Here is a 49,822-nt window from a genome sequence, read left to right as displayed (position 1 = left end):
GTTCACNNGNNNNAACCGGAGGCGATTTTTCTGCGCAACTCCCTACGGCTTTTTCCGGGCGACTCCCTCCTGCGGTTGCACTTTGCCGAAAAATATGTTCGACTAGCAACATATGGCCGATATCCGAATCTCCCTCGCGATTGCTTCCGGACGCTCCAGCGTACCGGGCGCCGGCCTGTGCGCTCGCACCTCTCTCCTCGCGCTATCGCTATACCTACCGATCGGTTGCCGGGCCTCGCGCCTGTGGTAGCTCGGCAGCCTCGTACGCCACACGTTTTCCCCCCTGTTCATCGCTTGATTCCAGTCGACCCATTCACGGTCAATTGACGGCCTCAGGATCAGACCCCTGATTAGCCTGCCGAACAGGGCATGCCGGAAAGACCAAGACCGGAATACTTCTCCCGCCACCATCGGGATCTTCGCTGAAGGTGTAATGATGCTTGCCAACCCCGCTACCAAATACGTACCGTTTGCCCCGTTCGCGCGTGATTTTTCTGAACGCACCTGGCCCAGCCGCCGCATTACGCAGCCACCCATCTGGATGAGCACCGATTTGCGAGACGGCAACCAATCCCTGATCGAACCCATGAGCATCGAACGCAAGCTGCGTTTCTTTGAGCAACTGGTCAAGATCGGCTTCAAGGAAATCGAAGTTGGCTTTCCCGCTGCCTCGCAGACGGATTTCGACTTTGTGCGCAAACTGGTCGACGAAAAGCGGATTCCGGACGATGTCACCATCATCGTCTTGACGCAATCACGCGAAGATCTGATCAGCCGGACCGTCGAGTCGGCTGCGGGCGCCAAACAGGCCATGGTGCACTTGTACAACGCCTGCGCGCCAGCCTTTCGCAAGATCGTCTTCAACATGAGCAAAGACGAGGTCAAGCAGATCGCCGTCACCGGCACGCAATGGATCATGCACTACATGGCCCAGCATCCGGAAACGCAATGGCGCTATGAATACTCGCCCGAGGTCTTCAGCACGACCGAGCCGGAATTCGCGCTGGACGTCTCCAACGCCGTGGCCGAAGTCTGGGACGCAACGCCAGATAACAAGATGGTGCTGAACCTGCCGGCCACCATCGAGGCGACGACGCCCAATCTGTACGCCGACCAGATCGAGTGGATGCACAAGAACCTGGCGCGCCGCGACAGTATCATCGTGAGCGTGCACCCGCATAATGATCGCGGCACTGCCGTCGCGGCGGCCGAATTCGCCGTCATGGCCGGCGCCGACCGTATCGAAGGCTGCCTGTTCGGTAGCGGCGAACGTACGGGTAACGTTGACTTGGTCACGCTTGCCCTGAACCTGTATACGCAGGGCGTGCACCCTGGTCTGAATTTTTCCGATATCGACGAAGTGCGCCGCTGCGCCGAGTACTGCAATCAATTGCCCGTGCATCCGCGCCATCCGTATGCGGGTGACTTGGTTTTCACGGCTTTTTCGGGCTCGCATCAAGACGCCATCAAAAAAGGCTTTGCACAACAAAAGGCCGACGCCGTCTGGGAAGTTCCTTATCTGCCGATCGACCCGGCCGACTTGGGCCGCAGCTACGACGCCGTCATCCGCGTCAACAGCCAGTCCGGCAAGGGCGGAGTGTCGTACTTGCTCGAACAAGAACACGGCCTGGTGTTGCCGCGCCGCCTGCAAATCGAATTCAGCCGCGCCATTCAGCGTGTCACGGATGAAACCGGCCGCGAGGTCACGGCCGACGACGTGCACACGATCTTCAATCGCGAGTATCTGGAACAACACACGCCCTGGACGCTGGTGCGCCACCGCATCGACGGCGATCCGAGTGCCGGCGAAGGCAAGCAATTCAACATCCAGGTCGAGCTCGACTACAACGGTGAGCGCCGCATTGTCACGGGCTCGGGCGACGGCGCCATCTCGGCCTTTGTCAATGCGCTGAATGTCCCCGTGCGCATCATGGACTATCACGAGCACGCTATCGGTACCGGCACCGATACCCGCGCGGCCAGCTATGTCGAGCTGCGCGTCGGGGAATCCGCAACGGGCTTTGGCGTGGGCATCGACCGCGATATCGTCACCGCGTCGTTCCGTGCCGTGCTTGGCGCCGTCAACCGGCACCTGGCCAGCAGTGCTGCCGAACAAACCGAAAACGAAACTGCCCAGGTTGCGTGATCCGCACCTCCGGTAAATCAAAAAGCTCGCCTTATCCGGCGAGCTTTTTTTTCGCACTCGGACGACGATAAATACGTCCGCAACATGTCGTCATGATGACCCGTATTGCGGCACCGCAACAGCGGTTTTCCTTGGCAGGGTGAAGGTCTCACGGTACCGTATCCCTGCAATGTGGCTGTCATGCATTACCCCTAGAATGAAATCGTTTTCATTGTTGAGCTTGCCGTGACTGCAAAAAACTCGCGCCGCCCGTCGATTCTGGAGATCGCCCGCCAAGCCAGCGTATCGCCCGCGACCGTCTCGCGCGCGTTCAATCAACCCGAGCTGCTGCGGCCTGAAACGCGCGCGCGTATTGACGCCGTCGCGCAACGCATCGGATTTCGCCCCAATCGTGTCGGTCGCAGCTTGCGTGCCGGGCGCACGCGAACGATCGGTCTCTTGTTACCCACGCTGGCCAATCCCGTTTTTGCGGATTGCTTCGAGGGGGCCGAACAATACGCGCGAACTGCGGGCTATAGCGTCATGATGGGCATCACAAGCTACGACCCCTCGGTCGAGTCGGAATGCGTACAGGCATTGATCGACCACCAGATTGATGGCTTGATCCTGACGGTCGGCAATCCCTCTCGCAACGCCACCCTCAAGGCTCTGGACGCGGCAAACATGCCCCATATCCTGGCCTACAACGAAACCACATCACACCCGTTTGTCTCCGTCGATAATAGGGCGGCCGCCCGCGATATGGTCACGCACCTGAACGGCTTGGGACACCGTCGTATCGCCTTTGTCAGCGGCCCGTTGACCGCGTCGGATCGCGCCCGGCGCCGACTCCAGGGTGCGCAAGCCTGTGCCAAATCATTGGGCCTGCCCGAGATCCCACACTGGGTCATGCCGGCCCATACCGAATCCAGTGCCTCGATGCTGCGTGCCATGCTGTCGGGACGCGATGCCCCGACCGCGCTGTTTTGCTCCAACGATCTGCTCGCCGCATCGGTGATCGCCCAACTGGCCGCCTTATCTATTCGCGTGCCCGATAACGTCACGGTATGTGGCTTCGACGGCGCCAGTATTGGCGCGCTCATGCTTCCACCGTTGACAACTGTGGCTCAGCCCAACCGCGAGATCGGCGCCACCGCCTGCGCGTTATTGCTGGCCAGCCTGGATGGCAACAAACCCTCGTCCGTGCGCTTGCCCCATCGTATCTCGGGTGGCGGTACCGCCACTGCTCTTTCCCTTCCCCCGACAAGGAAACGCCGCTCATGACATCGTTTATCCACCATGCGTTACGCGCTGCCGCGCTAACGCTCGCCCTGACCGGTGCTTCGGCACAAGCCCAAAACGCCATCTGCTACAACTGCCCGCCGGAATGGGCAGACTGGGGCACACAGCTGAAGGCCATCAAGAAAGCCACCGGCATTAACGTCCCCGCCGATAATAAAAACTCAGGCCAGTCGCTGGCCTCGATTGCCGCCGAGAAAGGCAATCCCGTGGCGGACGTCGTGTATTACGGCGTCACGTTCGGCATCCAGGCAGCGCAAGACGGTCTCGTACAAGACTACAAGCCGAAGCATTGGGACCAGATCCCCGATGGCATGAAAGATCCCAATGGCAAATGGTTTGCCATTCACTCTGGTGCGCTCGGCCTGATGGTCAACGTCGACGCCCTGGAAGGCAAACCCGTGCCACGCTCCTGGGCGGATCTGCTAAAGCCGGAATACAAGGGCATGGTGGGATATCTGGATCCGGCCTCGGCTTTTGTCGGCTATGTAGGCGCTGTCGCGATCAATCGCGCCATGGGTGGGTCGCTCACCGACTTTGGCCCGGCCCTCAAGTGGTTCAAGGACATGCAAAACAATCGCCCGATTGTGCCCAAGCAAACCGCTTATGCGCGCGTGCTCTCTGGCGAAATCCCGATCCTGATCGACTACGATTTCAATGCCTATCGCGCCAAATACAAGGACGGCAGCAACGTCGAGTTCGTTATCCCAGCGGAAGGCACCATTGCCGTGCCTTATGTCATGAGCCTGGTCGCTAAGGCGCCGCATGCGGAGAACGGTAAAAAAGTGCTGGATTTCACGTTGTCGGATGAAGGCCAGTCGATCTGGGCGAACGCTTTTCTGCGCCCGGTACGGCCTGAGGCCATGTCCGCCGAGGCACAAAAGAAGTTCCTGCCAGAATCGGAATATGCCCGCGTAGGCACCGTGGACTACGTCAAGATGTCGGCGGGCCAACGCGAATTCTCGCAACGGTATGCGAAAGAGGTGAACTGATGTTCCCCTTCGGGCATATGATCGCCGTCAAAAGGGTACGCTGAAATGCGGCACCGCGGATGGATGTGGTTCGCTGCGCCCGCTGCCACGCTGTTCCTGGCGTTTTGGCTACTGCCGATGGCAGGGCTGGCATTGATTGGCGGGGAAAGTCGTGACGGGCAATCCGCCTATCTGACCGTGCTGACGGGACCGCAGTATTGGATCAGTTTGTTCAATACGGTTGCCCTGGCGTTGGCCGCTACCCTGGTCACGCTGCTGGTATCACTGCCTGTGGGGCGTTTTCTAGCACGTCACAGGCACTTTACCGGGCGGCGCCTGCTGATCTCGATGCTGATGTTTCCGTTGGCGTTTCCGGGCGTCGTCGTCGGTTTTCTGATCATCTTGCTGGCGGGGCGCCAAGGCGTGATCGGTGCCCTGACCAAGTGGCTGACCGGTGACACGATGGTGTTTGCATACGGTATGGCCGGGCTGTTTCTGGGATATCTGTATTTTTCGCTGCCGCGTTGCGTGGGGGTGCTGACGGCCGCGGCAGAGCAGATCGACCAGAGCCTGCTCGAAGCCGCCTGCACCCTGGGCGCGAGCCCATGGCGGCGCTTTATGGATATCGAACTGCCTGCGTTGACGCCGGCCCTGATCGGCGCCGGCGCGATGAGTTTTGCCACGAGCATGGGCGCCTTTGGCACGGCATTCACGCTGGCCACACAAATCGATGTGTTGCCCATCACGATTTATAACGAGTTCACCAACTATGCCAACATCCCGGTCGCTGCGGCGCTGTCGATCGTGCTGGGGCTGGCGACCTGGGCGGTGCTGTATGTCGCGCATAGTCTGGCGGGCACACGTGCCGGCGCCGCGGCGTAGCGAGGCAAATGATGAATGCTTCCAAAACAGAGACCCGCCTGGGACTGACCGTGACGCTAGCCGTTGCCGCATTTTTGATCGGGCCGGTCGTACTATCGATCCTGGCCGGCCTGACCAAGAACTACTTTGTGGGCCTGTCCAGTGGGCTGACCCTGCGTTGGGTGGAGCAGGTCTGGTCGCTCTATTCCGATACCATCTGGCGTTCGTTCACGGTGGCCCTGCTGACACTGGTCATCTGCACGCTGACAGGTGTACCCGCCGCGTGGGTACTTACCCTGCATCAGGGTCGCCTCGCACGCGCGCTCGAAGAACTGTTGACCTTACCTGTAGCGGTCCCCGGCCTGGCCTCGGCACTGGCGCTGATTGTGTCGTGGGGCACCGTCGGGGGCATACGAAGCAGTATCTGGTTCATCGTTATCGGCCACGTGCTGTTCACCTTGCCCTTTATGGTGCGCGCGGCGCGCGCCAGTATGCAAGGCGCCAACCTGGCCACGCTAGATGAGGCCGCCGCCACGCTAGGCGCCACGCGCATGCAGCGCTTTATGCACATCGTCGTACCCAATGCGGCGCCAGGCATTGTCACCGGCGCCCTGACTGTCCTGACGCTTTCCATTGGCGAGTTCAATTTGACCTGGCTGCTGCACACCCCATTGACCAAGACGCTGCCCGTCGGCCTGGCCGATAGCTACGCCTCGATGCGCCTGGAAGTCGCGTCGGCCTACACCCTGGTCTTTCTGTTGATGCTGATCCCGCTATTGGTTGGCCTGCAATGGCTGGCCGTCCGGGGCGAGCGCTCAACGCAACCTCCGTCACTCGGGACCTCGTCATCATGACTGACCCTGTTGCCATTACCCTCAAGGACTGCGCCAAGACGTGGCCTAATGGAACACGTGCCCTGCACTCCATTGATCTACACGTACAAGGCGGTGAAACCGTGGCATTGCTAGGCCCGTCAGGCTGCGGCAAGACGACCCTGCTGCGCCTGATCTGTGGTCTCGAGGACGCCGACGCCGGTGCGTCGATTCGCTTTGGCAATGAGGAAGTCTCATCACTGTCGCCCGAGGCCCGCAAGGTCGGTGTCGTCTTCCAAAGCTATGCGCTGTTCCCCAATATGTCGGTCGCCGAAAATATCGCCTATGGCTTGCGCGTGCGCAATGTCAGTGCGAGCGAGCGTGCACGGCGTGCCCGCGAGTTGCTGGAACTGATGCGCCTGGAGGCTTATGCTGATAGGCGTATTGATCAATTATCCGGGGGCCAACGCCAACGCGTCGCGCTGGCCCGTGCACTGGCAATCAAGCCGCGTGTGCTGCTGCTTGACGAACCGCTGACCGCGCTGGACGCCAAATTGCGCGAACATCTGCGTGTCGAGCTGGCGCAGATGCTGCGCGAATTACACATCACCACCGTGATCGTCACCCACGATCAGGAGGAAGCCATGGTGCTGGGGGATCGCATTGCGATCATGTCGGCGGGAAAGCTGGAGCAAGTCGGGTCGGCCGAATCGTTGTATCGCGAGCCGGCCAGCGATTTTGTCGCGGAGTTTCTGGGTACGTTATGTCGCGTTCGCGCCAGATTGCATGACGGCGTCCTGGTGTCGGGAGATGAGGCGCTCGCGTTCCGTCCCCACGAGGCACGACTCGAAGCGCCGCGCGCAAACGCATTGCCCGCCCGTGTGTGCGCGCGCTTTTTTCTCGGAAGTTCGGTCCGTTATGAGATCGAACTGGATGATGGTCAGCGCTTTCCGGTAGTGGCGCCCTCGCACAGTATCCACGCGACGGGGGACACGGTCAGCGTGGCGCTGACACGACCCATCGCTGCACCTGCGTCGAACGCAGCCCCTCATTTGTGATCCTTATCTCAACGTCTCATCATGCTCATCGCACAAATCACAGACTTGCATATCCGCATGCCGGGCCAAAAGGCTTATCGCGTCGTCGAAACGGATCAGTATCTGCCCCCCGCCATCGAAACGTTGAATCGCCTGGATCCGGCCCCCGCCCTGGTTGTCATTAGCGGCGACTTGACGGATTTTGGTCGCCCCAAGGAGTATGCCCATCTGAAGCGCATGCTCGAGAGTCTGCGCATGCCGTACTTGCTCATGCCAGGCAATCACGACGCCCGCGACGCACTGGTGGCGACGTTTCCCGAACATTCGTATCTACAGGGTGCGGACGGCTTTGTTCAATACGCAATAGAAGAGCATCCTTTGCGCCTGTTGATGCTGGATACAGTTGTTCCGACGCAAAGCCACGGCGAATTATGCGAAAAGCGACTCGGCTGGCTGCGTCAACGGCTAGCGGAGCAACCCGGGCGTCCGACCGCAATCTTCATGCATCATCCGCCGTTTATCACGGGCATTGCCCACATGGACGACATCGGCTTGCTATCGGGCGCTCCCGAACTGGAGAAAATTGTCGCTGCGCATCCCAACGTGGAACGCATCTTGTGCGGTCACTTGCACCGCACCATTTTTCAACGCTTTGGCGGCGCTATCGCCTCGACATGCCCGAGTCCCGCGCATCAGGTAGCACTGGATTTACGGCCGGACGGACCCTCGGCATTTGTCATGGAACCCCCCGGTTTTCATCTGCATGAATGGCGTAATAACGTGCTTGTCACGCATCATGCGTATATCGGTGCCTATCCCGGCCCTTATCCATTTCACGAAGAAGGCGGCGTCTTGATCGACGAGTAGCGACAGGCCGAATTGACACTGCCATGTCATGTTTGCGCTGCAAAATGAAAAGGTTTTCATTGTGGTCCAGAATAAGACTCTCGCACTTCAGTTCGGTAGCGCTACGGCCATCTGACACACACGCTTGATTATGTCTACGCTCACCTTGAAAGACCTGACGAAACAGTACGGCGATGCAGCTGCCATTGAAGGGGTCAGCTTTACCGCGCCCACGGGCAGCTTCACGGTGTTGCTTGGCCCCTCGGGTTGCGGAAAATCAACGACCCTGCGCATGATCGCGGGGTTGGATACGCCAACATCGGGCCAGATTCATATCGGTGATCGCGATGTCACGCATCTGCCACCATCGCAACGCCGCATCTCGATGGTGTTTCAGTCGTATGCGTTGTTTCCGCATCTGTCGGTGCGAGAAAATATTCTATTCGGCCTGAAAGTTCGCAAAGAACCCGCAGCAGGCTATGCACGACGCCTCAAGCGCGTGTCGGACCTGCTGGGGCTATCCGCGCTGCTGGATCGCAAGCCATCACAACTCTCGGGTGGACAGCAACAACGCGTGGCCCTGGGCCGCGCGGTGATTTCGGATGCACCGGTGTGCCTGATGGATGAGCCGCTGTCGAATCTGGATGCGCAGTTGCGTCACGACATGCGGCGCGAGATTCGCGCCTTGCAACAATCGCTCGGCATCACCATGGTGTATGTCACACACGACCAGACCGAGGCTATGAGCATGGCGGATCAAGTCGTGCTGCTGCGCAACGGGCGAATCGAACAACGGGATACGCCAGATGGGCTTTATGCGCATCCCGCGACCGAATTCACGGCGCGCTTTATCGGTACGCCGCCCATGAATCTGATCGATTTGGCAGCGCCCGGCACCGACCGCGGCATTGCCGGTACGCAGGGATTGCCGGTGACAGGGACGCCAGCCGAGGCCAGGCGCCTAGGTATCCGTCCCGAACATATACACATCGACGACAACGGCCAGCCTGCCGTCGTCGAAAGCGTCGAATACTTTGGCGCGGATTCTATTGTGGTGTGCCGCATCGGCACCTGCAGTGGCGTCGCCGTGCGCGTGCCAGGACATTTGCGCGCCAACGCGGGCGACGCATTAAAGCTGGCGTGGCAACCCGAACATCAGCATTTTTTCGCCGCGGATGCGGCGGTGATTTCCCCCTCTGGGCGCTCAAGCGCCGATTCTCTGTCCATTTAGGAAAGCCATCATGCGACGCACCGCTCTCAAGGCCCTTGCAGCCAGCCTGGCTGGCGCCTTTTTTTCGTTGCCCGCCTTCGCGCAGGCCAAACCTGTCGAAGTCGAGTTCTATTACCCCGTCGCCGTGGGCGGTCCGATTACCAAGATCGTGGACGATATGGTCGCCGCGTTCGAAAAGGACAACCCCGACATCGACATCAAGCCCATCTACGCCGGGACTTATCAGGATTCGATCGCCAAGGCATTGACGGCGCTCAAGGGCGGCACGCCGCCCCAGTTGGCCGTGCTGCTGTCGACCGACATGTTCACGCTGATCGATGAAGACGCCATCACGCCAATCGATAGTCTGGCCAAATCCGACGCGGACAAAAAATGGCTGGGCGGTTTTTACGACGCGTTCATGCAAAACAGCCGCACGGGCGACCACGTGTGGGGCGTGCCGTTTCAGCGCTCGACCATTGTGATGTACTACAACAAAGATCTGTTCAAAGCTGCAGGCCTGGATCCGGAACGCGCACCCGCCACCTGGGACGAACTGGTCACATACGGCAAGAAGCTCACCAAGAAGGACGCCTCGGGCAATGTTTCTCAATGGGGCCTGGAGATTCCGTCGGGCGGCGCGTTTGCTTATTGGCTGTTCCAGGCGTTAACCACACCCAATGACGCAATCTTGATGAATGAAGCCGGCAACGAAGTCTATCTGGACAAACCCGGCGTCATCGAAGCCGCGCAGTTCTGGAATGATCTCTCGGCCAAACATGGCATCATGCCGCGCGGCACGATCGACTGGGGTACCACACCCAAAGATTTTCTCGAAAAGAAAGCGGCCATGGTCTGGACGACGACAGGCAACCTGACCAACATTCGCAAGAACGCCGATTTCCCGTTTGGCGTAGCCATGATGCCCAAGGCCAAGCGCGGTGGCAGCCCCACGGGCGGTGGCAATTTCTACATCTTCAAAAGCGGCACGCCTGAACAACAAGCCGCCGCACTGAAGTTCTCGCAATGGGCCACCTCGCCGGAACGCGCGGCGGACTGGAGCATTGCGACCGGTTACGTGGCAGTGACCCCCGCTGCCTGGGAAACCGACAAGATGAAGAAGTATGCCGAGGAAGTCCCCGCCGCCACGGTAGCGCGTGACCAATTGGAGGTCAGCGTGGCCGAGTTCTCGACGCACGAAAACCAGCGCGTGACGAAAACACTGAACGATGCGCTGCAGGCCATGCTGACGGGTTCGAAGACGCCGCAGCAAGCCTTGAGCGATGCACAGCGCGAGGCTGATCGCGTCCTGCGCGCGTATCGTTAATCAGGGCATCGTGCGATGACCAGATCCATGCAAGCCCTCTATGCCTGGCTACTGTTGTTGCCAGCAGTGGTGTTGCTGGCCGCGTTCACGCACTATCCCGCACTGGCCACACTGTGGCACAGCTTTTTCTCTACCCCGCGAGGCAGCCGGCCGGCACGCTTCGTGGGGCTCGAGAACTATGCCCTGATGATTGACGACCCCGTGTTCTGGCAAGCGCTGTGGAACAACCTGTGGTTTGCGTTGGGCACGATCCCGACCTCTATCGCGATTGCGCTCATCATGGCCCTGTGGGTCAACCGCAATCTGGCGGGCCGCGGCTTTCTGCGCATGGCGTACTTCACGCCCACCGTCTTGCCGATGGTCGCCGTCGCCAATATCTGGCTGTTTTTCTACACACCGCAGTACGGCCTGATTGCGCAAGTGCTGCAGATATTTGGTGTCTCCAGCCCCAACTGGCTGGGCTCTCGCGAGACTGCATTACCGGCCCTGATGCTGGTCACCATCTGGAAAGAGTCGGGCTTTTTCATGATTTTTTATCTGGCCGCGTTGCAAACGGTATCGCCGTCATTGCGCGAGGCCGCATTGCTTGAGGGCGCGTCACGCTGGCAGTACTTTCGCCGGATATTGTGGCCACTGTTGATGCCTACGACCTTGTTCGTCCTGGTCAACGCGTTGATCAATGCGTTCCGCCTGGTCGATCATGTGGTGGTCATGACGCGTGGCGGACCGGATAACGCCAGCACCTTATTGCTGTACTACATCTTTCAAGTGGGCTTTAGTTTCTGGGACACCTCGTATGCGGCTACGTTGACCGTCGTGCTGTTGGTGATCCTAGCCATCACCGCGCTAGTGAAGTTTCGCTGGCTTGATCGAAAGACACACTATCAATGACCCAAAAACTCGACACTCTGGGTGCCTGGCTGCTGGGCCTGTTGTGGATTCTGCCGCTGGCTTATGCCCTGTGGGCGGCATTCCATCCGCCAGCCTACGCCACCCGTTTCGAGCTGCTGGCGCCATTGACCCTGGAGAACTTCAGCCGGGCCTGGCATGCCGCGCCATTTCCGCGCTACTTCCTCAACACTTTTTTGCTGGTCACCATGGTGTTGGTCGCGCAATTAGTCCTGTCGACGCTGGCGGGCTATGCCTTTGCACGCTTTGAATTCCGCGGCCGCGACCTGCTGTTCATGTTGGTGCTATTGCAATTGATGATCATGCCCGACGTGCTGCTGGTCGAAAACTATCGCTCGATGAACCTGCTGGGTGTGCGCGACACCGTGTTCGCGATAGGCCTGCCATATTTTGCCTCGGCGTTCGGGATATTTTTGCTGCGGCAAACCTTCAAAACGGTCCCACGCGAACTAGAAGAGGCCGCCCGCGTCGAAGGCGCCGGCCCGCTGCAAATACTGATGAAGGTCTACGTGCCACTCGCCAAGCCGATCTACGTCGCCTATGGACTGGTTTCGGTCAGCCACCATTGGAATAACTTCTTGTGGCCCCTGATCATTACCAACTCAGTAGAGTCACGGCCGCTCACAGTAGGCTTGCAGGTGTTTTCGTCCACCGACCAGGGCATCGACTGGTCGGTGATCACAGCGGCCACGCTACTTTCCGCCGCACCGCTGCTGATTGGCTTCCTGCTCTTTCAACGCCAATTCGTGCAGTCATTCATGCGCGCGGGGATACGCTAGGGTCTGCACGGATCGATGCTACGTCGCATGGGCAGGTCGCCCGGGCGGGGTCGGTCGATATCAATACCCGACGGATAGCCCCGGCAGATCAACGATAATACGCGCCTTGTCCAGGGCCAGGGCGGCATGCTGGGCAAACTCCTGGCTTTCCTTGGCATCGGACGACAGGGTTTCATAGCCGAGTGCGTCCGCCACGCCCATGATTTTGTCCAGCAAGAGCACCTTGCCACTGGGCCGCAGGGGTTCACAGCCCAGAGTGTCCCAGGCCGCCTCGAACCAGTCGCGCGCATCGCTCGCCGCCTGAGGAGACGGCGCCACATCGACGGACAGGTCGACGCTGCGGCGGGCATCAAAAATGACAGTCACATCGCTGCGCATATCGAGTCTCCGGACATTACCAACCCTTGGTGGCTTCCCAAGTGACGTCGACGCCGTCCTCTAACGAGCGGCGCATCATGTCCACCAGCGGGTAAGCCCGCTGATGTAACTCAACCGTCTGGGCCATCGGTGCCACCGGCTTGTCGTCGTCTGATTTGTCGTCTTCTTCGGGGCGACCGTGATGGGCCTCGGTCTTGATCGCCGCCTCGATACCCGCAATGGCAGCAGGCAGTTGCTCGGGCGTGAATACGCCGCGCTCGGGAACGTCGTCGCTAAACGATTTACCCGCAGCGCGCAGCAACTGGGCGGCATGGACCGACAGCATCAACACTTCGGCGACAGTTTTGGAGTGAAATTTGATCAGCATATTGAGACTTTCCACAAAGGACGATTCTATACACTACCGCAATGTGCCTGACAGCGCCAATGGCAAGTTGCGAGACAAAAGCATGTCCCTCAGAACGCCGCGGCCGGCTAACCACCGTCACATTGCCGTTACACGGGGAAAACACATCAAATCACGCTATGATCTAGGGTATTCCTGTAACTGCCACAATAAAAGATGGGCGGGCGTGCATCAACCGGCACATCGCCTCCTGCAAGGCCTATTTGACCCTCCTGAAATGGGTATCCGGCATATGCAGACTGGCCTCTCGTCACTGGCACTTAACACTTTCTGCTGATTTCTCTCATGCTCCCAGAGCAACAACAACAACTCATCTCGCTGATTCACGCGGCTGTCGCGCGCTGCCTACCCGATGCTCAGGCCGAGGTACTACTGGAGCGCCCCAAGGTGGCCGCGCACGGTGATATCGCGACCAACGTGGCGATGCAACTGGCCAAACCGGCTCGCCGCAACCCACGCGAATTGGCCCAGGGCATCGTCGACGCCCTGATGGCCGAAACCTCCGCGCGAGCGCTGATCGAAAGCGCCGAGATCGCGGGCCCCGGGTTCATCAATTTCCGTATCACAGCCTCCGCTCGGCAAGCCGTTATCCAGGCCGTGGCCGATCAAGGCGAAGCCTATGGACGCACTCCCGGCCAGGGCGAGAAAGTGCTGGTCGAATTCGTTTCGGCCAACCCGACCGGTCCCCTGCATGTCGGCCATGCCCGCCAGGCCGCGCTGGGCGATGCAATCTGCCGCCTGTATGCGGCCACGGGTTGGGATGTCACCCGCGAGTTCTACTACAACGACGCTGGCAACCAGATCCGGAATCTGGCGATCAGCGTCCAAGCGCGTGCGCGCGGCATCGGCCCGGAGTCTGCGGACTATCCCGCCGACGGCTACAAAGGTGACTACATCGCCGATATCGCACAAGACTTCGTCGCCGGTAAAACGCTGCAGTCTGATGGCCAGACCATCACGGCGACGGGCGACATCGACAATCTGGACGACATTCGCATCTTTGCCGTCGCGTACTTGCGCCGAGAACAAGACCTGGATCTACAAGCGTTCGGCCTGGCTTTCGATAACTACTATCTCGAAAGCTCGCTGTACACGTCGGGTCGCGTGGAACAAACCGTGCAGGCCCTGATCGCGAAGGGCCACACCTACGAAGACGGCGGCGCGCTATGGTTGCGCACCACCGAGTTGGGTACGGGTGACGATAAGGACCGCGTCATGCGCAAAAGCGAGGGCGGCTATACGTATTTTGTGCCCGATGTGGCTTACCACAAGGCCAAGTGGGAACGCGGCTTTCATCGGGCCGTCAATATTCAAGGCAGCGATCACCACGGCACCGTGGCACGCGTGCGCGCCGGCCTGCAGGCCCTCGAAGAGGGCATCCCCAAAGACTATCCCTCGTATGTCCTGCACAAGATGGTCAAGGTCATGCGCGGCGGCGAAGAGGTCAAGATATCCAAGCGTGCCGGCAGCTACGTCACCCTGCGCGATCTGATCGACTGGGTGGGCCGCGATGCGGTGCGCTACTTCCTGATCCAGCGCCGCGCCGATACGGAATTCGTCTTCGATGTTGACCTGGCGTTGTCCAAGAGCGACGAAAACCCGGTGTATTACATCCAATATGCCCACGCCCGTATCTGCTCGATGATCGTCAACGCCGGGGCCGACGACGCCCGCATCGCACAGGCAGATACGGCTTTGTTGACCGCTCCCTCCGAGTTCGTGCTGATGCAACGCTTGGCCGGGTTCCCGCAAGTTGTGGCGCTGGCCGCTCAGGAATTATCACCGCACCATATCGCGTTCTGGCTACGCGATTGCGCCTCTGACTTCCACGCCTGGTATAACGCTGAACGTGTTCTGGTCGACGACGAACCCCTCAAATTGGCCCGCCTGCGCCTCGCCGCCACCACGCGGCAGGTGCTGGCCAACGGCCTCGCGCTGCTGGGCGTCTCGGCCCCGCAACGAATGTAAACAGCTTCATGGCAACTAAACGCAAATCAACCTCCCCCCAACAACGCGGCAGCACGATGTACGGCGCACTGACCGGACTGCTTATCGGCCTGGTCATCGCGGCAGTGGTGGCGTTCTACGTCACCAAGGCGCCTGTGCCCTTTGTCGATCGGACCGGCCGCGACCCCGCGCGCACAGCGGAACCGGATCCGCGCCAAGCGCCTGATCCTAATTTGGGTCTGTACGGGCGAGACGGCGCGGCAGGCACTCCTCCCACCGGCCCAACGGCAACCACTCCCGCGCCGCTGCCCAATTTGGCGCAAACTGCCCCGCCCCCCGTACCGGGCGCGCCGGCCGATAACAAGTCCCCTGACGAGCTCGGCGCCCTGATTGCCACGTTGCCACGCGTCAGCAGTGGCGAGCCAGCCACTGCACGTACACCCGCGCCCGCACCTGTCGCACCAAAGGCTGCGGCCTCAGCGAATGGCAAATACTTTTTGCAGGCCGGTGCTTATCGTAGTGTCGAGGACGCCGACGCCCTGAAAGCCCGCATCCTGCTGCTGGGTCTGCCCGCGGCGATACAGCGCGCCCAAGTCAATGGCATGCAAATCAACCGCGTGCGGGTCGGCCCGTTCGCGCGGCTGGACGACATGAACCGCGCTCGAACCCAGCTCGGCGAGAACAAAATCGAGTCGGCCGTGGTCCGACAACAATAACCCGGCGTTATCGCTATTGTTACCATGCATGCGATAGCCCACGGCTTGGCCCAGGAACTTATCTCCGGTACAACCTGTCTGTCACCGTAATCTTTTACTCAGGAATACGCCCAATGCAGTTCTCCATGCTTACCCGCCTCGTCGCCGCCGCCGCATTGGCCGCCTCCACCTTGTTCGCCCCTGTCAGCCACGCCCAGGGCAGCCAGCAATACATCGCGGTCAATCCGCCCTTGCCGTCGGACACCCCGGGCAAAATCGAGGTCCTGGAGTTCTTTGCCTATACCTGCCCGCACTGCGCCACCATCGAACCCATGGTGGAAAAATGGGCAAAAACGGCACCGGCCGACGTCGTGCTTAAACAGGTTCCGATTGCTTTTAACGCCAGCATGAAGCCGCTGCAGCAGTTGTACTACACACTACAGGCGCTGAACCGGCCCGATCTGCACGGCAAGGTGTTTACCGCCATGCACGTCGAGCGAAAACGCCTGTTTGACCAGAAAGCCATGAGCGACTGGGTCGCGGAACAAGGCGTCAAGCGCGAAGAGTTCGATGCGATGTTTGATTCGTTTACGGTGAAAACCCAGGTGCAGCGCGCCGATCAATTGGCCCAGGCCTACAACATCGACGGCACCCCGACTTTCAGCGTGGGAGGCAAGTTCATCACTTCGCCCAGTCTGGCCGGCAATAGCTACGAAGGCGCACTGAAAGAGGTCGATCGACTGATTCCGATGGCGCGCAATCAATAATCTTGCGCCGGGCCGCCGCGGGATTCTCGGGCGGCCCGGAATGTCTTAGCCTGCGTGATCTAGTGCTTGCGTCAGGTCCGCGATCAGATCCGCGGGATTTTCCAGGCCGATGTGCATCCGCACCAGGGCGTGCTCGCCACCGGCCCAGTATTTATGACGTGCGAGTTCGCCGCGCGTCACCCACTGCACCAGGCTCTCAAAGCCGCCCCACGAGAACCCGATCCCGAATAGCCGCAACGCGTCAACAAAGCGACGGGAGGCCTCGGGCGACAAGCGCAGCTCGACGGCCAGCATGCCATTAGAGCCAGTGCAATCCCGTTGCCACAGCGCATGGCCCGCATCGTCCCGCCAGGCGGGATGATAGATGCGCGCCACTTCGGGGCGCCCCGCCAGGAACTCGCATACCTGCAACGCATTGTGCGCGTGCTGCGTCATGCGGATGGGCAAAGTACGCACACCTCGCAGAGCCAGCCAGGCATCATCGGCACTGATCGAATATCCCATGGCGTACTGCGCACGATTGATACGCTGTGCCAGGTCTGCATCATTGGTCACGACGGCCCCCAACATCAGGTCGGAATGGCCGCCAACGTACTTAGTGCCGGCCACCACAGAGACCTGGGCGCCCAGGGCCAGGGGACGATAGATGTAGCCCGATCCCCAGGTATTGTCGCAAGCCAACACTAAATCATGACGCCGGGCAAAATGCGCCAGCGCCGGGAGATCCAGCATCTGAAATAGCAGCGACCCCGGAGACTCGACGTACAGCATCCGGGTGTTGGGTCGTACCAAAGATTCCAGATCATCATCGGCCGAGAAGTAGGTGATCTCGATGTTCAGCCGTTTGAGCACGGCAGCCTCTAGCTCATACACCGGGCCATACACACAATCGGCCACCAGCGCGTGATCGCCGGCAGACAGCAGCGACAACATCACCATGGTGATGCCTGCCATGCCCGAAGACGCCAGATAGGCATGCGTGCCACCTTCGAGCTCACAGAACACCTGCTCCAGCGCCGCGTGCGTGTCCAGGCCCATGCGTCCATAGGTCGCGGCACGCTGACCCGCTGCCTTGCGACGCTGCGTGGCTTCGAGCGCGTCCAGGCTCTCAAAACGTACCGTACTGGCTCGCATGGACGGCAAATTCACCGGGGCGGAGCCCGTCTGCGAGTTGAAGGGCGCCGTGGCAGTGTGCTGCAACAAGGTGTCGATATGCGGAACGGGATCTTTGGCCATAGGGGTACGATAAAATTTGGCAAAAAACAGTCGGAACCCCGATATTAGGAGATTCGCCTTATCTATGCCGACTTGTCGCGTGCTTCGCGGATGATATCCGACACGCAGATGGGCGACGTTGATGGCAAACCGCGTCGAACCGATTGCCCGGTTCGACAGGCCGCAGTACCCTTGAAACCCGCTCTGACCGGATGGCGCGCACCGCCCGCCCCTGCATCATGCTGCCCTTTGATACGCTGCTTGCTTTCTTCGGAATCGCGATTGTGCTGGCCCTGACACCCGGGCCCGACAATTTGTTCGTCTTGATGCAATCTGCCTTGTGGGGACGATCAGCCGGCATGTGCGTCGTCCTTGGACTGTGCACCGGTGTATTGGGGCATACCGCGGCCGTCGCGATTGGCCTGGCGGCAATTTTTGCGACATCTACGTACGCCTTTACCATCCTGAAACTGGCAGGCGCGGCCTACTTGGCCTATCTGGCCTGGCAAGCACTACGGGCACGCGGCAGCCCCGTCGGCGCTGAACGTCCCACCGCGATGGCGCCCGGCGCGCTCTACCGGCGCGGCGTCATCATGAGCCTGACCAATCCCAAGGTGCTGTTGTTTTTCTTTGCTTTTCTACCGCAATTCACGTCACCCAAGCCCGAATACGGGTCAGTGGGCCTGCAAACGGCCGTATTGGGCGTGATATTCATGGTCGCCGCACTATTGATTTTCAGTACGATCGCGTTCTTTTCCGGCGCCTTTGGGCAATTGCTGCAACGCTCGCCCACGGCAACCCGCTGGTTGAACCGCGTAACGGGAGTCGTGTTTCTGGGGCTGGCCATCCGCTTGGCGACAGCCAGCCGCTAAGCTCAACGCGCAGTGAATCTGATGATCCCGTCTTCGCCCGTCTGACGGATCAGCTTGCCCTCAAAGTACAGAGTATGCAAATGCGCCAATGCCTCGCCCATGGCGAAGGTCAGTTGGTGCAGATCGAGTTTGCGCTTGAACAGCACCGGCACGATGTCCGCCGTCGATTGGGGTTGCGCACAAGCCTCCAGCACCTCGGCCAGACGATCGGCATGGTGTTGATGCTGCTGGGCAATGCGCTCGTGCAACCCCTTGAACGGACGTCCGTGCGAGGGCAGCACCAACGTATCGGCTGGCAGGTCGGCGTAATCATCCAGCGAACGCAGATACAAGAACAAGGGGTCGGACTCCGGCTCGTAGGCGAAGACACTGACGTTGGTCGAAATACGCGGCAGCACCATATCGCCCGAGATTAAAACTGCCAGATCCGGGCTATAGAGCGAGACATGCTCGGGCGCATGCCCGTATCCCACAATGACACGCCAATCATGGCCGCCGATGGCGACTTGGTCCCCATGTAGCACACGGATGTATTCGCTGGGCATGGACGGCACCAGATTGGGGTAATAGCCTGCCCGAGCACGGATCTGCTCCAGCGCCTCGACGTCGGTCAACCCATGTCGCGAGAAATGATCGACGCCCGCTTGCCCGTTCGGCCCGCCCCCGGTTGCTTGCGATGACCACAACACGGCGGTCATGTAGTCGGTCATGCTCATCCACAGCGGCGCATTCCAGCGCTCGCAGAGCCAATGCGCCAGGCCAACATGATCGGGATGCATATGCGTCACGATCACCCTCAGCACCGGCAGCCCTTCCAGCTCATTGGTAAAAACCTGATCCCACAACGTGCGGACCTCGTCACGACTGATGCCACAGTCAACAATAGTCCAACCCTGGCGGCCGTCTATCTCATCGCGCAGCAGCCACAAATTGATGTGGTCCAACGCAAAGGGCAACGGCATGCGGATCCATTTCACGCCCGGGGCGACCTCTTGGGCAAAACCGGGTTCAGGTTGTCCATCCCCCCACGGATACTGCAATTGATGCTCGTTGGGATTCATAGGGAATATCTCGATTAGGCTGTTGAACAGGATGAATGATGAAGAGCACGCTTGACGATTGTTCCAGACCATCATAATTTACGTTTACGTAAACTGCCAAACCTCGCATGCCACCGACCTGGACCATTTCCGAGCTCTCCCGCGAGTTCGACATCACGCCACGCACGATCCGCTTCTATGAAGATCAGGGGATCGTCAGTCCAACGCGTGATGGCCGCAACCGTGTGTACAGCCCGCGGGACCGTACCCGCCTGAAACTGGCGCTAAGGGGCAAGCGGTTAGGGCTGCAACTCTCGGAAATTCGCGCGCTGATCGACATGTATGACAGCCCGAGCGACAACGCGATGCAATTGCGCCAGTACCTGGACGTGCTGACCAAACACCGTACCGCATTGGAACAACAGCGCCGCGACATCGAGGACACCCTGTCCGAAATCACAGAGCAGGAACGGCAGTGCCACTTGCTACTGAGACAGAAGCCGTGACCCTGCTGCATACGCTGGGGTTGTACGCCCTGACCGCATTGGCCGAGATCGTCGGGTGTTATCTGCCCTATCTGTGGCTCAAACAGGGCTATTCCGCATGGCTGCTGCTGCCGGCGGCGTTAAGCTTGGCGCTGTTTGTCTGGTTATTGACCTTGCACCCCACGGCGTCAGGCCGCGTCTACGCCGCCTATGGCGGCGTGTACGTCAGCGCGGCGCTACTGTGGCTATGGGCGGTGGATGGCGTACGTCCCGCCCTGACGGATTGGGCGGGTGTCGGCCTGTGCCTGGCCGGCATGGCCTTGATCATGACGGGACCGCGCACAGCGTAGTCTGAAGACACTACGCGCCTGCGGATTATCCACCACAGTCCCACCGTTTACGGATGTTTACGCGATCCGTCTGGGTAGTACTGAGCTTGCTCGGTCGTCGCCCCGCTAGCATCGAAGGTCTTGCTGGAAAGCTTCGCACCATTGGGCCCGTAGGTAGTCTCATGAGTCAGTTTGCCTGCCTCATCGTATTGGCGATGCACCCCTACAGGGCGAAACTGCCCCTGGAATACGCCTGAGGATTGCAATATCCCTTGATCAGAAAACCGTTCCACGTACGAACCTGGCACACCGTCGGGCTCATGGATGGACTGATCGATCCGCTTTTCCTTGATTTTGCCGTTCATGTACCAAAGCGTGGCGTTCATCTCCTGGCCTGCCAGAAATTCCTGCTCACGCACGGGCGTGCCATTGTCCAGCCACTCACGTTCAGTGGCCTGAATTGTCTTGGTACCGCCCCGCGAGACCTCGCGCTCAGTAACCTCATAAATCAGCGTGCCGTTGCGGGCATATTCCTTGGTCTGATGACCGCCGTCGATCTGCTTGGTCACGCTTTGGCCCGCTAGATCGGGATTGGACTCCGCATGGGATAACCCGGGCAGACAGGCAAGAACCCACACAAGCAGAAAACCCAACAGGCGTGTCATCAGATGCTCCAAAGTCAAAGCCCCCAACTTTCAACAGATTGTTTGACTACTGCACCGTAATCTTACTTTCACGGATGATGCGCTTATTGTTTTCGTAGTCTTTACGGACCTGTTGCGCAAACTCGTCACCAATACCCGTGCCCGGTTGCATGGTTTTTTGCTCCAGCATTTCCCGATACTGGGGGCTGGCCATTGCCTTGGCCAACACTTCCTGCATGGATTTCAGAATCTCCGGTGACACACCAGCCGGAGCAAACAGCGAGAAATTCGAGAAATATCGAATATCGGGCAGGTTCAACTCGGCCATGGTCGGGACATCGGGCCAGGCAGCCAGCCGTTTCGGCGCCATGACAGCCAGTGGCGTCAACGTGCCGGCGGTGACGTGAGGTAAAACGATATCCGTATTGACGACCAGCAGATCGACCTGACCGCCCAATCCGTCGGACACCGCCTGACTGCCCCCACGATACGGGACTTGCAGCATATCGATGCCGGCTTGCTTGTTTAATGCTGCCATCCCGATATGAGCGACCGATCCCAGGCCTGGAATGCCAAAAGTGATCTTGCCGGGCTGCTTCTTGGCCTGCTCCACCAACTCTGGAAAGGTGCGCACGGGCAGCGCCTTGGTCGCCAGGATACCGACCGGCCCGACCGCCACGCTGGCGACCGGGATGAAGTCCTTCATGGGGTCATACGCGGTTTTCACCAGATTCGGGAAAATCGTCAACGGACTGGTCGACGCCAGCAGCAGGGTGGCGCCATCGGGCTTGGCCCGCGCAACGGCATCCGCCCCGACGCTGCCACCCGCGCCCGGCTTGTTCTCGATGATCGTGGCAGTGCCGTATTCCTTGCGCAGGATATCGCCCAACGTACGGCCCAGTGTGTCATTCGTGCCGCCGGCGGTATAGGGCACCACCAGCGTCAACGTTTTGCCCGGCCAGGCTGGCTCGGCGTGAGCAATCGAGGCCATTGTGGCAACGGCGACGATCGCCGTGGCGCGGATCAATGTTGAACATACAGCTGCTTTGATCATCTTTTACTCCGTAAGACCCCGTTCATCGTGCCGGGGAACTGGTTATAGGTCACGCCAAATAACGCTGCGCCAAACGGATCCAATATGACGCGCCAACCGGAATCAAACGGTCATTGAAGTCATAACTGGTGTTATGCAGCATGCAAGGCCCTAAACCGTGGCCCGCCAACCGATGCGCGCCATCGCCATTGCCCAGAAAAACATAGCAACCCGGCTTGGCCTCCAGCATGAACGCAAAATCCTCGGACGCCATGACAGGTTCGATGACGGCCGTCTTGTCAGCGCCCACCACGTCCCGCATCACATCCAGACAAAAGGCTGTCTCATCCGCCGTATTCACCAGCGCGGGGTAGCGACGCTCAAAGTACACTTCTGCCCGGCACCCATGGGCCGCGGCAATGGGCCCGGCCAATTCGTTCATGCGACGTTCAATCAAGTCCACCACTGCGCGGCTGTAGGCACGTACGGAGCCACCCAGCCATGCACTGCCAGGGATAATGTTGGTCACGTCGCCACCGGCCTGCACCTGCGTGATGGACACCACGGCCGCATCCAGGGGACGCTTGCTGCGCGTCAAAATCGTTTGCAGGGCCTGGCCGATCGCCAGTAGCGCGGGCACCGGATCATCACAGTCGTGCGGTGCCGCGGCATGCCCCCCGCGACCAATCACCGTGATCTTGAATGCATTGGCTGCGGCCATCATCGGGCCACTGCATACCCCGAATCCCCCCTCGGGCATACCGGGCCAGTTATGCATACCGAATACGGCCTCGCAAGGAAAGCGGTCGAACAATCCGTCTTCGATCATGCTGCGGGCGCCGGCGCCGCCGTTTTCTTCGGCCGGTTGAAAAGCCACATACACCGTGCCGTCAAACCCACCGGCCTGCTTGAGATGGCGGGCGGCCGCCAGCAGCATGGTCGTATGGCCATCATGGCCACAGCCGTGCATTTTGCCGTCATGACGCGAGCGGTGCTCGAACGTGTTGGCCTCTTGAATGGGCAGCGCATCCATATCGGCCCGCAACAGAATGGCCCGCGACGAGGTCCCCTCCTTGAGCACGCCCACGACACCCGTGCGTCCGATGCCCGTGTGGGTTTCGATCCCCCAGCTCCTCAGGCGCTCAGCCACCAGGGCGGCCGTACGATGCTCGTCGTAAGCCAGTTCGGGGTGCGCATGAATATCCCGGCGCAACGTCACCATCTCGTCCAGATCGGCGAGTTCTATCACAGCAATTCCTCCCAATACCCATCCCGGCCATCAAATCAGCCCGTCAGACAAGTTGCAGTCAGATTCTTACATGGTCTAACAAGTAAGCGTCGAAATTGTTTTAGGGGAAAACCCGCGTTCGACTTTACGTTTACGTAAACGTAATATTTAGCCTCTACATTGCTTAGCGATCCTTGGTGGCGCATGATGGATCAGGCAAATGACTCGGCGCGTGCGACATCACGGAATGTAAGCACCCACTCTTATGGAGACTGCGATGAATCTTCCCGGTTTGAATTTCAATTTGGGTGAAGACCTGGAAATGCTGCGCGACGCGATACGTACCTTTGCGCAAGCCGAGATCGCGCCGCGCGCGGCTGAAGTCGATCGCAGCGACCTATTCCCGATGGACTTGTGGCGCAAGTTCGGCGAGCTGGGCGTGTTGGGTATGACTGCCAGCGAAGAATACGGCGGCGCCAACCTGGGCTATTTGGCGCATATGGTCGCCATGGAAGAAATCTCGCGCGCCAGCGCCTCGATCGGCCTGTCGTACGGCGCGCACTCCAATCTCTGCGTCAACCAGATCCACCGCAACGGCACTGCCGAACAAAAAGCCCGCTACCTGCCCAAACTGATCTCGGGCGAACACGTCGGCGCGCTGGCCATGAGCGAACCCGGTGCAGGCTCGGACGTCGTCAGCATGAAGCTGCGCGCGGACAAAAAGGGCGACCGTTATGTGCTGAACGGCACCAAGATGTGGATCACGAACGGCCCCGATGCCGACACTCTGGTGGTGTACGCCAAGACCGACCCCGAGGCCCACCAACGTGGCATCACGGCCTTTCTGGTGGAAAAGTCGTTCAAGGGTTTCTCAGTCGCACAAAAACTGGACAAGCTGGGCATGCGCGGTAGCCACACCGGCGAACTGGTGTTCCAGGATTGTGAAATTCCTGAGGAAAATGTGCTTGGCCAGGTCAATGGCGGCGTGCGGGTCCTGATGAGCGGCCTGGATTACGAACGCGCCGTACTCTCGGGCGGCCCGCTAGGGATTATGCAAGCGGTCATGGACGTGGTCGTGCCGTACATCCACGATCGCAAGCAATTCGGCCAGGCGATTGGCGAGTTTCAATTGATCCAGGGCAAAGTCGCCGACCTGTACACGACGCTGCAGGCCAGTCGTGCATTTGCCTATGCCGTCGGCAAAAACCTGGATCAACTCGGTGCGGAACATGTGCGGCAAGTCCGCAAAGACTGCGCGGCCCTCATTCTGTACACGGCCGAGAAAGCCACCTGGATGGCCGGAGAAGGGGTACAGATCCTGGGGGGAAATGGCTATATCAACGACTATCCCACCGGCCGTCTGTGGCGCGATGCCAAGCTTTACGAAATCGGTGCCGGCACCAGCGAAATCCGGCGCATGCTGATCGGTCGCGAACTGTTTGCGGAAACCGCCTGATCCGAATGACGAGACCGAGTGGTAACAACCGGCCGTCAAGACATTGTGTAGAGGCAAATGGAAGAGCTTTTCCCGTACGATAAGGACAGGAGGTTGCCCCCTGATGCGACCCCATTGATGTCCAATTCGTAACACCCTTTTTATCGCTAATTCCCAGGAGTACCCATCATGTCTGATCCTGTCGTTATCGTTTCTGTTGCCCGCACGCCCATGGGTGGGATGTTGGGTAGCTTGTCTGGTCTCGCCGCCCACGAACTGGGCTCTGTCGCCATCAAGGCGGCCGTCGAACGCGCCGGCATCAAACCCGAGCAGGTCGACGAAGTCATCATGGGTAACGTGCTGCAGGCCGGCCAAGGCCAGGCCCCCGCCCGCCAGGCCGCGCTAGGTGCGGATCTGCCGCTGGGCGTCTCTTGCACGACGATCCACAAGGTCTGCGGTTCGGGTCTGAAGGCTGCCATGTTCGGCCATGACTTGTTGATGGCCGGCTCGGCCCGCATCGTCGTCGCCGGCGGTCAGGAAAGCATGAGCAATGCCCCCTATCTGATGCTCAAGGGTCGACAGGGCTACCGCTTTGGCCACAGCACCATATATGACCACATGGCGATGGACGGTCTAGAAGACGCCTACGACCGCGGCAAAGCTATGGGGGTATTCGCCGAAGACTGCGCCGACAAGTACAGCTTCACGCGCGAACAACAAGACGAGTTTTCACTGGAGTCGCTGCGCCGCGCCCGCGCCGCCTCTGAAGACGGCACCTTCAAGTGGGAGATTGCTCCCGTGACGGTCGCGGGCCGCAAGGGTGACACCGTCATCGACACGGACGAAGCTCCCACCAAGGCCATGCCGGAAAAAATCCCGTCGCTCAAGCCCGCCTTCAAGAAAGATGGCACGGTAACGGCCGCTAACTCGTCATCGATTTCCGATGGCGCGGCGGCAATGGTGCTGATGCGTGCGTCCACCGCCGAAGAGCTGGGCCTCAAACCGCTGGCTCGCATTGTGGCCCACAGCCAGCACTCGCAAGAGCCCAACTGGTTCACCACGGCGCCCGTCGGTGCACTGAAGAACCTGTTCGCCAAAACCGGCTGGAAGGCCGAGGACGTGGATCTGTATGAAATCAACGAAGCCTTTGCAGTTGTCACCATGGCCGCCATGACTGACTTTAAATTGCCTCGTGACAAGGTCAACGTGCACGGCGGCGCGACCGCGCTGGGTCATCCCATCGGTGCCTCGGGGGCGCGCTTGATGGCCACCCTCGTGGGCGCGCTGCGCAAAACCGGCGGCAAACGCGGCGTTGCCACGCTGTGCATTGGCGGCGGTGAAGCCGTCGCCATGGCCATTGAAATGATCTAAAGGCAGTAAACGGGTGTGCCAACTTCCTCCCCAAGGCGGTTGGCACACCCGAGCAAGACCGCAGCCCCGCTATCAGATATCAGGTCTCTCAGCAGACCTGGTCCTTTGCAAGATCAACAGACAAGCCTGCTTGATGAGTGCCACAGCGTCCAGACCGGTGGCGTCTCGCAGAGCCTGTCGCTCACTTTGCACGACGACGGTCCGCCATGCCCACTATCGAATCCCGCATCAACCCGCGTTCGCAAGACTACGTCGACAACGCACGCGCCATGCAGGCGCAACTGGACGATCTGGCTCAACAGCTCGCGCAGACTGCGTTGGGCGGCAGCGAAGCTGCGCGAGCCAAACACGTCGCACGCGGCAAGCTTTTGCCGCGCGAACGCGTCGAGCGGCTGATTGATCCCGGGACCGCCTTTCTCGAGCTCTCGCCACTCGCCGCACATGGCATGTATAACGGTGAAGCGCCCGGGGCCGGCGTCATCACGGGCATAGGCCGTATTGGTGGTACAGAATGCATCATCGTATGCAACGATGCGACCGTCAAAGGCGGTACCTACTACCCCATGACCGTCAAAAAACATCTGCGCGCACAAGAGATTGCCGCGCAGAATCATCTGCCGTGTGTGTACCTGGTGGACTCGGGCGGCGCCAATCTGCCACAGCAAGACGAGGTCTTTCCTGACCGTGACCACTTCGGCCGCATTTTCTACAACCAGGCAGTGATGTCATCGCAAGGCATTGCACAGATCGCTGTCGTGATGGGTTCATGCACGGCGGGTGGGGCCTACGTACCGGCCATGAGCGATGAGTCCATCATCGTGCGCAATCAGGGCACGATTTTTCTCGGCGGCCCGCCACTGGTCAAGGCCGCGACCGGCGAGGAAGTCAGCGCCGAGGACCTGGGCGGCGGCGATGTGCATACGCGCTTGTCAGGTGTGGCTGATCATCTGGCAGCGAACGATATGCACGCCCTGCAACTGGCGCGCAATGCCGTCGCGCGACTCAATCGCCAAAAGCCCACACCGCTGGCGTTGGCGCCCGTGCGTGACCCGCGCTATGACCCGATCGAGCTCAACGGCATCATTCCCGCCGATACCCGCAAGCCTTACGATGTCCGTGAAATCATCGCCCGCATCGTTGACGGCTCCGATTTTGATGAGTTCAAAGCCCGCTTCGGCACCACGCTGGTAACCGGCTTTGCCCATATCCACGGCATGCCCGTCGGCATCGTGGCCAATAACGGCATCCTGTTCTCGGAGTCGGCGCAAAAGGGCGCGCACTTCATCGAGCTGTGTGCCCAGCGCAAGATCCCACTGGTGTTCTTACAGAACATCACCGGCTTCATGGTGGGCCGCAAATACGAAAACGAGGGAATCGCCCGCCATGGCGCCAAGATGGTGACGGCAGTCGCCACGGCCAATGTCCCAAAATTCACCGTCCTGATTGGCGGCTCGTTTGGCGCCGGCAATTACGGCATGTGCGGTCGCGCATATTCGCCACGCCTGTTGTTCATGTGGCCCAATGCCCGTATTTCCGTCATGGGCGGCGAACAGGCCGCCAGCGTGCTGGCCACGGTCCGTCGCGACGGGATTCAAGCCAAGGGCGGCCAATGGTCGCGCGAGGAAGAAGAGGCCTTCAAAGCGCCGATTCGCGATCAGTACGAACGTGAAGGGCATCCTTATTACGCCACGGCACGCTTGTGGGACGACGGCATCATCGCGCCCGCCGACACCCGTCGCGTACTGGGCCTGGCGCTATCAGCAGCACTGAATGCCCCGATCGAAGACACCCGCTTCGGTGTCTTCCGGATGTGAATGGAACCCACCCCCTACGCGCTTCGCGCGCCCCCTCAAGGGGCAGAACTGGAGGACCGGCGGAGCCGGATCCTCGGCTCCCCCGCTTTGGGCGAGTCTGGCCAGAACGGTGTGTTGTGCTTCTAGCGCGTAGTGGTGTTTCTTGTGTGTGTTGAGATTGTAGTTACGACAAATTTTGTTGGGATGACATCATGTTCGATACTCTGCTGATAGCTAACCGTGGCGAGATTGCTTGCCGTGTCGCGGCGACGGCGCGCCGTCTGGGCATACGTACGGTGGCGGTCTATTCCGACGCTGATGCTGGCGCGCGGCATGTGGCGGCCTGCGACATGGCGGTACACATTGGCGGGCCTGAGCCGCGTGCCAGTTATTTGCTGGGTGATGTCATTCTGCAAGCCGCGCGGGATACCGGCGCGCAGGCCATTCATCCGGGTTACGGGTTCTTGTCCGAAAACGAAGCCTTTGCACAAGCCGCGGCCAAGGCCGGCATCGCGTTCGTTGGCCCCCCGGCCTCGGCCATCGCCGCCATGGGTAGCAAATCGGCGGCCAAGGCGTTGATGGAAAAGGCGGGCGTGCCACTCGTACCCGGCTATCACGGCGACAACCAAGATCCCGAATTTCTAAAATCGCAAGCCGATGACATGGGCTATCCGGTACTGATCAAGGCCAGTGCAGGCGGCGGCGGCAAGGGGATGCGCGTTGTCGAAACGTCCGACGCTTTTCTGAATGCGCTGGCCTCATGTCAACGCGAGGCGGCCTCCAGCTTTGGCGATGATCGTGTTCTGATCGAACGCTATCTGCAAAAGCCGCGTCACATCGAAATCCAGGTTTTTGCCGACACGCATGGCAATTGCGTCTACCTGTTCGAACGTGATTGTTCGGTACAACGCCGTCACCAGAAAGTCATCGAAGAAGCCCCCGCCCCCGGCATGACCCCCGAGCGCCGCCAAGCCATGGGCGAGGCCGCCGTGGCCGCTGCGCGCGCGGTGGGCTATGTGGGTGCAGGCACGGTGGAGTTCATCGCCGAACCAGATGGGAAATTCTATTTCATGGAAATGAATACCCGTCTGCAAGTCGAGCACCCAGTCACGGAGATGATCACCGGCCACGACCTCGTGGAGTGGCAACTGCGCGTGGCCGCAGGTCAACCGCTGCCGGCCAGACAAGAAGACCTGCGCATCGAGGGCCACGCCATCGAAGCCCGCATCTATGCAGAGAATCCTGATAAAGGATTCCTCCCCTCCATTGGCACACTGGCCTACCTGGAATTACCGCCCCACACCGCCTTTACGAATGGCGACGTACGCGTAGATGGCGGGGTCCGTATGGGCGACACCATCACGCCCTATTACGACCCCATGATTGCCAAGCTCATCGTACGCGGAGCCGATCGCGACCAGGCCCGTGCACGCATGATCCAGGCACTGGCCCACACCCATGCGGTGGGCGTACAGACCAACGCGGCGTTCCTGACCCGACTGATGCAGGACGCGGCCTTTGCCCAAGGAGATCTGGACACGGGGCTGATCGAACGCCGGCGCGACACCTTGCTGCCGCCTGCGACCCCGGCAGACACCACCGATCTGGCACTGGCCACGGCTGCCGTGCTGGTACGACAAGGACAGGTCTCGTCATTCCGCTCGGCAGTGAAGCCCGCCACCGATCCTTGGGGCCTGCATGACGGGTGGCGTCTGAGCGGCCATTATCAGCAAACCGTGCAATGGCTCGATGGCGATGTGCTACGCGACTGGATCGTTGCGCGAAAGGGCCAGGCCTGGACGCTAGTCGGCGACGGGCCATCCCACGCGTTTTCCTGGCGCGCTCACGCGACCGCCAATCCCAACCTAGTGTATGGCCTGCGCATCGCGCTGGACGGCCACGAAAGCACGGGTACCGTGGTATTGCAGGGCGACAAAGCCTATGTGTTTCGCGAGGGGCGTACCCAACTCCTGGGCCTGCACGACCCGTTGGCTCATGCGCTGGATGGCCAATCCGACCACGCGGGCGGGCTGACGGCTCCCATGCCGGGCAAAATCATTTCGATTGCCGTGCAGGCGGGCAACAGCGTATCCAAGGGCCAGGCCCTCCTTGTCATGGAGGCAATGAAAATGGAGCACACCATTTCAGCCCCCACCGACGGCAAGGTTGAGGAAGTGTTCTATAACGTAGGCGACCAAGTCGTCGAAGGAGCCGAATTGGTTTCAATCGTCGCATAGCGCCCCTGTGGCATGACGGCATCCCACTATGAAGGGTGCCGAGCAGGGTGGACACACGAAAAACAAATTGTCGCTGGACGACCATTTGTTGCGGTGCAACTTTACCCCGCCCTCCAGCCTTTTTATCTTGTGGCCATGTTCCCCCAAACAGGCTCGGCCACTTTCATGCTTAAGCAAAACAGCACCGCCGTTTCTGCCACTCAAAAGACTTGCCGGGTACTGGCCAGCCTGTCAGACCAGCGCGTGCACCGGTTGACCGATATCGCGCAGAGCGCCTCGCTGGATATCTCCACAGCGCGGCGCATCCTGAAGGAACTGGAAGCGGAGGGCTTCGTCGAGCGCGACCCGGTCAACAAACATTACATGCTGGGCCCCCAGGTCTATGCCATGCATCACGCCATGGTCGACAGACTGGACTTGCGCGGACTGGCGCGGCCCGCCCTGATTCGTCTCGCGCGTCATTTTGGCGACACCGTCATTCTGTCGCTGCCAATGGGTTGGGAATCCGTCTGTCTCGACCTATGCTTTGGTGATTACCCCATCCGGGCGAACTACCTGCAGGTGGGCAGTCGCCGGCCGCTAGGTGTGGGCGCAGGCAGCCTCGCGCTGCTCTCGGCGCTGGACGAGATCGAAGTCCAGGCGGTGCTCCCCATGGTGCAACAACGCCTCGCCATCAAATATCCCCGCATCTCTCTACCCGCATTGAACGTCGCCCGACAGCGTGCGCACGACTTGGGTCATGCCATGCTGCTGGACGTGGTGGTGGAAAAAATGGGCGGTCTGGGCGTCGCGGTGCGAGGCCCCAGTGGGCGCCCGATCGCCGCGCTCAGCATCGCCGCTCTGAACGAACGCATCGAATCCCGAGAACAAGAACTCGCACAAGCGCTATCGCAAGAGGCCCGCGAGATTGAACGCTCATGGTGGCCACATGCTTGATCAGCGTTATCCCCGTGCCTATATCCAGGCCGCGGCAACGACCCGCTATGGCCGTCACGAAGGCCGCAGTGCCCTGGACCTGATGGCCGAGGCCGCCAATAGCGCCCTGGCGCAGTCCGGCCTGGCGCGCGACCAGATCGATGGCGTCCTGTGCGGCTATGCCACAACCTTTCCACACCTGATGCTGGCCGATCTGCTCAGCGAGAAATTGGGCCTCCAGCCCGACTATGCTCACGGAATGCAGATGGGCGGCGCGACCGGTGCGGCCATGGTCATGCTGGCGCGCGAACTGCTGCGCGCAGGATCCTGTCGGCGCATTTTGGTCGTCGCGGGCGAAAACCGCCTGACCGGGCAAGCGGTGGACACCTCTATCCAGACCCTCGCCCAAGTCGGCGAGGCCGACACCGAAGTGCCCAATGGCGCCTCTGTTCCGGCTTATTACGCCCTGATGGCATCGACCTATATGCATCGCACGGGCATTGATCGCGAATCGCTGGCCGAGTTCGCCGTGCTGATGCGCAATCACGCCAGCCAGCATCCTCACGCGCACCTGCGTGACCTGATTACCCTCGATCAGGTCCTGACGTCGCGACCTATCGCCACGCCGCTACATCTGCTGGACTGCTGCCCCATCTCCGACGGCGCGGCGGCGCTCGTACTCAGCGCGGACGAGGGGCCCGTACAAGTCACGGGCGGTGGCCAGGCGCACCGTCACCAACACCTGTCGGCCATGCGCGACGTGCTGGACACCGGCGCCGCACGGGCCTGCACTCGAGCCTTGGCTCAGGCGCAACTGGATGTGGAACAGATTGACTACCTGGCGATCTATGACTCGTTCACTATCACGCTGGTTATGTTGCTGGAAGAACTCGGCTTTGCCCCGCGAGGTGGCGCGGGCGCGCGTTTGCGGCAAGGAGACTTCGCGGCAACGGGCGCCTTGCCGTTGAATACGCACGGCGGGCTCCTGTCTTTCGGTCACTCTGGCGTGGCGGGCGGACTCGCCCACGTCGTTGAAGCCTGGACGCAGTTAGCCGGCCAGGCCGGGCCGCGCCAGATCGCGCCACGCCACCGGGCCCTGGTGCACGCCGACGGCGGCGTGCTGTCGGCACACGTCAGCCTGGTTTTGCAGGCAGAGGGGTCAGCATGAGTATCAGACATCCCCTGGACATACAGCGCTGCGACCACTGCGGCGCCTGGTGGGCTCTGCGCCCCTATGCCTGCGCCGCATGCGGCGGCACGACATTGACATGGCACCGGGCGGCAGGCGAGGGCGTCGTCATTGCCCGCAGTGAAGTCCATCGGGCGCCCGATGCGCAATGGCGTGCGCTGGCGCCCTATGTGCTGGTGTTGGTGCAACTGCGTGAGCATGTCGCGTTAATGGGACACGCGGATGCCGCCATCACCATTGGCCAACACGTCAACGGCCATGCCGTCGAGTTGAACGGGGGCGTACTGCTGAAGTTCGAAGCCTGCCACCCTCCCTGATATCCCTGTCGCAACCACCGCTTCACCCACATAACGATAAACCCGATGATGAAAACGTCCCGCGAGGACGGAGGAGACACGCATGCCTGCTATTTCCCTATGGCGCGCCACGTTGGCCGCGATTGCCCTGGCCACGGTCACTGCGGGGGCCGCTGTGGCCGCCACGGACTGGCCTTCCAAGTCCATTACCTTGGTGGTGCCGTATCCGCCTGGCGGACCGACCGATATTGTCGCCCGCTCGGTCGCACAAGGCCTCAGCGAGGAACTCGGACAAACGGTCATCGTCGACAATCGCTCTGGGGCGGGTGGCAATATCGGTGCCGAGTTGGTCGCCAACAGCGACCCCGATGGTTATACGCTGCTGCTGGGCACCACCGCCCATGCTATCAACATGTCGCTGTTCAAAAATCTGAACTACGACACGCAAAAAAGCTTCGCGCCGATCTCACTGCTGACGCAGGGTCCGTTAGTGATCGTGACACGGCCCGACTTGCCCGCCAAAAACGTCGGCGAGCTGATTGCACTGGCAAAAGCCTCGCCCGGCAAACTCACCTTTGCGTCATCGGGCAACGGGCAATCCACGCATCTGTCGGCGGAGTTGTTCAACGCCATGGCTGGTACCCGCATGGTGCACGTTCCCTACCGCGGCAGCGCGCCCGCCATGACGGACGTCATGGGCGGCCAGGCAGACCTGATGTTCAACACCATGCTGTCGTCCATGCCCTATGTGCGCGACGGCAAACTAAAAGCCCTGGCGGTGACCAGCGCCGCGCGTTCGGCAGCGGCGTCAGATATACCGACCATCGCGGAAGCTGGGTTGCCGGGCTATGAAGCCACCGCCTGGAACGGCTTGCTGGCTCCCGCTGGCACGCCAGACGCCGTCCTGCAAAAGCTGAGCGCCGCACTGAAAAAAGTGCTGGCCCGTCCCGCCTTGCAGAAACAGTTTGCGCAACAAGGGTTCGACGCCCAGTGGATGACGCCGGCCGATTTTCAGAAATTCATCGATAACGAAGTCAAGAAATGGGCGGAAGTCGTCAAAGTCTCTGGCGCGACCGTCAACTGAACGTCATCCCTATCACAGGAATTTTCATGGCCCCGGATTTCTCCCGCCAGCATGGTCTGGATAAATTGCTTGCCCCCGCCTCCATTGCCATCGTAGGTGCTTCGGACAACCCCGACAAAATCGGAGGACGGCCGATTCACTACATGCGGCGTCACGGCTATACGGGCACGCTGTATCCCATCAACCCGCAACGTACCCAGGTGCAGGGCGAACGCACCTGGCCTAACCTGGACGCGCTGCCTGCGGCACCCGATCTGGCCATCGTGGCAGTGGCTGGCGAACAAGCCGTTCAGGCCGTGAATCGCTGTGCCGAACTCGGTGTTGCCGCTGCGATCGTAATCTCGGCGGGGTTCTCCGAAACAGGCGCCGAGGGCAGGGCCCAGCAAGACGCCATGACGGCGCGCGCACGCGCAGCCGGCATGCGCATCGTCGGTCCGAATTCGCAGGGCTTGGCGAATTTCGGCAATGGCGCGATCGCCTGCTTTTCGACCATGTTCCTGGAAATCGAACCCGCTGACGGCCCCGTCGCCGTCATCAGTCAAAGCGGCGGCATGAGCGCGATGGTGTATGGCTTGTTGCGTCAACGCGGGCTGGGCGTGCGCCACGTCCATGCCACGGGTAACGAGGCAGATGTCACCGTCGCCGACCTGGCCTGCGCCGTCCTGCGTGATCCGGAAGTCCGTATCGTCTTGCTGTATCTGGAGTCCCTGCAAGATGTAGGCGCCCTGGCCCATGCCGCCGCGCTGGCTCGCGAGCGCGGCGTACCGTTGGTCGCCGTCAAATCAGGACGCTCAGAAGCCGGCGCCCGCGCCGCCGCATCGCACACAGGCGCCATGGCGAGCGAGGATCGGGTCGTGGATGCGTACTTTGAACACCACGGCATTCTGCGTGCGCGAGATCCGCACGAATTGGTGCGTATTGCAGAACTAGCGCTACGCAGCCCCTTGCCGCAAGGGCCGCGCGTCGTGGTCGTCAGCAACTCGGGGGCGAGTTGCGTCCTCGCGTCAGATGCCGCCATCGAACACGGCTTGCAGATTGCGCCACTGGCGGATCCCACACAGCGGGAGTTGGTAAACCGTCTGCCGGGCTATGCCACCACCACCAATCCGATCGACATCACGGCCGCACTGTTATCGAACAACGGGTTATTTGGTCAAGTCTTGCCGGTGATCGCCGATGATCCCGCCGCGGATATGTTCCTGATCGATATCCCGGTGGCCGGACGTGGCTATGACGTCGGCACGTTCGCCGCCGACACGGCGGCGTTTGCTCAGGCGTCAACCAAGCCCGTGGTCGTCGTAGCCTGGCAAGACAATGTCGCCGCGGCCTTTCGCGCGCAGGGTGTCGCCGTCTATGCCGACGAACAACAGGCAACGCGTGCGATGGCTGCCCTGCATCGCTTGCACCAATGGCAGGCGCGAAACGCCGGGCACCGTCATGCGCTGGCACACCGCGACTCATCGACCTCGACGCAAACGAACCCGGAATCCACCACAACCGATGCATTCGGGTCTTTGCATTCCCGGTCGTCCTTTCTCTCCGAATCTCAAAGCCTGGCGCTGCTGTCACGCTACGGACTGACTGTCGCGGATCATACCTGCTGCACCGATGCCGATGCCGCCGTCGCGGCCTGGCGCGCCATCGATGCGCCAGTCGCTCTCAAAGCCTGCTCGGCCCGGTTGCCTCATAAATCAGAACACGGCTTGGTCACGCTCGGTCTGAACGACGAATGCACGCTGCGCGATGCCTTCGACCGACAAGCGAAAACGCTGGCGGCGCTAGGAATCGACGACGCAACATGGATCGTCGCCCGCATGCAGGATGGCTTGCATGAATGTGCCCTGGGCATGCGCCACGACCCCGTCTTTGGCCCCGTGATCATGATCGGCAGCGGCGGCAAATATGTCGAAGCCATGCAAGACGTCGCGTTGTTGTTGCCTCCCTTCAGCGCCGAGGACGTCATCGAGAAACTGCAAGGCCTGCGTATCGGCACACTGCTCGCCGGTGTGCGCGGCGATCCGCCTGCCGACATTGCGGCATTCGCCAGACAAGCTGTGCAATTGGGCGATTGCGCGTTGGCCGCGAACGGCAAACTCGCCTCCATTGACATCAACCCGGTACTCGTTCGCGCACAGGGCCAAGGCGCTATCGCCCTGGATGCCCTGATCGAATTGACGACAACGCCTGATCCGGAAAACCCCTAGGTAAGATGCTGGCCAGCGCTGTGTTACGTTTCGAACTAGTGGTGCCACACGCACGGCCACCATTTTTACTTGGTCCCCACGTCCGTTGACAGGAAAGAACCTTGACCAGCGCCGAATCCAATGATGCCTTACCGCGCAACGCGGCCAACCATGTTGCGCTGACGCCCTTGGGTTTTCTGCAATGGGCCGCCGCGGTCTATCCGGAGCGGCCTGCCCTCGTGCACGGCAGCCATCGTCAAAGCTGGCAAACCACGCGGCAACGATGCCAGCAAATGGCGGCCGCGCTGCAAGCATGGGGGGTGCGTCGCGGCGATGTCGTTGCGGTGTTGGCGCCCAACACCCCTGCGCTGTACGAAGCACACTTCGGCGTACCCATGGCCGGTGCGGTACTCAATGCACTGAATACCCGACTGGACGCGGCGACCTTGGCTTTCATCCTGGCGCATGGCAGCGCCACGGTATTGTTGTACGACAGCGAATACGCCGGACTCGTTGGCGAGGTCTTGGATCAACTCGCGACACGCCCTCGCACGGTACGCATCGAAGACCGCGAGTACGACGGCATCCATGGCACGCTGGGTGATGCCGAATACGAGTCTTGGCTCGCCGCACAATCGGCCGACACGCCATGGGAATACCCAGACGACGAATGGCAAAACATCTGCTTGAACTATACGTCGGGCACCACGGGAAACCCCAAGGGCGTGGTCTATCACCATCGCGGCGCCTATCTCAATGCCACGGGCAATGTGCTGGCCTGCGGCATGCCGCCGCACGCAGTCTATCTGTGGACATTACCTATGTTCCACTGCAACGGTTGGTGCTTCCCCTGGACACTGGCCGCGCTGGCGGGCACCAGCGTTTGTCTGCGCCGCGTCGAGCCGGCGGCGATCTTCGAGGCGATCCGGCGCCATCGTGTCGGATTCTTCTGTGCGGCCCCTGTCGTATTGAACATGCTGATCAACGCCCCTGCCGAGCAACAGTACCGTGCCACCCATCGCGTGCAAGCCCTGACCGGGGGTGCGGCGCCTCCCGCTGCCGTCATCGAATCCATGGAACAACTGGGCATCGGCGTCACACACCTGTACGGACTGACCGAGACCTATGGGCCCTCCATCAGTTGCGCCTGGCACGACGAATGGGATGCACGCCCCCTGGCCGAGCGTGCCGCACTGAAAGCACGCATCGGCGTACGCAAACTCAACGTCGAGCACGTACAGGTCGTGGATGAACAACACCAGCCCGTCCCGGCCGACGGTACGACCATGGGAGAAATCGTGCTGCGCGGCAACACCCTCATGAAGGGCTATCTGCGTAATCCCGAGGCCACCGCGCAGGCCTTTGCGGGAGGCTGGTTTCACTCAGGCGATCTGGGCGTTGTCCACCCCGACGGCTATATCGAGATCAAGGATCGCGCCAAGGACATCATCATCTCTGGCGGCGAAAACATCTCCACCGTAGAAGTCGAAAGCGTGTTGTACCGGCACCCCGACATCCTTGAGGCTGCCGTCGTCGCCAAACCGGACCCCGTATGGGGAGAAACTCCCTGCGCCTTCGTCACCCTCAAAGAAGGCGCGCAGTGCACGACCGACGACGTGTTACGCCATTGTCGGGCCCATCTAGCTCGATTCAAGATCCCGCGTACGATTGTCTTCAGCGCACTCCCCAAGACCGCGACGGGCAAAATCCAGAAGTTTGTGCTGCGAAACCAGGCCGCGGCGTTGGATACTCCGGATAAATCGTAACGCGCACCAGTGAACAGGGCCGCGGATGCGGCCCTGTTCACATCACGATAACGACAGCAATCAGGCTTTGCGCACCGAGGTAATCACCTCGTCCAGCAAGGACAACATCTGTGTGATCTCTTGCTCGGTAACGTTCAGTGCCGGCATAAAGCGCAACAAGTTCGCGCGCGGCGCATTCAACAGCATGCCTTGCGGTTCCAACACACGTGCGGCTTCGACAATAGCAGCGCCATCATCGCGATCGAGAATCAACGCCCGCAGCAATCCCATACCGCGCTCGCCGCCCATGCCCCACTTGGCCGACAGCGCCAACAAGCCTTCGGACAACTGCTTGGTCCGAGCCTGCACCATCTCCATAAAGCCTGGCGACGTCAAGGTATCAAACACCGCGACACCCACGGCAGCCATCAGCGGGTTGCCGTTATAGGTGCCGCCTTGATCGCCATGCGAGAACACGCAGACCTCTTCGCGCGCCAGCAATGCGGCCAGCGGCACGCCGCCGCCAATGCCCTTGGCCAACGTCATGATGTCCGGCACAACATCAAACTGCTGATATGCAAACATAGAACCCGTACGGCCCATCCCCGTCTGCACTTCGTCGACAATCAACAGCATCTGATTTTCATCAGCCAACTGGCGCAGCCCCTGCATAAACTCGCGAGTCGCCGGATTAACGCCGGCCTCGCCCTGCACGGGCTCGAGCATGATGGCGACGGTCTTGTCATCGATCAGCGCACGCACCGAGTCCAGGTCGTTGAGCTCGGCCTTGGGAAAGCCGTCGACTTGCGGCGCAAACATCGTATCCCAACCCGGCTTGCCCGACGCCGACATCGTGGCCAACGTGCGGCCATGAAAGCCGTGGTTCATCGTGATGATCTTGTACGCGCCATTGCGATGTACACGCCCCCACTTACGCGCGAGCTTGATCGCGCCTTCGTTGGCTTCGGCACCGCTGTTGGCAAAGAACACACGGTCAAAACACGACGCGCTGGTCAAGCGCACCGACAAATCGATCGACGGCTGGTTATAGAACGCCGGCGACGGGTTCATCAGTTTGTCAGCCTGCTCCAGCAGAGCGCGCTTCATCGCAGGATCGCCATGACCCAGCGTGTTGACCGCCCAGCCCTGAATAAAGTCGAGATATCGCTTGCCGGTATGGTCCTCCAGCCACGAGCCCTGACCGCGCACGAACACGAGGTCCGGGCGGGAGGTGATCTCCATGAGGGCGTTGACGTTGAACTGGCTGAATTCCATGGCGGTTCCTACGGAATGGGAAAACAAAAGAAAAAGGGAGAGGTAAAGAATTTAGCACCGTATTGTGGCCGCCGGCGCGCGATCCACCACGCCGACGCAACGGGCAGGCGGTACAGCCTGGCCCGTGCCCTATCGGCTCAGCCCACGCGCGGCGATTGCCCACACATCCTCGACCACCCCATTGCGGTAGGTCACCAGGCTATCGTGCAGGTTAAAAGTCGGATCCACATGCGAGGGAATCAAGCGCAGGGTATCGCCCAGGTCGACATCGCCCGATGCGGTATCAGCGCCGCCTGAGGCCGATTCAGCGTCGAAAGGGGACTCAACGGCGACTGACGTTGCCACCCGTCTCACCACGCCATGCTCATCATTCGCGGCGGCGTACTGCAGCCCCGCCTGATCGGCCACCCGAGGCAAACCACATTCGACCGTCGTCGATTTCAGCCCGGCATCCACGATCACGCGGTCAGACGTCGGTACGCTCATCACCGTGGTCAACAAAAACAGACTGTTGCGAAAAGCCAACGGGCCGGACCAGTCATTCGCGCCGTAGTCGCCATCCATAAACGCATACGAACCCGCTTGCAACTCCGTATAGACCCCCGAGGCCGCGTCAAACTCTGCACTTCCGGTCCCTGCGCCCGTAATGCGATCACAAACGATGCCCGCCGAACGCAGGTGCTCTGCATAATCGGCAGCAGCCTCGGCCGCACGCGCCGCCACCGCGGCACGCTCGGCGTGGCCCCGCACATGCTGCACCGAGCCATGATAGGCCTGCAAGCCACCGAAACTCACACCAGGCAAGTCCTGTGCCTGCCGCGCGAGCGCCAGCACCGTTTGCGCATCCGCCACGCCACAGCGCCCCTGGCCCACGTCGACCTCGACCAATATCTCGATCTGTGTCTGCGCCTGCACCATAGCCGCCGAAATGTCCGCCAGATTGACGGCATTGTCCACGCACACACTGATACGTGCAGCCCGAGCCAGTTGCGCCAACAAGGCCAGCTTGGCCGGTCCCACAACCTCGTTGCTGATGTGGATGTCATCAATCCCCGCTTCGACAAAGGGCAGGGCCTCACTGACCTTTTGGCAGCAGATACCGCGTGCACCCAATGCCAATTGGCGTCGCGCGATTTCCGGGCACTTATGCGCCTTGCCATGCGGCCGCAAACTCACACCGTGGCGATCCGCCCAATCCTGCATCGCGCGCAGATTCGCCTCAAACGCATCCAGATCAAGCACCAGACTTGGTGTGTCGACGCGAACCAATAAATCTCCCGGCACAGCAGCAGGGGGCAGCGACGGCACAGCGGGGATAGCAGCCATGAATGTGCATTTCCTTATTCGAACGACCCCGCGCACGCCGATTCAGGCCGCCACGAGAAAAATGTAGTGTATCCCCGCAACCACCCTCAAACAGCGGCAACACGAGCAATGTACAGAACGAGCACCACACTGCCCCGAGACGCCCCCAAGTTGCCCCCAACGAATTTTCAGCGTACATTTGACTGCATGTTTGCTGGTTTGCCGATATCCGGGCCGACTGTGCAAACCGGCACTACCTTGCGCCATATGTTCGATATCCTCGTTTATCTGTTCGAAAACTATTACACGCCGCAAGCCTGTCCCGCGGCTGACATCCTGGCCAAACGCCTTGCTGCGGCCGGCTTCGAGCACGAAGACATAGACGACGCCCTGGGCTGGCTCTACGGCTTGGCCGAAACCACCGAGCGCTGCGTCGATCTAGCCCAAGTGCCCAACACCGGCACCCGCATCTACACCGATTCCGAATACCGGCAACTCGGTACCGAATCCATCGGTTTCATTGCTTTCCTCGAGTCGGCGGGCGTGTTGCCCGCGCCCTTGCGCGAAATCGTCATCGATCGCGCACTGGCGGCTCCCGAAACCCCTGTCTCGCTGGCCAAGATCAAAATCACCGCCCTGATGGTGCTCTGGAGCCAAGAAGCCGAAATCGATAATCTGGTCCTGGAAGAACTGCTCGACGACGACGGTGTACGCCGACTCCACTAAGTCATTGCACTACGTCGGTCGTTTTGCCCCCAGCCCCAGCGGGCCGCTGCATCTCGGCTCCCTGGTTGCCGCGCTGGCCAGTTGGCTCGACGCGCGCGCGCAGGGCGGTCGCTGGCTGCTGCGTATCGAAGACGTCGACCGCCCCCGCACCGTTCCCGGTGCCGCCCAGACCATCATGGACCAGCTACGTGCCATGGGCCTGCACTGGGATGGCGACATCCTGTGGCAGTCACAGCGCGATGCGATCTATCAACAAGCCTTCGACGGGCTGACCGCCCGCGGCCTGACCTATGGTTGCGGCTGTACCCGCCGCGAAATCGCCGACTCCGCACTACGCGGCAACGGCCCGGCCCTGGACGGAGAGCACCCTTATCCCGGCACCTGTCGCCACGGCTTGCCTGCGGGCCGCCAGGCGCGCGCCTGGCGATTGCGCGTACCCGAAGGCACGGAAACTTTTGTCGATCGCTGGCTGGGGCCCCAGCAACAGGACGTCGCCCAAGCCGTGGGGGATTTCGTCCTGCGACGCGCAGACGGCCTATGGGCCTATCAATTGGCCGTCGTCGTCGACGACGCACAACAAGGTATCACCGACATCGTGCGTGGCGCGGATTTGCTCAGCTCTACGGCGCGCCAGCGAATCCTGGCCCGACTGCTGGGGGCCGAGCCGCCTCGGGTCATGCACGTGCCGCTGATCACAGACCCGGATAGCGGCCTGAAACTGTCCAAACAAAACGGAGCCGCGCCGCTCGACGCGACGCAACCCCTGGCCATGTTGACCCAGGCATGGAACGCGTTGGGCTTTTCCCCCTGCGCCGCCTCCACACCCGCCTCCTTTCTCACGCAGGCGACTGCACAGTGGGCGCGGCGCTTTGCCCTGAACTAACCCTACAACGGTTGGCGATCTGGCCCCAGCATGCGCACCAATAGCCCCGTGCCATCCTCACCCACGCGCACTTCGCCATAGCGAGCCTGCGCATAACGATCGGCCTGGCCCTCTGGGAAGAAATACGCATTCGTGACGATACGCACGTCACGACCCCGGATGCGATATCGCAACGCCGTTTCCTCACCCGTGAGCGGTTGCACATCGGTCTGCGTGCGTACTACCTGCGCCACGCCGTTAGTGTCAGGCCTCAACACCAGATAGCCGTCCGCCTGTTCCGCCAATGGATCAGAAATAAAAGACGGTGGCCTCAGCGACCCGCCCGCGGCAAAATTCAGGGCCATATAGTCGCCCTGCATCAGCGAACGCGGATCTACCGGCGCCAACTCGAGAATGACCGTCCGCCCCAGCGTCAACAAGGTTTCGCGTTGCCAGATCGTGTAATTGACCACGGCCAGCCCCGCCACCAAGCCGCCCAGCACCACGGCCGTGCGCCAACGCAATGCGGCCGTCACCGGAGGACGAGGCGTCGCGGCAGGCAAGTCGATCGTCTGCATCCAGCGCGGCACCAGATACACCAGGGCCCGCAGCGCAAACAACAGCAACGCGGCCCCTCCGAGCCACAGCGCCTTGTCCAGCAGCGGGATCTCAAGCTGGTAGTAATACATCACCAAATACACAAGCAGGCTGACACAGCCCACCACCGTCAAACGTATGTCGCGCAGACCAAAACCCAGCAATAGCCAGGCCAATGCGAACGCCACGCCGGGACTCGGCAACCAGAACAAGGCCAAAGCCAACAGGCCGAGCGGTACCCCCCACAGCACCCCTGACGTCAACAGCTGACGTCGCGGCCATAGCACTGCCAGCGCGCACGCTACTGGCAACAGCGCCCCCGCCGCGATCAAAAGCGTGGCGATCGCATGCATCCGCCACAGCGTCGGCAGTTGCATCAGTGACGTCCCACCGACCTTCCACACCGTGAATTGAACCGCCAGCATGAACGCCCAACCCAAAGGCAACAAAACTGGCCGGGTTTGCCCCACAACCAACGCCACCGCAGCCGCCCAGGCGCCTGTCACGGCCACGGGCAACCACATTATCGTGGCGTCCAGTCCATCACGATCTATCCATTGCCACAGCGGCTCGTAGTGCGCCGGCCCCGACCACAGGGACTGCACAATCAACCCGGCCAGCGCGAATGCCATGACGCCAGCGCTCAAAAACCGCAGCAACACTTCCGGCGCCAGAACATACACGGCAGTCCCGAGCAACAGCACATAGATCCAGACGCCGCTACCCACCGTGTCGGCGCCCGAGTCAGTAAGCAGCAAGGCCACCAGCACCAATATCTGGCCCGCAAACCCCATTGCCGTCAAACATTGCCGCCAAAACAGGCCGGTCGTAATACGCAACCCAACAACGGCCAATACGCATAACACCAGCCCAACCGCCTGCGCGCCGTCCTCCGAGGTGATCACCTCGGAGATCACCAAGAATAATAGGAGCAACAACGTGGCCAGCCACGCGCTCAGGCCCAGCAAGCCCTGGACATACCACGCCGGGCCTGCCCGACGCTGTGCACCATCACCGCGTGAAGCGTCGTCGTGACGCGTGTCAGCGGGTGTCGCGCCGGCAAGGGGATCTACCGGCACAGCACTAGCGGTGCGGACGCCTGGCCCGGCCTGCGCCGACGAATCACCCGTCGAACCACCCTGAAGGCTATTTGCGGGCATCGAGGCGGCGGCATACGAGGTGCTGCCACTACCCCCCTCACCGGACGGCGATCGCCCGTCTACGGGCTGCTCAGCCAGCCCACGCAGCCAACGCGCGGCGAGCACGGCCTCGCCCACCACCAATCCTGCCAAGGGCAACATCACCCAGCTGTGCCTCGCGAAATCCCCCGTGAGATCCAGCAGCCATTCCCCCACCACCCTCAGCGACATGCAAATCACGCCGGCCGCCAAGAGGGCCAGGATAATCAAGTCGCGGCGTTCACGCAGATAGTAGTAGCCCAGCCCCAGAGTCACCACGACCCAGAGCAGGCCCGCGACGGAGCCCAGTCCAGACAGACTCGCCGTTTCAAAGAACGCCTCGAACACCAGCACACCGACGATCCACGCTACCAGCACCCTGGGCCCCAACGTCGTATTGGCGCGCCACCGCCGGCCCGCCCACTCCCAGCCAGCCAAAAACAGCAAATTCAGCAGCGCCACCAAGGCGGCCGACCCCGTCTGATCCATCATCCACAAAAACGCGCCATCCTGCAGATAAAGCATCGTGGCGATATTGACCACGACCATCCACAACAGCCATACCGCCTGACTCATCGCCACCGACGCCCAGGGAAGCAGCAAAATCCCCCACCAGGCAAAAAGCTCCCAGGTGTCGGCGCCCGTCTGATAAGTCTGCCCCAGCAAAGCCAAAAGGCCGCCCAGCAGCAAGCCCGCCAGCGCCAGCAAAGCATCAGGCCCATAGCGACGTGGCCCCTCAGCGCCGCGCAGACGCCAGCCCAGCCAGGCAGCGGCCACCACGCACACCGCCAATAGAGCCTGTGCGCCGGCAAATCGCTGGGTTTTTGACAGGTCCTGCCAATTGGCAGCCACCCCGCAAATGACAGCGAACCCCAGCAGCCAAACCCCCAGCCACAAGGTCCCGCGAGCCAGGAATTTTCGCCAAGCGTGCAATTCCGATCCCACTTTTGTTTCCACCTTGACTTGCATGCGGTGAATCTCCCCTCGTATCATCCGCGCTACACCGGCGGGTCTACCGCCAATGGATAACCATGAGCAAAACGCTGATTATTGCCGAGAAGCCCTCGGTGGCCCTTGATATTTCACGCGCCCTCGGAGGCTTTGCGCGAGAGGGCGACTATTTTGAAAGCGAACGTTACGTGCTGGCGTCCAGCATCGGGCATTTGCTAGGTCTAGTCGCCCCCAATGATCCCGTCAAGGGTAAGTGGAGCTTCACGCACCTACCCGTCATTCCGCCTGAATTCGAACTCGGCCCCGCCGACAAGAGATCAGCCGAACGCCTCAAGCTGCTGGTCAAGCTGGCCAAGCGCAAGGACGTGGATGCCCTCATCAATGCCTGTGACGCGGGACGGGAAGGCGAACTGATCTTCCGCTACATCATCCAGTACGCGGGGGTCAAAAAGCCCATCCAGCGACTGTGGCTGCAATCCATGACCCAGGCGGCCATTCGCGAGGCCTTCTCCAATCTGCGCGACGACGCCCAGCTCAAGCCACTGGAGGCCGCCGCGCGCTCACGCGCCGAAGCCGACTGGCTGGTGGGCATCAATGGCACCCGTGCCATGACCGCCTTCAACAGCAAAGACGGCGGTTTCTTCAAGACCCCCGTGGGTCGTGTCCAGACCCCCACGCTCGCCATCGTGGCCGAACGCGAAGAGCGTATCCGCCGTTTTGTGCCGCGCGACTACTGGGAAGTCCACGCCACATTCGTCGCCGCCGCCGGTCTGTACCAGGGCCGCTGGATCGACCCCGACTTCAAGCGAGACGAACGCGACCCTGAAAAACGCGAATCGCGACTCTGGTCACAAGCCGCGGCGCAAAGCGTGGTCGCGGCCTGCCGTAACCAATCCGGCATCGTCACCGAGGAATCCAAGCCCTCGACCCAGATGTCGCCGGCCCTCTACGACCTGACCTCGTTGCAGCGCGAGGCCAACGGCCGCTTCGGTTTCTCGGCCAAGACGACGCTGGCCCTGGCTCAAACGTTGTACGAACGCCACAAAGCCCTGACCTACCCGCGTACCGACTCGCGCTACTTGCCCGAAGACTATCTCAGCACGGTACGCGAAACCATTCAGGCGCTGGCCAAGGGTGGCTCCAATGCCGTGGGTCAACTGTCTCGCCATGCCGAGACCGTGGTGGCCCAAAGCTGGGTCAAGCCCAATCGCCGGATTTTCGACAACAAAAAGGTATCGGATCACTTCGCCATCATCCCCACGCTGCAGATCCCGCACGATCTCAGCGAAGCCGAAGGCAAGCTGTACGACCTGGTGCTCAAGCGTTTCCTGGCCGTGTTTTTCCCGGCCGCTGAATACCGCGTCACAACCCGCCTGACCGAAGTCCAGGGCCATCGTTTCAAAACGGAAGGCAAAGTCTTGGTATCGCCCGGTTGGCTGGCGGTCTACGGCAAGGAAGCCCAGGGCGAAGACGCTAATCTGGTGCCCGTCGCCGATAACGAAACCGTGCGTACCGAAGACGTCGATGCCCTCGGTCTGTCGACCAAGCCCCCGGCCCGCTTCAACGAAGGCACCTTGCTGTCCGCCATGGAAGGTGCAGGCAAATTGGTCGACGACGAAGAGCTGCGCGAGGCGATGTCCGAGCGCGGCCTGGGTACGCCGGCCACCCGGGCAGGCATCATCGAAGGCCTGCTCGGTGAAAGCTATCTGCGCCGCGACGGTCGCGATCTGGTACCCACCGCCAAGGCCCGCCAGTTGATGACCCTGCTCTCCGGGCTGGACGTCACCGAACTCACCTCGCCCGAACTCACCGGCGAATGGGAACACAAGCTCAAGCAAATCGAGCAGGGCGGCCTAGGCCGCGAAGCCTTCATGCGCGAAATCGCGCAGATGACCCAAGTCATCGTCAAACGCGCCAAAGAATACGAACGCGACACCGTGCCGGGTGATTACGCCACCTTGACCACCCCATGCCCCAAATGCGGCAGCGTAGTCAAAGAAAACTACCGTCGCTACGCTTGCACCCAGTGTGAATTCTCGATCGGCAAACATCCCGGCGGCCGCACGTTTGAACTACCCGAGGTCGAAGAGCTGCTTGCCAAGCGCGAAATCGGCCCGTTGCAAGGTTTCATCAGCAAAATGGGCCGGCCGTTTGCCGCCATTCTGCGCATCAACGACGAGGACAAGCTGGAGTTCGACTTTGGTCAAAAAGACGACGACGACACCGAGGCCGTCGACTTCTCGGGCCATACGCCCGTCGGCAACTGCCCCAAGTGCCAATCACGCGTATTCGAACATGGCCTGAGCTACGTCTGCGAAAAATCCGTCGGGCCCGACAAGACGTGCGACTTCCGCTCCGGCAAGATCATTCTGCAGCAAGAGATCTCACGGGATCAAATGCAAAAGCTGCTGACCGATGGCCGCACCGACTTGCTCGACGGCTTTGTCTCCAGCCGCACGAACCGCAAGTTCAAGGCTTTCCTGGTACGCCAGCCTGACGGCAAAACCGGCTTCGAGTTCGAACCCCGCGCAGCCAAACCTGGCCGCGCACCGTCCAAAACCGCCAGCAAAACAGCAACCAAAACCGCCACGAAAAAGGCAGTTAAAAAAGCGGCGCCCAAAAAGGCCGCCGCAAAGAAAACGGCGGTAAAGAAGGCGGCTGCAAAAAAGGCGGCAACCAAAACGGCCAGCTGACGCACGACACGCATGGCCGTCCCCACGGTAAACCGGCAGCCCGATGAGGGATAACCTGTTCACCGTGACCCAAAGACCGTGGCTCGCCACGGTCTTTGGCCATTTGCGGTATCGTTATTCCCAAACAGTCACGACACAACAACATTCCGAGACGACAACTATGCAGCGATCTTCAGTACGTGCGGGCAACACCACTCGCCGCCATTTCCTTGCCTCGACCGCCGCGCTCGCGGGCGCCAGCCTGCTCGGCGCTCGGTCCGCGTTTGCCCAGACATCGCTGGGCAAGGCGGCATTCGGCCTGGGCAGCATCGACCCCTTTTTCTCCGCCGCCTACGTCGCGTTCAAGAAAGGCTACTTCGGCGAAGGCGGCCTGGAAGTCGAATATCTGAACTCCCAAAGTGGCCCGCGCACCATGCAGATGCTGGCCGCTGGGCAGATCCTGTTCGGCGCCACCGCGGCCACCGCCGCGCCCGCCCTGACGTTGGCCGGCAAGCCGGCCACCCTGATCTTTGGCTTTGATCGCAAACTCACCTATGCCAACGTCATCGTGCGTCGCGAAGACTTCGACAGCGGCAAAATCAAGACACTGAAAGACCTGGCGGGCAAACGTGTGGGCGCCACGCAACCGCAATCCAGCACATGGCTCATGGCCGTCTACCTCATGCAACAGGCCGGCATCGCCGACAAAGTCGACGTCCGCCCGCTCGGCGATTTGGCCACCATGCTGGGTGCGCTGAAAACCGGTTCGGTGTCCGCCAGCATGGCTACCATGTCCATGATGGAGCAGGCTCAGGCCGAAGGCTGGGGTGTGCCGATTTTCGATGCCACCACCGAGGCCTCATGGAGCAGCTTCATGGGGGGCGATGTCCCTGGCATTGCCGCGCTGACGCTGCAAGACACCATCCAGAAGCGACCCGAAGTCGTGCAGGCATTCGTGACCGCCATGGTCAAGGCGCAAGATTTCATCAGCGCCAACAGCGCCCAGGCCATCACCGACGCGATCTACGACGACTACCTCAGCGCCTTTCCCCGTCCGGCCGTTGAAAAAACACTCGGCATCTACAAGGAAACCGTCTTCCTGAAAGACAACATCATCACCGAAGACGCCTACAACCGCATGGCCGGCATCATGGGCGACGGACGCCAATTCTCCAACGAAGAAATGAAGAAAGTGCCCTACGCCACCTGCGTCGACATGTCGTTCGTCAAACAGGCCCGCAAGGCATGATGAGCAATCGTGGCGTGTCGTACGGAGTCCTCGCATGATTGAACTGGAAGGGGTGGGCAAAGCCTACCAGGCGCGCGGCGGCACCGTGCACGCCGTCGGCAATGTATCGCTCTCCATCGCCGAGGGCGAATTCGTCTCCATCGTCGGACCGTCGGGTTGCGGCAAAAGCACCTTGCTGAACATGATGGCCGGTTTCCTGCCGGCCACGACTGGCACCATCCGGGTGGCGGGGACAACGGTCAACGGCCAAGTGCCGCCGGCGCTCGGCTACATTTTTCAAAAAGACACGCTGCTCCCCTGGTTCAGCGTGCGCAAGAACGTCGCGCTCGGCCTGAAATTCCAGGGTGTGGCGGCCGCGCAGATCGAGCGTCGCGTCGCCGATCTGCTTGAGCTCGGCCACTTGAGCGCCTTCGCCAACGCGTATCCGCACCAACTGTCCGGTGGCATGCGCCGTCGCGTCGCGCTGCTCATGAGCCTGGCCGTCGAGCCCCGCATCCTGCTGCTGGACGAACCCTTCGGCGCGCTGGACACGCACACCAAAACGCATCTGCACCGCGAGCTCATCGAGATATGGCGCAAACTCGGACAGACCATCGTCATGGTCACCCACGATCTCGACGAGGCCATCACCCTGTCGGATCGCGTCATCGTGCTGTCTGGGCCACCCAGCCATGTCTTGCTGGACGAGCGTATCAACATCCCCCATCCGCGCGATGTGTTCATGCTGCGCGAAACGCCGCAGTTTGTTTCCCACGTACAAAGCCTATGGAGCGTACTGGGCGAGCAGTTCCGCGCCGCCGCCTGACCCGACTCCACATCCCATGAACGTCTCCGCCGTACCCAATCTGCAGGACCAATTACTTCAAGACCGCCGCGCCCTGATACAACGCCGGCTACGCATCACCGCGTGGCAGTTGCTGATCCTGGCCATCATCATCGGCGGCTGGGAAACTCTGACCCGCATCCCGTGGTTCACGCAGAACACCATCTTTGATCCGTTCTTCATCAGCCAACCCTCCCGGATCGCTGTGCGTCTGTGGGAATGGCTGCAACCCGGCCCCCGCTCCGTCTGGCCGCACCTGTGGCTGACCCTGCGTGCCACACTCGTCGGCCTGGTAGTTGGCGTGGGCAGCGGCTTTATCGTCGGGATGGTGCTCAGTCGTAGCCGCATGCTCGCCGATGTGTTCAATCCCTTTATCGTGGCATTCAACTCCATGCCACGTATCGCCTTTGTCCCCCTGATCACGATGTTCTTCGGACTGGGACTCGCCTCCAAAGTAGTGACGTCCTGGTTCGTTGTGTTCTTCCTGGTGTTCTTCAACACCTATAAAGGGGGGCGCAGCGTAGAACGGGAACTCGTCGATTTCTGCCGAACACTGGGGGGCTCGCCCCGTCAGATTCTCTGGCGTGTCCGCGTCCCCACCGCCGCGGCATGGACCTTTGCGGCCCTGCCCAACGCCATTAGCTTCGCACTCATTGGTGTTGTGCTGGCCGAGTTCGTCGGATCCACAACCGGCATGGGCTACCTCATGGTGACAGCACTG

General features: G+C 60.9%; 43 protein-coding genes (1 of these 43 running past the window's edge). 33 read left to right on the top strand and 10 right to left on the bottom strand.

What is annotated here, in order from left to right; translation table 11 throughout:
- The first annotated feature begins 433 nt into the window (after window positions 1-433).
- The 11 genes from leuA to ACNAZS_RS06065 all read left to right on the top strand — a co-directional run bounded on the left by leuA (window position 434) and on the right by ACNAZS_RS06065 (window position 12,176).
- On the top strand, window positions 434-2,146 hold the full coding sequence (gene leuA / locus ACNAZS_RS06115; protein ID WP_415787270.1) for a 2-isopropylmalate synthase: 1,713 nt from the start codon (window positions 434-436) through the stop codon (window positions 2,144-2,146).
- A gap of 225 nt (window positions 2,147-2,371) precedes the next feature.
- Complete coding sequence (locus ACNAZS_RS06110) at window positions 2,372-3,409, top strand: LacI family DNA-binding transcriptional regulator (protein WP_415787268.1); 1,038 nt, start codon at window positions 2,372-2,374, stop codon at window positions 3,407-3,409.
- Entirely contained in the window at window positions 3,406-4,416 is a 1,011-nt protein-coding gene (locus ACNAZS_RS06105; protein ID WP_415787266.1) for an ABC transporter substrate-binding protein, read from the top strand. The genes ACNAZS_RS06110 and ACNAZS_RS06105 overlap by 4 nt, the downstream gene beginning before the upstream one ends.
- 45 nt (window positions 4,417-4,461) lie before the next feature.
- On the top strand, window positions 4,462-5,277 hold the full coding sequence (locus ACNAZS_RS06100) for an ABC transporter permease (protein WP_415787264.1): 816 nt from the start codon (window positions 4,462-4,464) through the stop codon (window positions 5,275-5,277).
- Window positions 5,278-5,288: 11 nt separating this feature from the next.
- The gene (locus ACNAZS_RS06095) at window positions 5,289-6,110 is read left to right on the top strand and encodes an ABC transporter permease (RefSeq protein WP_415788831.1); all 822 of its coding nucleotides are present in this window, start codon (window positions 5,289-5,291) and stop codon (window positions 6,108-6,110) included.
- A complete protein-coding gene (locus ACNAZS_RS06090) occupies window positions 6,107-7,126 on the top strand; it encodes an ABC transporter ATP-binding protein (RefSeq protein ID WP_415787262.1) in 1,020 nt (339 codons plus the stop codon). The genes ACNAZS_RS06095 and ACNAZS_RS06090 overlap by 4 nt, the downstream gene beginning before the upstream one ends.
- A gap of 21 nt (window positions 7,127-7,147) precedes the next feature.
- Complete coding sequence (locus ACNAZS_RS06085) at window positions 7,148-7,972, top strand: phosphodiesterase (protein WP_415787260.1); 825 nt, start codon at window positions 7,148-7,150, stop codon at window positions 7,970-7,972.
- 130 nt (window positions 7,973-8,102) lie between these two features.
- Window positions 8,103-9,182 carry an ABC transporter ATP-binding protein gene (locus tag ACNAZS_RS06080; RefSeq protein WP_415787258.1) on the top strand — a complete coding sequence of 360 codons (1,080 nt, stop codon included), beginning with the start codon at window positions 8,103-8,105 and terminating at the stop codon, window positions 9,180-9,182.
- A 10-nt stretch (window positions 9,183-9,192) separates the two neighbouring features.
- Entirely contained in the window at window positions 9,193-10,488 is a 1,296-nt protein-coding gene (locus ACNAZS_RS06075) for an ABC transporter substrate-binding protein (protein ID WP_415787256.1), read from the top strand.
- 15 nt (window positions 10,489-10,503) lie between these two features.
- A complete protein-coding gene (locus ACNAZS_RS06070) occupies window positions 10,504-11,379 on the top strand; it encodes a carbohydrate ABC transporter permease (RefSeq protein ID WP_415787254.1) in 876 nt (291 codons plus the stop codon).
- Complete coding sequence (locus ACNAZS_RS06065; protein ID WP_415787252.1) at window positions 11,376-12,176, top strand: carbohydrate ABC transporter permease; 801 nt, start codon at window positions 11,376-11,378, stop codon at window positions 12,174-12,176. Before ACNAZS_RS06070 ends, ACNAZS_RS06065 begins: the two co-directional genes overlap by 4 nt.
- A 60-nt stretch (window positions 12,177-12,236) precedes the next feature.
- On the opposite strand, the gene ACNAZS_RS06060 is transcribed toward ACNAZS_RS06065, so the two are convergent.
- Window positions 12,237-12,554, bottom strand: a complete 318-nt coding sequence (locus ACNAZS_RS06060) for a hypothetical protein (RefSeq protein WP_415787250.1) — start codon at window positions 12,552-12,554, stop codon at window positions 12,237-12,239.
- A 16-nt stretch (window positions 12,555-12,570) separates the two neighbouring features.
- Window positions 12,571-12,921 carry a DUF1840 domain-containing protein gene (locus ACNAZS_RS06055; protein WP_415787248.1) on the bottom strand — a complete coding sequence of 117 codons (351 nt, stop codon included), beginning with the start codon at window positions 12,919-12,921 and terminating at the stop codon, window positions 12,571-12,573.
- A 324-nt stretch (window positions 12,922-13,245) separates the two neighbouring features.
- Between ACNAZS_RS06055 and argS the strand changes: the two genes are divergently transcribed.
- From argS to ACNAZS_RS06040, 3 genes are all read left to right on the top strand, one after another.
- Entirely contained in the window at window positions 13,246-14,928 is a 1,683-nt protein-coding gene (gene argS / locus ACNAZS_RS06050; protein WP_415787246.1) for an arginine--tRNA ligase, read from the top strand.
- 8 nt (window positions 14,929-14,936) lie between these two features.
- On the top strand, window positions 14,937-15,623 hold the full coding sequence (locus tag ACNAZS_RS06045; RefSeq protein WP_415787244.1) for an SPOR domain-containing protein: 687 nt from the start codon (window positions 14,937-14,939) through the stop codon (window positions 15,621-15,623).
- 113 nt (window positions 15,624-15,736) lie between these two features.
- Window positions 15,737-16,369 (top strand): thiol:disulfide interchange protein DsbA/DsbL, encoded by a 633-nt coding sequence (locus ACNAZS_RS06040; RefSeq protein WP_415787242.1) that lies wholly within the window; start codon window positions 15,737-15,739, stop codon window positions 16,367-16,369.
- Between the two features lie 45 nt (window positions 16,370-16,414).
- Here ACNAZS_RS06040 and metC read toward each other — a convergent pair whose 3' ends face one another.
- A complete protein-coding gene (gene metC, locus ACNAZS_RS06035; protein ID WP_415787240.1) occupies window positions 16,415-17,605 on the bottom strand; it encodes a cystathionine beta-lyase in 1,191 nt (396 codons plus the stop codon).
- Between the two features lie 218 nt (window positions 17,606-17,823).
- Between metC and ACNAZS_RS06030 the strand changes: the two genes are divergently transcribed.
- Window positions 17,824-18,456, top strand: a complete 633-nt coding sequence (locus ACNAZS_RS06030; protein ID WP_415788829.1) for a LysE family translocator — start codon at window positions 17,824-17,826, stop codon at window positions 18,454-18,456.
- A 2-nt stretch (window positions 18,457-18,458) separates the two neighbouring features.
- Here the strand turns inward: ACNAZS_RS06030 and ACNAZS_RS06025 are convergent, their stop codons facing one another.
- Window positions 18,459-19,517 carry an MBL fold metallo-hydrolase gene (locus tag ACNAZS_RS06025; RefSeq protein WP_415787238.1) on the bottom strand — a complete coding sequence of 353 codons (1,059 nt, stop codon included), beginning with the start codon at window positions 19,515-19,517 and terminating at the stop codon, window positions 18,459-18,461.
- Window positions 19,518-19,624: 107 nt separating this feature from the next.
- On the opposite strand from ACNAZS_RS06025, the gene ACNAZS_RS06020 reads away from it, so the two are divergent.
- Window positions 19,625-20,002 (top strand): MerR family transcriptional regulator, encoded by a 378-nt coding sequence (locus ACNAZS_RS06020; RefSeq protein ID WP_415787236.1) that lies wholly within the window; start codon window positions 19,625-19,627, stop codon window positions 20,000-20,002.
- Window positions 19,999-20,331: a YnfA family protein gene (locus ACNAZS_RS06015; RefSeq protein WP_415788827.1), complete on the top strand. Its 333-nt coding sequence runs from the start codon at window positions 19,999-20,001 to the stop codon at window positions 20,329-20,331. Before ACNAZS_RS06020 ends, ACNAZS_RS06015 begins: the two co-directional genes overlap by 4 nt.
- A gap of 47 nt (window positions 20,332-20,378) precedes the next feature.
- Here the strand turns inward: ACNAZS_RS06015 and ACNAZS_RS06010 are convergent, their stop codons facing one another.
- From ACNAZS_RS06010 to ACNAZS_RS06000, 3 genes are read right to left on the bottom strand one after another with little or no spacing between them, the layout of a single operon-like run.
- Window positions 20,379-20,975, bottom strand: a complete 597-nt coding sequence (locus tag ACNAZS_RS06010; RefSeq protein WP_415787234.1) for a toxin-antitoxin system YwqK family antitoxin — start codon at window positions 20,973-20,975, stop codon at window positions 20,379-20,381.
- Window positions 20,976-21,021: 46 nt separating this feature from the next.
- Window positions 21,022-22,008 carry a Bug family tripartite tricarboxylate transporter substrate binding protein gene (locus ACNAZS_RS06005; protein ID WP_415787232.1) on the bottom strand — a complete coding sequence of 329 codons (987 nt, stop codon included), beginning with the start codon at window positions 22,006-22,008 and terminating at the stop codon, window positions 21,022-21,024.
- A 49-nt stretch (window positions 22,009-22,057) separates the two neighbouring features.
- A complete protein-coding gene (locus ACNAZS_RS06000) occupies window positions 22,058-23,236 on the bottom strand; it encodes a M20 aminoacylase family protein (protein ID WP_415787230.1) in 1,179 nt (392 codons plus the stop codon).
- Window positions 23,237-23,492: 256 nt separating this feature from the next.
- On the opposite strand from ACNAZS_RS06000, the gene ACNAZS_RS05995 reads away from it, so the two are divergent.
- The 10 genes from ACNAZS_RS05995 (at window position 23,493) to ACNAZS_RS05950 (ending at window position 37,484) form a co-directional block, all read left to right on the top strand.
- The gene (locus ACNAZS_RS05995; protein ID WP_415787228.1) at window positions 23,493-24,671 is read left to right on the top strand and encodes an isovaleryl-CoA dehydrogenase; all 1,179 of its coding nucleotides are present in this window, start codon (window positions 23,493-23,495) and stop codon (window positions 24,669-24,671) included.
- Between the two features lie 168 nt (window positions 24,672-24,839).
- A complete protein-coding gene (locus ACNAZS_RS05990) occupies window positions 24,840-26,021 on the top strand; it encodes an acetyl-CoA C-acetyltransferase (RefSeq protein ID WP_415787226.1) in 1,182 nt (393 codons plus the stop codon).
- Window positions 26,022-26,227: 206 nt separating this feature from the next.
- Window positions 26,228-27,835: a carboxyl transferase domain-containing protein gene (locus ACNAZS_RS05985; RefSeq protein WP_415787224.1), complete on the top strand. Its 1,608-nt coding sequence runs from the start codon at window positions 26,228-26,230 to the stop codon at window positions 27,833-27,835.
- 191 nt (window positions 27,836-28,026) lie between these two features.
- Window positions 28,027-30,051 carry an acetyl/propionyl/methylcrotonyl-CoA carboxylase subunit alpha gene (locus tag ACNAZS_RS05980; RefSeq protein ID WP_415787222.1) on the top strand — a complete coding sequence of 675 codons (2,025 nt, stop codon included), beginning with the start codon at window positions 28,027-28,029 and terminating at the stop codon, window positions 30,049-30,051.
- 165 nt (window positions 30,052-30,216) lie between these two features.
- On the top strand, window positions 30,217-30,987 hold the full coding sequence (locus tag ACNAZS_RS05975; RefSeq protein WP_415787220.1) for an IclR family transcriptional regulator: 771 nt from the start codon (window positions 30,217-30,219) through the stop codon (window positions 30,985-30,987).
- Window positions 30,980-32,134 carry a thiolase family protein gene (locus tag ACNAZS_RS05970; RefSeq protein WP_415787218.1) on the top strand — a complete coding sequence of 385 codons (1,155 nt, stop codon included), beginning with the start codon at window positions 30,980-30,982 and terminating at the stop codon, window positions 32,132-32,134. Before ACNAZS_RS05975 ends, ACNAZS_RS05970 begins: the two co-directional genes overlap by 8 nt.
- Window positions 32,131-32,472 carry a Zn-ribbon domain-containing OB-fold protein gene (locus ACNAZS_RS05965; protein ID WP_415787216.1) on the top strand — a complete coding sequence of 114 codons (342 nt, stop codon included), beginning with the start codon at window positions 32,131-32,133 and terminating at the stop codon, window positions 32,470-32,472. Before ACNAZS_RS05970 ends, ACNAZS_RS05965 begins: the two co-directional genes overlap by 4 nt.
- 82 nt (window positions 32,473-32,554) lie before the next feature.
- Complete coding sequence (locus tag ACNAZS_RS05960; protein ID WP_415787214.1) at window positions 32,555-33,535, top strand: tripartite tricarboxylate transporter substrate binding protein; 981 nt, start codon at window positions 32,555-32,557, stop codon at window positions 33,533-33,535.
- Window positions 33,536-33,561: 26 nt separating this feature from the next.
- Entirely contained in the window at window positions 33,562-35,739 is a 2,178-nt protein-coding gene (locus tag ACNAZS_RS05955; RefSeq protein ID WP_415787212.1) for an acetate--CoA ligase family protein, read from the top strand.
- Between the two features lie 101 nt (window positions 35,740-35,840).
- Window positions 35,841-37,484: an acyl-CoA synthetase gene (locus ACNAZS_RS05950; RefSeq protein WP_415787210.1), complete on the top strand. Its 1,644-nt coding sequence runs from the start codon at window positions 35,841-35,843 to the stop codon at window positions 37,482-37,484.
- Window positions 37,485-37,544: 60 nt separating this feature from the next.
- On the opposite strand, the gene ACNAZS_RS05945 is transcribed toward ACNAZS_RS05950, so the two are convergent.
- Both ACNAZS_RS05945 and ACNAZS_RS05940 read right to left on the bottom strand, forming a co-directional pair.
- Entirely contained in the window at window positions 37,545-38,738 is a 1,194-nt protein-coding gene (locus ACNAZS_RS05945) for an acetylornithine transaminase (RefSeq protein WP_415787208.1), read from the bottom strand.
- A gap of 129 nt (window positions 38,739-38,867) precedes the next feature.
- Window positions 38,868-40,064: a DSD1 family PLP-dependent enzyme gene (locus tag ACNAZS_RS05940; RefSeq protein WP_415787206.1), complete on the bottom strand. Its 1,197-nt coding sequence runs from the start codon at window positions 40,062-40,064 to the stop codon at window positions 38,868-38,870.
- Window positions 40,065-40,310: 246 nt separating this feature from the next.
- Here ACNAZS_RS05940 and ACNAZS_RS05935 point away from each other — a divergent pair, with 246 nt between their 5' ends.
- Window positions 40,311-40,769: a Smg family protein gene (locus ACNAZS_RS05935; RefSeq protein ID WP_415788825.1), complete on the top strand. Its 459-nt coding sequence runs from the start codon at window positions 40,311-40,313 to the stop codon at window positions 40,767-40,769.
- A gap of 4 nt (window positions 40,770-40,773) precedes the next feature.
- On the top strand, window positions 40,774-41,652 hold the full coding sequence (gene gluQRS, locus ACNAZS_RS05930) for a tRNA glutamyl-Q(34) synthetase GluQRS (RefSeq protein WP_415788823.1): 879 nt from the start codon (window positions 40,774-40,776) through the stop codon (window positions 41,650-41,652).
- Window positions 41,653-41,654: 2 nt separating this feature from the next.
- Here gluQRS and ACNAZS_RS05925 read toward each other — a convergent pair whose 3' ends face one another.
- Window positions 41,655-44,375: a GDYXXLXY domain-containing protein gene (locus ACNAZS_RS05925; protein WP_415787204.1), complete on the bottom strand. Its 2,721-nt coding sequence runs from the start codon at window positions 44,373-44,375 to the stop codon at window positions 41,655-41,657.
- A 62-nt stretch (window positions 44,376-44,437) separates the two neighbouring features.
- Between ACNAZS_RS05925 and ACNAZS_RS05920 the strand changes: the two genes are divergently transcribed.
- From ACNAZS_RS05920 to ACNAZS_RS05905, 4 genes are all read left to right on the top strand, one after another.
- On the top strand, window positions 44,438-47,050 hold the full coding sequence (locus ACNAZS_RS05920) for a DNA topoisomerase III (RefSeq protein ID WP_415787202.1): 2,613 nt from the start codon (window positions 44,438-44,440) through the stop codon (window positions 47,048-47,050).
- 160 nt (window positions 47,051-47,210) lie between these two features.
- Entirely contained in the window at window positions 47,211-48,278 is a 1,068-nt protein-coding gene (locus ACNAZS_RS05915; RefSeq protein ID WP_415787200.1) for an ABC transporter substrate-binding protein, read from the top strand.
- A gap of 34 nt (window positions 48,279-48,312) precedes the next feature.
- Window positions 48,313-49,083: an ABC transporter ATP-binding protein gene (locus tag ACNAZS_RS05910; RefSeq protein ID WP_415787198.1), complete on the top strand. Its 771-nt coding sequence runs from the start codon at window positions 48,313-48,315 to the stop codon at window positions 49,081-49,083.
- Between the two features lie 16 nt (window positions 49,084-49,099).
- Window positions 49,100-49,822: the 5' portion of an ABC transporter permease gene (locus tag ACNAZS_RS05905; RefSeq protein ID WP_415787196.1), read on the top strand. 129 nt of this gene lie beyond the right edge of the window; only the first 723 of its 852 coding nucleotides appear in the window; it begins with the start codon at window positions 49,100-49,102; its stop codon lies off the right edge, out of view.

It is taken from the genome of Bordetella tumulicola, from assembly GCF_965138755.1.
Classification (GTDB): Bacteria; Pseudomonadota; Gammaproteobacteria; order Burkholderiales; family Burkholderiaceae_B; genus Bordetella_A; species Bordetella_A tumulicola.
The sequence above is the reverse complement of the archived record's forward strand: the minus strand, read 5'-3'. Positions and strand labels throughout refer to the sequence as shown.

Excerpts from the sequence above, each read along its gene's own strand:
- leuA (WP_415787270.1), top strand. The coding sequence starts at position 434 with ATGATGCTTGCCAACCCCGCTACCAAATACGTACCGTTTGCCCCGTTC.
- ACNAZS_RS06105 (WP_415787266.1), top strand. The coding sequence starts at position 3,406 with ATGACATCGTTTATCCACCATGCGTTACGCGCTGCCGCGCTAACGCTC.
- ACNAZS_RS06100 (WP_415787264.1), top strand. The coding sequence starts at position 4,462 with ATGCGGCACCGCGGATGGATGTGGTTCGCTGCGCCCGCTGCCACGCTG.
- ACNAZS_RS06095 (WP_415788831.1), top strand. The coding sequence starts at position 5,289 with ATGAATGCTTCCAAAACAGAGACCCGCCTGGGACTGACCGTGACGCTA.
- ACNAZS_RS06090 (WP_415787262.1), top strand. The coding sequence starts at position 6,107 with ATGACTGACCCTGTTGCCATTACCCTCAAGGACTGCGCCAAGACGTGG.
- ACNAZS_RS06085 (WP_415787260.1), top strand. The coding sequence starts at position 7,148 with ATGCTCATCGCACAAATCACAGACTTGCATATCCGCATGCCGGGCCAA.
- ACNAZS_RS06080 (WP_415787258.1), top strand. The coding sequence starts at position 8,103 with ATGTCTACGCTCACCTTGAAAGACCTGACGAAACAGTACGGCGATGCA.
- ACNAZS_RS06075 (WP_415787256.1), top strand. The coding sequence starts at position 9,193 with ATGCGACGCACCGCTCTCAAGGCCCTTGCAGCCAGCCTGGCTGGCGCC.
- ACNAZS_RS06070 (WP_415787254.1), top strand. The coding sequence starts at position 10,504 with ATGACCAGATCCATGCAAGCCCTCTATGCCTGGCTACTGTTGTTGCCA.
- ACNAZS_RS06065 (WP_415787252.1), top strand. The coding sequence starts at position 11,376 with ATGACCCAAAAACTCGACACTCTGGGTGCCTGGCTGCTGGGCCTGTTG.
- ACNAZS_RS06060 (WP_415787250.1), bottom strand. The coding sequence starts at position 12,554 with ATGCGCAGCGATGTGACTGTCATTTTTGATGCCCGCCGCAGCGTCGAC.
- ACNAZS_RS06055 (WP_415787248.1), bottom strand. The coding sequence starts at position 12,921 with ATGCTGATCAAATTTCACTCCAAAACTGTCGCCGAAGTGTTGATGCTG.
- argS (WP_415787246.1), top strand. The coding sequence starts at position 13,246 with ATGCTCCCAGAGCAACAACAACAACTCATCTCGCTGATTCACGCGGCT.
- ACNAZS_RS06045 (WP_415787244.1), top strand. The coding sequence starts at position 14,937 with ATGGCAACTAAACGCAAATCAACCTCCCCCCAACAACGCGGCAGCACG.
- ACNAZS_RS06040 (WP_415787242.1), top strand. The coding sequence starts at position 15,737 with ATGCAGTTCTCCATGCTTACCCGCCTCGTCGCCGCCGCCGCATTGGCC.
- metC (WP_415787240.1), bottom strand. The coding sequence starts at position 17,605 with ATGGCCAAAGATCCCGTTCCGCATATCGACACCTTGTTGCAGCACACT.
- ACNAZS_RS06030 (WP_415788829.1), top strand. The coding sequence starts at position 17,824 with ATGCTGCCCTTTGATACGCTGCTTGCTTTCTTCGGAATCGCGATTGTG.
- ACNAZS_RS06025 (WP_415787238.1), bottom strand. The coding sequence starts at position 19,517 with ATGAATCCCAACGAGCATCAATTGCAGTATCCGTGGGGGGATGGACAA.
- ACNAZS_RS06020 (WP_415787236.1), top strand. The coding sequence starts at position 19,625 with ATGCCACCGACCTGGACCATTTCCGAGCTCTCCCGCGAGTTCGACATC.
- ACNAZS_RS06010 (WP_415787234.1), bottom strand. The coding sequence starts at position 20,975 with ATGACACGCCTGTTGGGTTTTCTGCTTGTGTGGGTTCTTGCCTGTCTG.
- ACNAZS_RS06005 (WP_415787232.1), bottom strand. The coding sequence starts at position 22,008 with ATGATCAAAGCAGCTGTATGTTCAACATTGATCCGCGCCACGGCGATC.
- ACNAZS_RS05995 (WP_415787228.1), top strand. The coding sequence starts at position 23,493 with ATGAATCTTCCCGGTTTGAATTTCAATTTGGGTGAAGACCTGGAAATG.
- ACNAZS_RS05990 (WP_415787226.1), top strand. The coding sequence starts at position 24,840 with ATGTCTGATCCTGTCGTTATCGTTTCTGTTGCCCGCACGCCCATGGGT.
- ACNAZS_RS05985 (WP_415787224.1), top strand. The coding sequence starts at position 26,228 with ATGCCCACTATCGAATCCCGCATCAACCCGCGTTCGCAAGACTACGTC.
- ACNAZS_RS05980 (WP_415787222.1), top strand. The coding sequence starts at position 28,027 with ATGTTCGATACTCTGCTGATAGCTAACCGTGGCGAGATTGCTTGCCGT.
- ACNAZS_RS05975 (WP_415787220.1), top strand. The coding sequence starts at position 30,217 with ATGCTTAAGCAAAACAGCACCGCCGTTTCTGCCACTCAAAAGACTTGC.
- ACNAZS_RS05970 (WP_415787218.1), top strand. The coding sequence starts at position 30,980 with ATGCTTGATCAGCGTTATCCCCGTGCCTATATCCAGGCCGCGGCAACG.
- ACNAZS_RS05965 (WP_415787216.1), top strand. The coding sequence starts at position 32,131 with ATGAGTATCAGACATCCCCTGGACATACAGCGCTGCGACCACTGCGGC.
- ACNAZS_RS05960 (WP_415787214.1), top strand. The coding sequence starts at position 32,555 with ATGCCTGCTATTTCCCTATGGCGCGCCACGTTGGCCGCGATTGCCCTG.
- ACNAZS_RS05955 (WP_415787212.1), top strand. The coding sequence starts at position 33,562 with ATGGCCCCGGATTTCTCCCGCCAGCATGGTCTGGATAAATTGCTTGCC.
- ACNAZS_RS05945 (WP_415787208.1), bottom strand. The coding sequence starts at position 38,738 with ATGGAATTCAGCCAGTTCAACGTCAACGCCCTCATGGAGATCACCTCC.
- ACNAZS_RS05940 (WP_415787206.1), bottom strand. The coding sequence starts at position 40,064 with ATGGCTGCTATCCCCGCTGTGCCGTCGCTGCCCCCTGCTGCTGTGCCG.
- ACNAZS_RS05935 (WP_415788825.1), top strand. The coding sequence starts at position 40,311 with ATGTTCGATATCCTCGTTTATCTGTTCGAAAACTATTACACGCCGCAA.
- ACNAZS_RS05925 (WP_415787204.1), bottom strand. The coding sequence starts at position 44,375 with ATGCAAGTCAAGGTGGAAACAAAAGTGGGATCGGAATTGCACGCTTGG.
- ACNAZS_RS05920 (WP_415787202.1), top strand. The coding sequence starts at position 44,438 with ATGAGCAAAACGCTGATTATTGCCGAGAAGCCCTCGGTGGCCCTTGAT.
- ACNAZS_RS05915 (WP_415787200.1), top strand. The coding sequence starts at position 47,211 with ATGCAGCGATCTTCAGTACGTGCGGGCAACACCACTCGCCGCCATTTC.
- ACNAZS_RS05910 (WP_415787198.1), top strand. The coding sequence starts at position 48,313 with ATGATTGAACTGGAAGGGGTGGGCAAAGCCTACCAGGCGCGCGGCGGC.